Origin of the sequence: Propionigenium maris DSM 9537 (genome assembly GCF_027925155.1) — a bacterium.
Lineage (GTDB): Bacteria > Fusobacteriota > Fusobacteriia > Fusobacteriales > Fusobacteriaceae > Propionigenium > Propionigenium maris.
The window spans coordinates 114,986-159,278 of sequence record NZ_BSDY01000010.1; the positions used below are offsets into that span (position 1 = coordinate 114,986).

37 protein-coding genes, 7 tRNA genes, 1 pseudogene and 1 riboswitch (1 of these 46 only partly in view) are annotated in these 44,293 nt (G+C 42.7%); of the genes and pseudogenes, 30 read left to right on the plus strand and 15 right to left on the minus strand.

Annotated features, from left to right (window positions below; genetic code table 11):
* Together purH and purD are read left to right on the plus strand one after the other, a co-directional pair.
* Positions 1 to 1,338, plus strand: the 3' portion of a protein-coding gene (gene purH / locus QMG11_RS11765; protein WP_281836202.1) for a bifunctional phosphoribosylaminoimidazolecarboxamide formyltransferase/IMP cyclohydrolase. Its footprint begins 159 nt before the window's first position; 1,338 of the gene's 1,497 nt are visible here — the last part of the coding sequence; its start codon lies beyond the left edge, outside the window; its stop codon occupies positions 1,336 to 1,338.
* 408 nt (positions 1,339 to 1,746) lie between these two features.
* Entirely contained in the window at positions 1,747 to 2,997 is a 1,251-nt protein-coding gene (gene purD / locus QMG11_RS11770) for a phosphoribosylamine--glycine ligase (RefSeq protein ID WP_281836203.1), read from the plus strand.
* A gap of 147 nt (positions 2,998 to 3,144) precedes the next feature.
* Here the strand turns inward: purD and sstT are convergent, their stop codons facing one another.
* From sstT to QMG11_RS11785, 3 genes are all read right to left on the minus strand, one after another.
* Entirely contained in the window at positions 3,145 to 4,389 is a 1,245-nt protein-coding gene (gene sstT / locus QMG11_RS11775) for a serine/threonine transporter SstT (RefSeq protein WP_281836204.1), read from the minus strand.
* A 517-nt stretch (positions 4,390 to 4,906) separates the two neighbouring features.
* Positions 4,907 to 4,990 (minus strand) — tRNA-Leu (locus tag QMG11_RS11780).
* Positions 4,991 to 5,190: 200 nt separating this feature from the next.
* Positions 5,191 to 5,266, minus strand: a tRNA-Lys gene (locus QMG11_RS11785).
* Positions 5,267 to 5,541: 275 nt separating this feature from the next.
* Positions 5,542 to 5,667, plus strand: a riboswitch (molybdenum cofactor riboswitch).
* Positions 5,668 to 5,676: 9 nt separating this feature from the next.
* Here QMG11_RS11785 and QMG11_RS11790 point away from each other — a divergent pair.
* The 12 genes from QMG11_RS11790 to QMG11_RS11845 all read left to right on the plus strand — a co-directional run bounded on the left by QMG11_RS11790 (position 5,677) and on the right by QMG11_RS11845 (position 15,334).
* Positions 5,677 to 7,401, plus strand: a complete 1,725-nt coding sequence (locus QMG11_RS11790) for an aldehyde ferredoxin oxidoreductase family protein (RefSeq protein ID WP_281836205.1) — start codon at positions 5,677 to 5,679, stop codon at positions 7,399 to 7,401.
* A gap of 8 nt (positions 7,402 to 7,409) precedes the next feature.
* On the plus strand, positions 7,410 to 7,661 hold the full coding sequence (locus tag QMG11_RS11795; RefSeq protein WP_281836206.1) for a MoaD/ThiS family protein: 252 nt from the start codon (positions 7,410 to 7,412) through the stop codon (positions 7,659 to 7,661).
* 1 nt (position 7,662) lies between these two features.
* On the plus strand, positions 7,663 to 8,340 hold the full coding sequence (locus QMG11_RS11800; RefSeq protein WP_281836207.1) for a HesA/MoeB/ThiF family protein: 678 nt from the start codon (positions 7,663 to 7,665) through the stop codon (positions 8,338 to 8,340).
* 116 nt (positions 8,341 to 8,456) lie between these two features.
* On the plus strand, positions 8,457 to 9,647 hold the full coding sequence (locus QMG11_RS11805; RefSeq protein WP_281836208.1) for a molybdopterin molybdotransferase MoeA: 1,191 nt from the start codon (positions 8,457 to 8,459) through the stop codon (positions 9,645 to 9,647).
* A 9-nt stretch (positions 9,648 to 9,656) separates the two neighbouring features.
* Positions 9,657 to 11,540 carry a molybdopterin biosynthesis protein gene (locus tag QMG11_RS11810; RefSeq protein WP_281836209.1) on the plus strand — a complete coding sequence of 628 codons (1,884 nt, stop codon included), beginning with the start codon at positions 9,657 to 9,659 and terminating at the stop codon, positions 11,538 to 11,540.
* Between the two features lie 112 nt (positions 11,541 to 11,652).
* A tRNA-Glu gene (locus tag QMG11_RS11815) sits at positions 11,653 to 11,727 on the plus strand.
* Positions 11,728 to 11,872: 145 nt separating this feature from the next.
* Positions 11,873 to 11,948 (plus strand) — tRNA-Val (locus QMG11_RS11820).
* A gap of 23 nt (positions 11,949 to 11,971) precedes the next feature.
* Positions 11,972 to 12,048, plus strand: a tRNA-Asp gene (locus QMG11_RS11825).
* A 162-nt stretch (positions 12,049 to 12,210) separates the two neighbouring features.
* Positions 12,211 to 12,286 (plus strand) — tRNA-Thr (locus tag QMG11_RS11830).
* Between the two features lie 204 nt (positions 12,287 to 12,490).
* Positions 12,491 to 12,574 (plus strand) — tRNA-Leu (locus tag QMG11_RS11835).
* 654 nt (positions 12,575 to 13,228) lie between these two features.
* Positions 13,229 to 13,513: a putative quinol monooxygenase gene (locus QMG11_RS11840; RefSeq protein WP_281836210.1), complete on the plus strand. Its 285-nt coding sequence runs from the start codon at positions 13,229 to 13,231 to the stop codon at positions 13,511 to 13,513.
* 192 nt (positions 13,514 to 13,705) lie between these two features.
* On the plus strand, positions 13,706 to 15,334 hold the full coding sequence (locus QMG11_RS11845) for a tetratricopeptide repeat protein (RefSeq protein ID WP_281836211.1): 1,629 nt from the start codon (positions 13,706 to 13,708) through the stop codon (positions 15,332 to 15,334).
* Between the two features lie 35 nt (positions 15,335 to 15,369).
* Here QMG11_RS11845 and QMG11_RS11850 read toward each other — a convergent pair whose 3' ends face one another.
* Together QMG11_RS11850 and QMG11_RS11855 are read right to left on the minus strand one after the other, a co-directional pair.
* Positions 15,370 to 16,116: a Mut7-C RNAse domain-containing protein gene (locus QMG11_RS11850; protein WP_281836212.1), complete on the minus strand. Its 747-nt coding sequence runs from the start codon at positions 16,114 to 16,116 to the stop codon at positions 15,370 to 15,372.
* 38 nt (positions 16,117 to 16,154) lie between these two features.
* Complete coding sequence (locus tag QMG11_RS11855) at positions 16,155 to 16,916, minus strand: DeoR/GlpR family DNA-binding transcription regulator (protein ID WP_281836213.1); 762 nt, start codon at positions 16,914 to 16,916, stop codon at positions 16,155 to 16,157.
* A gap of 149 nt (positions 16,917 to 17,065) precedes the next feature.
* Between QMG11_RS11855 and QMG11_RS11860 the strand changes: the two genes are divergently transcribed.
* Entirely contained in the window at positions 17,066 to 17,227 is a 162-nt protein-coding gene (locus QMG11_RS11860) for a hypothetical protein (protein WP_281836214.1), read from the plus strand.
* A 95-nt stretch (positions 17,228 to 17,322) separates the two neighbouring features.
* On the opposite strand, the gene QMG11_RS11865 is transcribed toward QMG11_RS11860, so the two are convergent.
* A complete protein-coding gene (locus QMG11_RS11865) occupies positions 17,323 to 18,309 on the minus strand; it encodes a Gfo/Idh/MocA family protein (RefSeq protein WP_281836215.1) in 987 nt (328 codons plus the stop codon).
* Between the two features lie 149 nt (positions 18,310 to 18,458).
* Here QMG11_RS11865 and QMG11_RS11870 point away from each other — a divergent pair, with 149 nt between their 5' ends.
* Complete coding sequence (locus QMG11_RS11870) at positions 18,459 to 18,974, plus strand: hypothetical protein (RefSeq protein WP_281836216.1); 516 nt, start codon at positions 18,459 to 18,461, stop codon at positions 18,972 to 18,974.
* A 33-nt stretch (positions 18,975 to 19,007) separates the two neighbouring features.
* On the opposite strand, the gene QMG11_RS11875 is transcribed toward QMG11_RS11870, so the two are convergent.
* Both QMG11_RS11875 and QMG11_RS11880 read right to left on the minus strand, forming a co-directional pair.
* A complete protein-coding gene (locus QMG11_RS11875) occupies positions 19,008 to 20,336 on the minus strand; it encodes an MATE family efflux transporter (protein ID WP_281836217.1) in 1,329 nt (442 codons plus the stop codon).
* Between the two features lie 116 nt (positions 20,337 to 20,452).
* Entirely contained in the window at positions 20,453 to 21,868 is a 1,416-nt protein-coding gene (locus QMG11_RS11880) for an aspartate ammonia-lyase (RefSeq protein ID WP_281836218.1), read from the minus strand.
* Between the two features lie 638 nt (positions 21,869 to 22,506).
* Between QMG11_RS11880 and QMG11_RS11885 the strand changes: the two genes are divergently transcribed.
* From QMG11_RS11885 to gshAB, 3 genes are all read left to right on the plus strand, one after another.
* Positions 22,507 to 23,853 carry a rhodanese-like domain-containing protein gene (locus tag QMG11_RS11885; RefSeq protein WP_281836219.1) on the plus strand — a complete coding sequence of 449 codons (1,347 nt, stop codon included), beginning with the start codon at positions 22,507 to 22,509 and terminating at the stop codon, positions 23,851 to 23,853.
* A 181-nt stretch (positions 23,854 to 24,034) separates the two neighbouring features.
* Positions 24,035 to 24,499, plus strand: coding sequence for a type II secretion system protein (locus tag QMG11_RS11890; protein WP_281836220.1), 465 nt, complete (start codon positions 24,035 to 24,037; stop codon positions 24,497 to 24,499).
* 176 nt (positions 24,500 to 24,675) lie between these two features.
* A complete protein-coding gene (gene gshAB / locus QMG11_RS11895; protein WP_281836221.1) occupies positions 24,676 to 27,003 on the plus strand; it encodes a bifunctional glutamate--cysteine ligase GshA/glutathione synthetase GshB in 2,328 nt (775 codons plus the stop codon).
* Positions 27,004 to 27,067: 64 nt separating this feature from the next.
* Here gshAB and QMG11_RS11900 read toward each other — a convergent pair whose 3' ends face one another.
* The 7 genes from QMG11_RS11900 to QMG11_RS11930 all read right to left on the minus strand — a co-directional run bounded on the left by QMG11_RS11900 (position 27,068) and on the right by QMG11_RS11930 (position 32,384).
* Positions 27,068 to 27,415, minus strand: coding sequence for a RidA family protein (locus QMG11_RS11900; protein WP_281836222.1), 348 nt, complete (start codon positions 27,413 to 27,415; stop codon positions 27,068 to 27,070).
* Positions 27,416 to 27,465: 50 nt separating this feature from the next.
* On the minus strand, positions 27,466 to 28,887 hold the full coding sequence (locus QMG11_RS11905) for a sodium:solute symporter family protein (RefSeq protein ID WP_281836223.1): 1,422 nt from the start codon (positions 28,885 to 28,887) through the stop codon (positions 27,466 to 27,468).
* A gap of 150 nt (positions 28,888 to 29,037) precedes the next feature.
* On the minus strand, positions 29,038 to 30,201 hold the full coding sequence (locus QMG11_RS11910; RefSeq protein ID WP_281836224.1) for an NAD(P)/FAD-dependent oxidoreductase: 1,164 nt from the start codon (positions 30,199 to 30,201) through the stop codon (positions 29,038 to 29,040).
* Between the two features lies 1 nt (position 30,202).
* Positions 30,203 to 30,475, minus strand: coding sequence for a (2Fe-2S)-binding protein (locus QMG11_RS11915; RefSeq protein WP_281836225.1), 273 nt, complete (start codon positions 30,473 to 30,475; stop codon positions 30,203 to 30,205).
* Complete coding sequence (locus QMG11_RS11920) at positions 30,468 to 30,980, minus strand: 4Fe-4S binding protein (protein ID WP_281836226.1); 513 nt, start codon at positions 30,978 to 30,980, stop codon at positions 30,468 to 30,470. Before QMG11_RS11920 ends, QMG11_RS11915 begins: the two co-directional genes overlap by 8 nt.
* Positions 30,973 to 32,073 (minus strand): NAD(P)/FAD-dependent oxidoreductase, encoded by a 1,101-nt coding sequence (locus QMG11_RS11925; protein WP_281836227.1) that lies wholly within the window; start codon positions 32,071 to 32,073, stop codon positions 30,973 to 30,975. Before QMG11_RS11925 ends, QMG11_RS11920 begins: the two co-directional genes overlap by 8 nt.
* A complete protein-coding gene (locus QMG11_RS11930) occupies positions 32,073 to 32,384 on the minus strand; it encodes a (2Fe-2S)-binding protein (protein WP_281836228.1) in 312 nt (103 codons plus the stop codon). The genes QMG11_RS11925 and QMG11_RS11930 overlap by 1 nt, the downstream gene beginning before the upstream one ends.
* A 308-nt stretch (positions 32,385 to 32,692) precedes the next feature.
* Between QMG11_RS11930 and QMG11_RS11935 the strand changes: the two genes are divergently transcribed.
* The 11 genes and pseudogenes from QMG11_RS11935 to QMG11_RS11985 all read left to right on the plus strand — a co-directional run.
* Positions 32,693 to 33,415, plus strand: a complete 723-nt coding sequence (locus QMG11_RS11935) for an FCD domain-containing protein (protein WP_281836229.1) — start codon at positions 32,693 to 32,695, stop codon at positions 33,413 to 33,415.
* Between the two features lie 197 nt (positions 33,416 to 33,612).
* Positions 33,613 to 34,515 (plus strand): sensor domain-containing diguanylate cyclase, encoded by a 903-nt coding sequence (locus QMG11_RS11940; protein WP_281836230.1) that lies wholly within the window; start codon positions 33,613 to 33,615, stop codon positions 34,513 to 34,515.
* A 277-nt stretch (positions 34,516 to 34,792) separates the two neighbouring features.
* Entirely contained in the window at positions 34,793 to 36,139 is a 1,347-nt protein-coding gene (locus tag QMG11_RS11945; protein ID WP_281836231.1) for an MATE family efflux transporter, read from the plus strand.
* Positions 36,140 to 36,677: 538 nt separating this feature from the next.
* The gene (locus QMG11_RS11950; protein WP_281836240.1) at positions 36,678 to 37,058 is read left to right on the plus strand and encodes a GrdX family protein; all 381 of its coding nucleotides are present in this window, start codon (positions 36,678 to 36,680) and stop codon (positions 37,056 to 37,058) included.
* A gap of 34 nt (positions 37,059 to 37,092) precedes the next feature.
* Positions 37,093 to 38,130 (plus strand): FAD-dependent oxidoreductase, encoded by a 1,038-nt coding sequence (locus tag QMG11_RS11955; RefSeq protein ID WP_281836232.1) that lies wholly within the window; start codon positions 37,093 to 37,095, stop codon positions 38,128 to 38,130.
* 27 nt (positions 38,131 to 38,157) lie between these two features.
* The gene (trxA, locus tag QMG11_RS11960; RefSeq protein ID WP_281836233.1) at positions 38,158 to 38,475 is read left to right on the plus strand and encodes a thioredoxin TrxA; all 318 of its coding nucleotides are present in this window, start codon (positions 38,158 to 38,160) and stop codon (positions 38,473 to 38,475) included.
* A gap of 34 nt (positions 38,476 to 38,509) precedes the next feature.
* Positions 38,510 to 39,796, plus strand: a complete 1,287-nt coding sequence (locus QMG11_RS11965; RefSeq protein ID WP_281836234.1) for a glycine/sarcosine/betaine reductase component B subunit — start codon at positions 38,510 to 38,512, stop codon at positions 39,794 to 39,796.
* Positions 39,797 to 39,998: 202 nt separating this feature from the next.
* Positions 39,999 to 40,475, plus strand: coding sequence for a glycine/sarcosine/betaine reductase complex selenoprotein A (gene grdA, locus QMG11_RS11970; protein WP_281836235.1), 477 nt, complete (start codon positions 39,999 to 40,001; stop codon positions 40,473 to 40,475).
* A gap of 356 nt (positions 40,476 to 40,831) precedes the next feature.
* Entirely contained in the window at positions 40,832 to 42,121 is a 1,290-nt protein-coding gene (grdB, locus tag QMG11_RS11975; protein WP_281836236.1) for a glycine reductase complex selenoprotein B, read from the plus strand.
* Between the two features lie 242 nt (positions 42,122 to 42,363).
* Complete coding sequence (grdC, locus tag QMG11_RS11980; RefSeq protein WP_281836237.1) at positions 42,364 to 43,899, plus strand: glycine/sarcosine/betaine reductase complex component C subunit beta; 1,536 nt, start codon at positions 42,364 to 42,366, stop codon at positions 43,897 to 43,899.
* Positions 43,900 to 43,910: 11 nt separating this feature from the next.
* Positions 43,911 to 44,293 (plus strand): annotated as a pseudogene (locus tag QMG11_RS11985) (glycine/sarcosine/betaine reductase complex component C subunit alpha); the annotation flags it as partial.

The window sequence follows — 44,293 nt, forward strand, 5'->3', positions numbered from 1 at the left end:
GCACCAGAGATGCTGGACGGAAGGGTAAAGACACTTCACCCTGTAATCCACGGTGGTATCCTTGCCATAAGAGACAATAAGGAACATATGGAAACACTGGAAGCAAGAAAGATAGGAACTATCGATATGGTAATAGTTAATCTATATCCGTTCTTCGATGAGGTACAAAACGATATTACCTTTGAGCAGAAGGTAGAGTTTATCGATATCGGCGGACCTACAATGCTCAGATCAGCAGCGAAGTCATTTAAGGATGTAGCTGTAATCACTGAGACAGCTGATTATAGTGTGGTAATGGATGAGCTTAAGGGATCAAATGAGATCTCCTTTGCTACAAGAAAGAGGTTAGCAGGAAAGGTATTCAACCTTACAGCAGCCTATGATGCAGCAATCTCTAACTTCCTTTTAGAGGGAGAGATGCCTAAGTACCTGAATGTTTCCTATGAAAAGATGATGGATCTCAGATACGGGGAGAACCCTCATCAGAAGTCTGCATACTATGTTTCTACAACTGAAAAGGGAGCTATGAAGGACTTTAAGCAGCTGAATGGTAAGGAGCTTTCATTTAACAATATAAGGGATATGGATGTGGCATGGAAGGTGGCAAATGAGTTTACCGAGACAGCATGCTGCGGACTAAAGCACTCTACTCCATGTGGTGTGGCAGTGGGTGAGACGGTACTGGAAGCCTATAATAAAGCCCACAGCTGTGATCCAGTTTCAATCTTTGGGGGGATCGTAGCATTTAACAGAGCAGTGGACGCTGCAACAGCTACTGAGCTTCTTAAAACATTCCTAGAGATAGTAATCGCACCATCATTTACAGATGAGGCTCTTGAGATACTGAAAGGGAAGAAGAACCTAAGGGTAATAGAGGCCAAGCAGGCTCCAGTGGATAAGTTGGAGTATGTAAAGGTAGACGGTGGTATCCTGGTACAGGATGCAGATCATGCCTTCTCTACAGATATGAGTGTAGTCACTGAGAAGGAGCCATCCAAGGAAGAGATGGATAATATGGTATTTGGAATGAAGGTAGTAAAACACGTAAAATCCAATGCAATCGTAGTGGTGAAGGACGGAATGGCCAAGGGAGTAGGTACTGGGGAGACAAACAGAATCTGGGCTACCAAGCAGGCGATTGAAAGAGCAGAGGACGGAGCAGTACTTGCTTCAGACGCCTTCTTCCCATTCAGAGATGTTGTGGATGAGTGTGCTAAGGCCAAGATAAGTGCTATAATTCAGCCTGGAGGATCTATGAGGGATCAGGAATCTGTAGATGCCTGCAATGAGCACGGTATCTCTATGGTGATGACTGGGATGAGGCACTTCAAACACTAATTCATTCATTCTTTGCTCACCCAAAGAACGAAACAAGAAAGGGAGCCTCTGTGAGAAAAAAGCTATTTAATAATTGAAAAACTTTGAAAAAATCGAAACTCGCTTTGCTCAAACAGTCGACATTTTCAAAAGTTTTTACTGCATATTAAATGCACGCTTTTTTCTCAATGAGGTTATTATAAAAAACCTTTATGAGGTTTGAATTCTAGCTTTTAAATATTGGCCATTTGAAAATATCGTAAATGGAATATGAAGAAAAAATTTAAAAAATATCGTCTGTTTAAAGAAGAAGTGTTTTTCTTCTTCAAGTTACGATATTTTTATATTTTATCGATTATGGAATAGGGATTTTCAACAGGCCTTGAATTTTTGTTACTTTTGTTTCAAGACAAAAGTAAGGGAGGAAAAATGAAGATATTGGTAGTAGGTAGCGGCGGAAGAGAGCATGCAATTGCCTGGAAGATGAGTCAGAATAATACCATAGAGAAGATATACTGTGCTCCTGGAAATGCAGGGACGGAGCAGCTGGATGTTGCAGAGAATATAGATATAAAGAGCATGGATGAGATTGTGAATTTTGCCAGAGAGAATCAGGTAGATCTTACCATTGTGGGAAGCGAAGAGATGCTGGTAGAGGGGATAGTTGACAGGTTTAAGGAGCACGGGCTTGCTATATTCGGTCCAGATAAAAGAGCTGCTATGCTTGAGGGTTCCAAGGCCTACGCCAAGGAGTTCATGAAGAAGTATGGAGTAAAGACAGCTGCCTATGAAACCTTTGAAGATCCCAAGGAAGCCAAGAACTACCTTGAAGCATGTGAGTATCCTGTAGTTGTAAAGGCCAGCGGCCTTGCAGCGGGAAAGGGAGTAATAATCTGTGCAGATAAGTCGGAAGCTGTGGCAGCTGTAGAGGAGATAATGGAGGAGAATAAGTTCGGAAGCGCAGGAGCTACCGTTGTAATAGAGGAGTTCCTAGAGGGAGTGGAGGCTTCAATCCTCTCGGTGACCGACTCCAGGCAAATAGTGCCATTTATCTCAGCTAAGGATCACAAGAAAATAGGGGAGGGAGAAACTGGTTTAAATACCGGAGGAATGGGAGTGATCTCACCTAACCCGTATGTAACTGAGGATGTAAATGAAGCCTTTATAAGGGATATACTGAACCCTACACTAGAGGGAATAAAAGCAGAGGGGCTGGATTTCTGCGGAGTGATCTTCTTCGGGCTTATGATAAATGAGAGAGGGGTCTACCTTCTGGAGTACAATATGAGGATGGGAGACCCTGAAACCCAGGTAGTACTGCCTCTACTGGAAACAGATCTCTACGAGATATTCAGAGATACCCTTGAGGGGAATTTAGACGGAGAAAAGATTTCGTGGAAGAGTGGAAGTGCCTGCTGTGTAGTTGCTGCCAGCGGAGGGTACCCTGAGAGCTACAACAAGGGATATACTATTGCCGGGACTGAGGATATAGAGGACACAGTGTTTATGGCAGGAGTGAAGAAGGAGGGAGAGAGCCTTCTTACAAATGGTGGAAGGGTATTGAATGTGGTAGCCCTGGGTAGGGACTTAGATGAAGCAAGAGGTAAAGCCTATGACTCCATAGGAAATATAAGCTTCGATAAGATCTATTACAGAAAAGACATCGGAAAGATAGGTTAATAATTCAATAGAATAAAAAAGAGAAGGTATATTGCCTTCTCTTTTTTTATTCTATTTGTATCGCCCTATAGCTTTGATTTTAAAAACAGGTCTCTGCTTCTTGTGAAACTTCTATATCCTTTCATTTTAAAAGTTTCTTGCAAGTATTTATAAGTTAACTTCCTTCTTAATAGTGATTTCTTTACCCTCTCTTTTCCATTCTGCAAATTCAGCTACAGCTGTAAATAGTGCATCTGTTGATGAGTTAAGACCAGTCTCCACTGAATCCTGGATTACTCCGATAACGAATCCTACCCCAACTACCTGCATTGCCACTTCATTTGGAATACCAAATAAGCTACAAGCTAAAGGAATAAGAAGGAGTGATCCACCGGCCACACCAGATGCTCCACAGGCACTTACTGCCGATAGGATACTTAAGATAAGAGCCGTTCCAATATCTACACGGATTCCCAGTGTGTGTACTGCTGCAAGTGTTAATACTGATATTGTGATTGCAGCTCCTGCCATGTTTATAGTAGCTCCTAGAGGAATAGATACTGAATACATGTCTTTATCTAACCCTAACTCCTCACACAACTCCATATTTACCGGGATGTTTGCAGCTGAACTTCTAGTGAAGAAAGCTGTTATTCCACTTCGTTTTAAGCATCTGAATACCAATGGATAAGGATTTTGTCTTATCATAACAAATGTGATTGCTGGGTTTACTACCAGTGCCATAAATGCCATAGCTCCCAGTAATAATCCTAATAACTTACCATATTGTAACAATGAAGCTAATCCACCAGTTGCAATTGAGCTAAACACTAATCCCATGATACCAAATGGTGCAAAGTGAATAACCCATCTTACTATCTGAGATAATGCATCTGAAAAGTTTGTAATCATTGTCTTAGTAGAAGCTGGTGCATGCTTTAATGCCAACCCTAATAACAATGCCCAGACTAATATTCCGATATAATTTGCATTAGCAAGAGCGTTGATTGGATTGTCTACAACATTCATTAATAATTTTTTTAATACTTCACTAACTCCACTTGGAGGAGCAACATTTTCCACTCCTTCTCCTAAAGCGATAGTTACCGGAAATAAGAAACTTCCCATAACTGCAACTACACCGGCTAAGAATGTTCCCACAAGATAAAGACTTATAACAGATTTCATATTTGTTTTTTGACCAGGTTTATGCTGAGATACTGCTGACATTACTAGGAAAAGTACTAAGATAGGTGCTACTGCTTTTAGTGCTCCTACGAATAATGATCCCAGCAACTCAACTGGTTTTGCTACGTCTGGTAGCGCTACAGCTAAGATAATACCCACTATTAAACCAACAACAATCCTTTTGACTAAGCTCATTTGATTCCATCTACTTAACAAGTCTCTCATAAAGTGCCTCCCTTAAATAAATATACATTTTAAATTTTCTTTTAAAAGTAAGCTGCCTTTAATTTAATTTATATCCATATATCTACTATTTTCCTTCTAGATTTCCAGTATAATTTTAGTTGAAGCAGCTGACACTGGCATTAGTATAGACTTTATAGTTAGGAAAGAGCTCGTTAGAGGAAGGTGTTTGATGCCTTGATCTTCTGGTTAATTTTGTATGCCATGAGCATAGTGAGGAAAGATCTTGGGGTAAAAGACAGAAGTAATGTTAGGTTATAAAAAAAGACCAACAAAGTCGGTCTTGAATATTTGCCTTATTTTTTTAATTTTACTTATAAAAAGCTGGGAAGAAGTTTGTTCAAGTAAGATACTTTGTAACCTTACATCCTATATAAATTATAAAATAAAAAAAGACCGATTAAATCGCCCTTGAATGTTTGTTTTGTTATGTTTTATCTTTACTTATAAAAAGTTGAGGATGAACTTGTTTCAGCCGATAAACTTTTTATAAAGTAACTGGTGCGGAGGGGGAGACTTGAACTCCCACGTCAAAGACACTAGATCCTAAGTCTAGCGCGTCTGCCAATTCCGCCACCCCCGCATAGAACTTGACAAATTTTCTGGCGAATGATGTAAAATCATTCTTAAAAATTACGTCAGTTAGAAAAGATTAAAATCTTTTCCGATGGCTAAAGTTTTTCGCTTTATTCCTTTCTGAAACAAATCCTGATTTGTTTCAATACTCATAGATTTTGTAAAATGAATTTACTTCATTTTCAAAGAAATCTATAGAGTTATTAGTGGTGCGTCACACAGGGATCGAACCTGTGACAACTCGATTAAAAGTCGAGTGCTCTACCAACTGAGCTAGTGACGCATCTGCTGTCCCGTCGGACAAGAAGTATAATACCCTATTTCCCCCCATTAAGTCAACACTTTTTTATTTTTTCTTAAATTTTTTTTTATATTCCCCAAAGTTACCATCCCCTATTTATTGGAATCCTTGCATAAAAACTTTTCTCCAAAAGGGTTTTTTAAGAAAGACAGGATCGAGGTAAGGTGGTAGAAAAATTTAGTATTTCCATCCCTTTCTTCTGGTGTTTTTTAGGGTACACCCTTGATATTTAAAAAAGTTATGGTAATTTAGTACCAGAGAAAGAATATCTCCGAGTGAAAATTCCTAAGGATAAAACTTACGGTCTAGGGAATGACACCTATGGGTAGCTGAGGAAACCCAACTGCCTCCCGTGCTTGGAAAGGAGCTTATTTACTAAGGAGGGATGTATTTTGAAGATCTGTCGTATCAATATGAGAAACAAAAGTGTTACCTTTGAAGATGTAAAAGCTGATTATCTGGCACTGGGAGGAAGGGGGCTTACCTCGAGAATTATCTCAGATGAGGTGGACCCAACCTGTCATCCCCTGGGAAGAAACAATAAACTTGTAATTGCTCCGGGACTTCTTTCGGGTACCATGGCTCCAAGCTCGGGAAGACTGAGCGTAGGAACCAAGAGTCCCCTTACGGGAACCATAAAGGAGAGTAACGCAGGAGGAACTGCAGCCCAGAGTCTGGCTAAGCTGGGATACAAGGCAATCATTATAGAGGATAAACCTGCGGAACATGAGCTGAACCTGCTGAAGATAACACCTGAGGGGATCACCATAGAGGATGCCGACTACCTGACTATGAAGGGGAACTATGAGGTAGGAGATATCCTGAGGGAGAAGTTTGGAGCTAAGACCACAGTTATGTCCTTAGGACAGGCTGGAGAGATGAGGCTGACCTCAGCTTCCATAGCTGTTACAGACACCGAGGGTCACCCTACAAGACACTGCGGTAGGGGAGGAACTGGTGCTGTACTGGGCTCCAAGGGGATCAAGGCCATAGTTATAGACCCTGGAAAAATTAATGAGGTGAATTACCACGACAGGAATGCCTTTATAAAAGCTTCCAGATCCTTTGCTAAGATGGTACTGGATCACCCTGTATCCGGTCAGGGACTTCCTACCTATGGAACAGCTGTCCTTGTAAACATCCTAAATGAGGCAGGGGGACTTCCTACGGACAACTTCAGAGACGGGCGTTTTGAGTTTGCTGAGAGTATCAGTGGGGAAACTATGTATGAAACGATTAATAAGAGAAACGGTAACCCTACCCACGCATGTCACCCAGGATGTATCATGAAGTGTTCTCAGATCTACAACGATAAGAACGGTGAGTACCTCACAGGGGGATTTGAATATGAAACTATCTGGGCTTTTGGAGCTCACTGTCATATAAAGGATCTGGATGCCATTGCCATGATGGACAGACTCTGTGATGATATCGGTATAGATACCATAGAGGCAGGGGTGACCATCGGTATTGCTATGGAGGGGAAATATATAGAACTTGGAGACAAGGATGGAGCCATCCAGCTCCTCAAGGAAGTCGGTAAGGGATCTCCAATCGGAAGGATTATAGGTAACGGGGCAGCTTTTACAGGACAGGCCTTTGGAACGGAGAGGGTACCTGTGGTTAAGAAGCAGGCTATCCCTGCCTACGATCCAAGATCGGTAAAGGGAATCGGAGTTACATACGCTACAACTCCTATGGGAGCTGACCACACTGCAGGATACTCTGTAACTGCCAATGTTCTGGGAGTGGGAGGTAGTATAGATCCACTGAAGAAGGAGGGACAGGTGGAGCTTTCCCGTAACCTTCAGGTAGCTACAGCTGCTCTGGACAGTACAGGACTCTGTCTATTTGTAGCATTCCCTATCCTGGACAACGACGGAGCTCTTCCAGAGATTGCCCACATGATAAATGCAAAGTACAATACTGAGATCGGTGTTCCGGAGATTGTATCTCTTGGTCAGGAGATCCTCAAGTTGGAGAAGGAGTTCAACAAAAATGCCGGATTTACAAAGTCCCACGACAGGCTTCCCGAATTTTTCAAGGAGAAGCTGGCACCTCACAATGTGACATTTGATATCACAGGGGAGGAACTGGACACTACACTGGAGTTTTAGGAGGATAGATGGGAGGAAAGATAACTATAGAGGTAAGGCTCTTTGCCACACTGAGAGAGCTCTTCCCCTCTGAATGCAGAGGGGTAAAGGAGGTGGAGCTTCCGGCGGCAGCCTCCATCCACACCCTTCTGGACAGGATAGGGGTAGAGGACAAAACCACCCTTATACTCATGGTAAACGGGAGAAGGGTGAAGGACTTTGACCTGAACCTTGCCGAGGGTGACAGGGTTGCCCTCTTCCCTCCTGTGGGAGGGGGATAGGATGGAGAGATACCTGAGAAACAAGAAGCTTATCTCCCAGGAGGAACAGGAGAGACTAGCTCAGATGAAAGTAGTAATTCTCGGCTGCGGCGGACTGGGAGGCTATATCATAGAGATGCTCTCAAGGATAGGGGTGGGAAGGCTCACCCTTGTGGATTTCGATACCTTTGATGAGAGCAACCTCAACAGGCAGCTCCTCTCCACGGAAGAAAACCTTGGAAGAGCCAAGGCCAGGGAAGCTCAGATGAGGGTGAAGCTCATCAACTCCCTGGTAGAGGTAGAGGTCCTAGAGGAGAGGGTATCCGAGGAAAATATGGATAGGATTATAGAGGGGGCCATGGTGGTAGTGGATGCTTTGGACTCTATCCCCCTGAAGAAGCAAGTGGAGGAGTCATGTACAAGGATGAAAGTTCCTATGGTTCATGGGGCCATTGGAGGCTGGATAGCCCAGGTTGCTGTGGTGAGACCTGGGGAGTTCCTATTGGAAAAGCTCTATGGGGATACAGATGCCGGAGTGGAGGCTGAGATGGGAAATCCCAGCTTCACACCTGCTCTGGCTGCTTCTATCCAGGCTGGAGAGGTAATCAAGCTCCTTCTAAATAAGGGAGATTCACTAAAGGGAGAGGTTCTCTATATTGATTTAGAAAACAATAGCTTTTCCACTTTAAAACTATTATAATGTGTTTAATCCAGGTTAAAAGCTGTCCAGTATGACAGCTTTTAATTTGTATTAAAGGACAGTTTAGTAGAAGGTATTTAACAGATTAAGATTTCATCATAAGGATGTGGTTTAAATTGAATTTTTTTAAGGTAGCATCGGTAAGCGATGCGCAGGAGAGAATAAAAACCCTTTTGAGGGGATGCAGAGGCGTTGAAAAGGTTTCCCTGAGAGATTCCAGAGGCAGGATCCTTGCTGAAGATATACACTCCCAGGAGGACGTGCCTAATTTTAATAAATCAACTGTAGATGGTTATGCTGTAGTGGCCAAGGATACCTATGGTGCTTCCGAGTCCCTTCCCACTATCTTAAGCAATATCGGAAGGGTGGAGATGGGGGAGGAGCCCTCTTTTAACCTCGAGGCAGGACAGTGTGCCTATGTTCCCACAGGGGGAATGCTTCCAGAGGGAAGTACAGGGGTTGTTATGGTGGAATACTCCGAGGAGTTAGAGGATGAGGCCTTTCTTCACTCCTCTGTTTCCAATGGGGAAAATATAATCTATAGGGGAGAGGACATCAGAGAGGGAGATACTATCCTGAATGCGGGAGCAGAGATGACCCCTGAAAACATGGGAGCTCTGGCAGCAGCAGGGGTAATGGAACTTCCAGTTTACAGGAAGATAGTTTTTTCCATCATATCCACCGGGGACGAGATAAGGGATACCTCCAAGGGGATCGAGACCGCCCAGGTAAGGGATATCAACTCCTATACCATTGGGGCTTCCATTGAAAAATTCGGAGGAGTGGTGGATAGTATAGCCATCATCGGAGATGACCTCGACCTCCTCAAGGGGAAGATAGAGGAATCCTTTAAAAGTTCAGATGTAGTAATCCTTTCCGGGGGAAGTTCAGTGGGAACCAAGGATTTCACCCTTAAGGCCATAGAGGAGCTGGGAGGAGAGATAATTATCCACGGAATATCCATGAAACCGGGAAAGCCCACAATAATAGGAAGGATCGGAGAGAAGCTTGTGGTAGGTCTTCCCGGGCATCCAGTGTCTGCTACCATGGTATTCAGAGCTCTCTTTGAGGAGGCTATGACAGGGGGAAGGGAGATACCATATAGGTTACCCCTTGCCAAGGACATCCACTCCACCCCGGGAAGAACAACATATCAGACCGTTACCATTGAAGAGGGAAAAGCAGTTCCAACCTATGGTAAATCTGGAGTAATAAGTCTTCTCAGCAAGGCCTTCGGTTATATTATAATACCCACCCACAAGGAGGGGTACAGATCTGATGAGATAGTAGAGGTATACAAACTATAGGAGGACACCATGAGAAACAAGTATATAGATAATATTGACTGCGATACAGCTATAGAAAACTTTAAAAGAGAGGTGGAGTTTTCAGAGAGGACTGAAACGATCTCCATAACCCAGGCTCTGCACAGGATTACGGGAAAACTCATTACAGCCAGGGTATCCTCACCCAACTACAACGCCTCAGCTATGGATGGGATAGCAGTAAGGTCGGCGGACACAATGGAGGCAAGGGAGAGCAACCCCTTTATCCTAGAAGAAGGGAAAGAGTTTATCTATGTCAATACCGGAGCTCCCATCTTAGGGGAGTGGGATTCAGTGATAATGATAGAGGATGTAACAGAGCTTGAGCAGGGCAGAGTAGAGATAATAAAGGCCTCTAAACCCTGGCAGCACATCAGACCCATAGGGGAGGATATTATAAAGGGGGACCCAATCATCCCTGCAGGTCATAAAATCAGACCTCAGGATATAGGAGCTCTCATCTCCGGGGGGGTTCTAGAGGTAGAGGTAGTGGCAAAGCCGAAAGTAGCCATCATACCTACTGGTAGTGAGATAGTAGAGGAAACCTCCCACCTTCAGGTAGGGAAGATCATCGACTCCAACTCACATATGTTTATGGGGATGGTAGAGGAGTTCGGGGGAGAGGGGATAAGATACTCTCCCGTCAAAGATGACTTTGATACTTTGTGTGAAACTGTAAGCAGAGCAGCTGAGGAAAGCGATATAGTCGTAATCAATGCCGGATCCTCTGCGGGAACCAAGGATTTCACAGTAAGGGTAATTGAAAAGCTGGGAAGGGTAATAAGCCACGGGGTGGCACTAAAACCAGGAAAACCAACTATAATGGGAGTTATTGATGGAAAGCCAGTTATAGGCATCCCAGGATATCCTGTGTCCTCCTTCATCACCTTTGATACCTTTGTTAAGCCTATAATCTCCCACTACCTCAAGAGAAGGGATGGGAGGAGGAGCGTTGTGGAGGCTGTCCTTTCCAGAACTATTCCTTCATCCCTTAAGCACAAGGAGATAGTGAGGGTAAGTCTGGGATATATAGACGGGGAACTACTGGCCACTCCTCTTACCAGGGGAGCAGGGGTAACTATGAGCTTGGTGAAGGCTCACGCCTTCCTTGCCATACCGAGAGAGTATGAGGGGTACTCTGCAGGGAGCAGGGTAGAGGTGGAGCTTCTTACAAGCCTGGAGGAGATAGAGGAGCAGCTCATCTCCATAGGAAGCCACGACATCGTTATGGATTTAATCTCCAGCAACCTTCACCTATCCTCTACCCATGTGGGGAGTATGGGAGGGATCTCAGCCCTCAAGAGAAAGCAGACTCACCTTGCTCCCATCCATATCTTAGATGAGGCTACTGGTCTCTATAATGTGGGGGTTTTGAAGAAGTATTTCGATGACTCTGTATGCCTCATAAAGGGCATAGAGAGGGAGCAGGGGATAATGGTTCCCAAGGGCAACCCCAAGGGAGTAGAGAGTATCAGAGATATCGCAGAGAAGAGCCTTATCTTTATCAACAGGCAGAGAGGGGCAGGGACCAGAATCCTTCTGGATTATCTCTTAAAAACCCAGGAGATCTTCTCTGAGGAAATTGTAGGATACGACAGAGAAGCTACCACCCACATGGCCTGTGGTATAGCTGTGAAGAGTGGAGATGCAGATGCAGCTCTGGGAATAAGAGCCGCTGCCGATATAAACGGGCTAGACTTCATCTCTCTTTCCTATGAGGAGTATGACTTCCTTGTTAGAGAAGAGGATCTGAAGGATGTGAGGATAGAGGAGTTCATCTCCTTCTTGAAATCGGATTCCTTTAAGGGGAAGGTAGAGGCACTTCCTGGTTATCGTGTAAAAAACAGTGGAAAAATCATAAAAAATACAGTTTAATTCATAAAAAAGTCAGGTTCTCCTGACTTTTTTCATTTTTTTATAAAAAAACCTTTGACTTTATCCTCTTTCTATAGTATTATTATTCTTGTCTTCGAGAGAAGCAGTTAATGCCCCGTTCGTCCAGTGGTTAGGATACCAGATTTTCACTCTGTAGACAGGAGTTCAATTCTCCTACGGGGTACCACAAAACCTTAACAACTAATTCAGTTGAAGCAAGTTCAACTTCTTAGTTCATTAGATTTTAAAAGCTACATCGTCAAGCTGAAGAAATTCAAATGACGAGCTCATCAAGGAGGAATTTATTTCATCCGCAGATGAGATGTCAATTTGGTCGCATAGCTCAGTTGGGAGAGCACCTGCCTTACAAGCAGGGGGTCACTGGTTCAAGTCCAGTTGTGACCACCATTTAAAACCTTATAGAATATTGTGGGGGTGTAGCTCAGTTGGTTAGAGTGCCTGCCTGTCACGCAGGATGTCGCGAGTTCGAATCTCGTCACTCCCGCCATGATAACTCTATAGATTTATCTTCAGATGAATCAAGTTCATCTTCTAAAATCTATGAGTTTTGAAAGAAATCAGGATTTCTTTCAGGAAAGTCATTTTTTATTTAAAATGACGAAATTTACAAGAGGGATTTTACATCACTCGCCAGTAAATTTGTTAATTTGCCGCCTTAGCTCATCTGGTAGAGCAGCTGACTTGTAATCAGCAGGTGATTGGTTCGACTCCGATAGGCGGCACCATTTAAATAACTCTATAGATTTCTTTGAAAATGAAGTAAATTCATTTTACAAAATCTATGAGTATTGAAACAAATCAAGATTTGTTTCAGAAAGGAATAAGTGCATTATGCATTTAGCCACTGGAAGAGATTAAAATCTTTTCTAACTGACGAAATTTTCAAGAATGATTTCACATCATTCGCTAGAAAATTTGTCAAGTTCTTTGCGGGGGTGGCGGAATTGGCAGACGCGCTAGACTTAGGATCTAGTGTCTTTGACGTGGGAGTTCAAGTCTCCCCCTCCGCACCATTAAATTTAATAAAAAAATTCACCTGAAGTAAATTCAGGATTTTTTTTATTAATTTATAACTTATAAGGGATAAGGTTATAAATAAGAGTTAGAATAAAGTAAGTTCATCCTCAACTTTTTATAAATTAAGAAACATATGACAAAACATTTAAGAGCGATATCATCGGTCTTTTTTTATTTTCTAATTTATAAGGGATGATTTTGTAGAATAGGTTTTTAAACTTAGAAGATTTCTTTTTCAGTTTTTTTTATGTAAAATTAAGCTTATAAAGCTGAAGATTTTAAAGAAGGCTCTTTTCTTATTTATAGAGGATTATAAATATTTAGCCTTAATATTTAAAGGTTGAGAAGATAGAATGTAGTGTTGGAGCCACCGAGTGGCTCCTTTTAGTTTGGCTTATAAAGTAGTAAAAATACTTGATTTAACCTTCGGAGGGTGTTAGTCTAAATTATAGAGTTTTTCCATCCTTTATAATTTATAAGGGATAGAAGATTGAAATTAATACAATTAAATAAGGTTCTGGAATCTCTTAGACAAGGGGGGAGCCATAAAGTTAGAGAGATATAAGTTATGGTTACCATCCCTTATAACTTATAAATGATTATGTGTTTTAATTTATTAACAGTAAATAAAGAGTGATGGGAGGAAGGTCATGGTAGTAGTTGTAGCAAAGAATATCATAAAACCGGGGAAGGTAGAGGAGTTTTTAAGGTTAACTCAAGAGCTTATAAGAGAAACCAGAAAGGAGAAGGGGTGTATAGAGTACAGCCTTATGAGGGATTCAGAGAGAAGCGATATCCTGACGTTTATAGAAAAGTGGCATACAGAGGGGCACTTAAAGGACCATTTTGAAGCACCTCACTTTAAAAGGATAGTCCCAATGCTGGGAGATCTTACCCAGGGGGAGACCGAGATAAATATATATGAGGAACTGTAGATAGAGGGGGCAGAGAGTGATCTGTCCTTTTTTTATTATCAATTTTGAAGGATTAATGGTTTCCCTCTAATAATAAGTAGTTGGAGGGGATTAAGATGAAGTTTTCCCCTTGGGGACTAAAAAATGGAGTATATTATTTATGCAGGCTTATTAAAAAAACTTTTAGATAAAATCGATATAAAGGAGGTGCATATGAAAAAACGAAACATTCTTATCTTAATACTGAGTATAATAATTTTATTTGTAACTATCGGAAGGAGGGAGAAGCCTCTTCCAGGGGAGAGGGAGTATGGAGAGCAGCTGGGAAGTGTACAGCTCTTTCTGGAGTATGAAACTCCAGCAGAGGAAAGCATCGAAAGGGGACTGGCTCTACTTCACCACATGACCTATAACGGGGCCAGAGCGGAGTTTAGAAAGGCTGTAGAGGAGGATCCTGAGTCAGCCATGGGATACTGGGGAGAGGCCATGACCTATATCCATCCCTTATGGGCAGATCCTCCAAGTGAGGAAGATTTTAATCTGGGGATGAGTCTTCTAGAGAAGGGAAGAGAGTATGCCAAGGGAAGGGAGATAGATTATATAGAGGCAGCTGAGTCCTACTACATGGCAGGTAGAAACAAGAGTGAGAAGGCAAACCTAAGGGCCTTTGCCCAGGGGTGGAAGGGGGTATATGAAAAATATCCCGATGACACAGAAGCAGCAGCCTTCTACGCCCTTGCTCACCTTTCCACAGCAGATCCCGACGACAAGACCTATATGATACAGAGGGAGGCAGGTAGAGTAGGTGAGGAGGTTCTCAAGGTAGTACCAGACCATCCGGGAGCCCACCACTACATCATCCATGCCTATGACTATCCGGAACTTGCCCCTATGGCTCTAGAGGTATCCAGAAGCTATGGAAGGATAGCTCCTGCTGTTCCCCATTCTCTGCACATGCCTACCCATATATTTACAAGGCTGGGACTCTGGAAGGAATCCATAGAGATGAATAGCAGGTCTGGAGAGGCAGCTCTTGCTCATCCATTCAATGGACAGGTATCTCTGCACTACCCCCATGCTGTGGATTATCTGGTATATGCTTATATTCAGAGGGGAGAGGATGAGAAGGCCAGAGAGAGTTTAAAGGAGCTCATGACAAGGGAAGAGGAGTTTCAGACACATATAGCATCCCACTATACCTATAATGCAGCACCGGCCAGACTTCTTCTTGAAAGACAGAGCTGGGATGAAGCTATGAACCTTGAGCCATGGTTACCGGTAAACTATGAGATGGGAAGATACCCTGCCATGGAAGCTATCACATACTTTGCCAGAGCTCTGGGAGCAGCCAGAGTGGGGGATGCATTTAAGGCAGAGGAAGCTCTCAGCGAATTAAAGGTTCTTGAGGAGAAAACAAGGGAAACTTCAGCCTACTGGGCAAAGCAGATAGAGGTACAGTACCTCTCAGCTAAAGCCTGGCTTATCTACAATACAGATATGGAAGAGGGAATCAGGGTGATGAGGGAAGCGGCGGAACTGGAAGCCACCACTGAGAAGCACCCTGTAACTCCAGGTGAGGTACTGCCAGCAAGGGAACTTTTGGGAGATATGCTCATGGAAGCGGAAAGGTATGGAGAAGCTCTGTTAGAGTATGAGGGAGCTCTTATGAGAAGCAGAAACAGGTTCAACAGTCTCTACGGAGCAGGACGGGCAGCGGAATTAATGGGAGATATCCCTAAAGCTTTGGAGTACTATGAGGTCTTAGCTGCTCAGACAGAGGAAGCAGATACTGAGATAGATAAGGTTATATACGCCAGAGAATTCATCGGCAAAACTGAATAGATAAAAAGGACCTGGGATTTTCTCCCAGGTCCTTTTTATCTGGCTTTTAATTCAATTAAAAAATTATCTATAAAAACCTTCATCCTCTCCCAGTGTCCCCCCTTCCAATAGAGGCTGTTACAGGAGCTGCACCTGAAAAATTCATCGTAAAACTTTTCAGTGAGGGGATCCAGCTCATGTGCTACTTCCCTCTTCTCTACTTCCTTTAGGGAACCGTTACACCTGAGACACCTTGAAAAGGTCTGAACAGATGGAAGGAGGTCAAAGTTTATAAAGATCTCCATAAGCTGCTCCCGGCTTCTGTTGGACTTCACCAGGTATCCATACTCTACACTTTTCCTCTTGAGGATTCCCCTATCTCTGGTAAGGATAGTTCTCCCCTCCCTGAGAGCAGTTTCCACTATCTCCTCATCGGAGTAGTAGTTCTCATAGAGGGTATCAATTCCCAGAGCTCTCATATACTTGGCCAGGGTCCCCAGATGCACATCCAGGATAAACCTTCTTGGCATAGGAGGGAGAGTAATTTCCTCTATAGGATTATTGATATCTATAAAGGCGGGGTACACCTGGATATCCTCTCCACCCCTTAGCTGTGCAGAGATTGGGTTGGTACATCCACCTACAAGGACCCTTCCCACCTCTGTGTGTGGGATCCCCATGGCCTCTATGAGGTCCTTTATACTTCTGGCATCCTTCAGCTCTCCCCGAAGGGTCCTACCTCTTTTTTCCCTGGGAAGGAGCTTATTTAGATAACCATGAAAAGTGATTGTCACATCCTTCATTAAAATCCTTCCTCCTTATTACCTAACAGATGTTAAAGCTAGATGATCTCAATCTCGTGTTCCTCCAGCTTGGCTGTAATCTGTGGTTCCATTTCCATGTCTGTAACCAGTCCGTCGATATCCTCTAAAGTAGCAAAGTTATAGATACCGTAGTGACTAAATTTCTCCCCCTCGCAGACAAAGTAAACCTTTGAGGCCATCTTTATCATGGCTTTTTTCAGCTGTACCTCATCGGAGTCAAAGATACTTAGGTTTCCCCTCTGAATATCTATTCCGGCTCCCCCTAAAAATAGTTTCTGGGAGTTTATCCCCAGAACGGAGTCCAGAGCGATCCCTCCTAAAAAGGTTCCCAGGAGACTGTGGTAGGTCCCACCGATGCCGATGAGGGTAATGCCGGGAACGTTCTCCAGGGTCTTCATTATATCCAGCATATTGGTGGCTATGGTAACCTCCTTAGGGAATTGGGCTAACTTCTGGGCCAGCATAAGGTTTGTACTGGATGAGTCCAGGAAGATGATCTCTCCCCTTTCAATGAGCTTGTAGAGCTTTTCCACTATCCTATTCTTTCCCTCTACATTGGAGATCATTCTGGTAGTGAGGGATATATCCTCGGGAATCTCCTTCCTTAGGATGGCTCCTCCATGGGTCCTCTCCAGCTTGCCCTCCTCCTCGAGAAGTTTCAGATCCTTTCGAATTATTACTTCGCTTACATTGAAGAGATCACTCAGTTCCCTTACTCTGACCTTCTTTTTATTCATTAACATGCTTAATATCTCTAATCTTCTTTCCTTTGCAAACACTGACCTTCCTCCGAAATACTTAAATAGATTTATCTAATTATATCATCCAATTGAAAGAAATAAAAAAAATATTGACAATCGAAACCAAATGAAATAAAATAACTTCAAGAACAATAAAACGAAACTGAAATCATAAGGAGGGAAACAAAATGAAAGTAAATTTGATATCTCCAAAGGGAGAAAGGATAGCCATAAGAGTAACGGGATTATTCTTCTTTAACAGGGGAAGGGTAAAGTCTATGATAGAGAATGGATATACTCTGGCAGGGGAGGAGGATGCCAAGCTTGTATCCGACCTTAAGATATTCTAAGGGGGAGATCTGCCCAACAAAAAACCTACAGCTATAAGCTGCAGGTTTTTTGTTGTTAAGAGGTTTCTTCTTTCATATTAAAGGTAACGAAGAATTTAGTAGAGGGTTACCTCTACCTCCTCATAGGTAAAGCCTAGCCTTCTCTTTATCTCATCTATAGTCCGGTGGAGGTTAAGAGATTTTTCATAGGTCATAACCGGGCTTTCAGTTACCCCAGAGAGTACAGCAGAGGTAAAGGCTTCTATCTCATACCCCAGCCAGAGATCCTCTGATGAGGTGTATTCCCATATCTTGCCATCCTTGGTTTTTACAGTGAACCCCTTGGCTACAGTCCATGAGGGCTGGAACTCTATTATCCCCTGGGTTCCTATTATCTTGGCCAGCTCTCCCGAGATGGAATCCATAGTGGCATAGAAGGAGGAGGTAGCCCCTCCCCTGTGTCTGCTGAGGCAGCTTACACTCCCCTCTACTCCCCACCTGTTATCCCTGGAAACAGCAAATACCTCCTCTGGAACCCCCAGGAGGTCTGTATTTAGGAAGATGTTATATATTCCGATATCATAGAGGGCTCCCCCGGCCTGCTTGGGGTTGTGTTTATGTATCTTGCTGCTTACACTTCCATAGGAAGATTCCACATGAACTATCTCTCCGATACTGCCTTTTTCAATCTCCCTTTTTATCTCCTGGTAGACTGGGTTGAATCCCACAGTCATAGCCTCTGTAAAGAGGAGTTTTTTCTCCCTGGCTTTAGCCACCACCCTCTCCATGTCCTCAGCCTTAAGTACAGCGGGCTTCTCACATAATACGTGTTTCCCAGCCTCAAGAGCCTTCATGGTGTAGGGAAAGTGTGTGGGATGAAAGCTCGCTACATAGATGGCATCTATCCCTTCGTCTGCAAGGAGTTCATCCACAGAAGAGTATGCTCTGTCTATATTGTATCTTTCAGCAAAATCCACAGTTTTTTCATAGTTTCTGGCACTTACTCCTGCCAGGTTTATCTTATTGTTTTCCAGAGCTTCCTCTACGAACTGTCCGGCAATTCTCCCGGTTCCAATTATTCCAAAGTTTAATGTCTTCTTCATATAGCCTCCCGATGTAATTATATTCTAACCTTAATATAACCTATTTTTCTCCAAAGATACATCTAAAATTCCTTATTTCAGGGAAGTTTTCGGAGGAATTTAAAAAAATATTCAGTATTACTATCTATAAGGGCGAAGGAGGTTTTTATATGTCTAAGAGATCTGTTTGTTTAATTTTAATCCTTACTATGTATCTTGGAGGGGCTGGAAGGGTATACAGTGAGACCCAGTTGAGCAACGAGGGAACTATTGCTGTGAATACAGATACCTCTGAATTGAGCAGAAGAAGGGATGAGAAGAAGAAGTATGTGGGAGAGGTAAAAAATAAGGACAGTAAGAAGAGGTATGTAGGGGATGTGGAAAATGATGAGGTAGAAAACAGGAAGAGAAGGGGAACTGAAAAGAGGTATGTTGGCCAGAATGGAGAGGAGGAGTTTTTTCAAACTCAGAAGGCTGGAACATATAAGTATGACTTTGAGAAGGAGCACGATCCCGAGGAAATACTTCCCGATGCAAGGGTAGAGTTTGGAGAGAGTGTGAAGGTGGAGGTTTCCCAGGATGCAGAGGCTATGAAGGAGGCCAAACCCCAGATTCCAGAGTTAGAGAGGGGAAAGAGAGCTGAGATCCCCCAGGTAGAGGTATACTCCGATGAGGAGAGCAATTAATAAAAAAGGATGACCCAGTCTGGTCATCCTTTTTTAATTGTGGTTTGCACTTTTAGATTTAAATCTTCTGTAGAAGATAAGGGCAGTGATAAGGGTAATAGTCTCTGCAAAGAGAGGAGTTCCCCATACGCCATTAATTCCTAAGATGTTTGGCAGGAGGGTAAGTCCTGCAATTATGAGCCCCAATCCCCTCAGGAAGGTCAGGAGGGAAGATACACTTGGATTTTCCACAGCCTGGAAGAGGATGGCGTAGATAATGTTAAGCCCCATAAACAGTGTGGCACTGAAGAAGATAGGCATTCCCACAGCGGCCATACCTATTAGCTCCATATCCTCCCTGTTAAAGAGCCGGATAATGGGATACTTAAACACATTTAGCAGTACAATGGTGGCTACTGCCACAAGGGCAGAGGTTAGAAAACCAAGTTTCATAGTTTCCTTTACTCTATCATGGTTACCAGCCCCGTAGTTTATACTGAGAAGAGGCTGACAGGCTTGGGATATTCCCACAAAGATCAGGTACACCAGGAAGTTGATATTCAGTATGATGCTGTAGGCAGATACAGCCAGATCTCCCCTTATCCTGAAGAGAACCAGGTTAAAGGCAAAGATGGCAATTCCCATGGAGGTATCATTGAGGAAGCTTGGAAATCCTATCCTGAAGATCCTTGTGGCGGTTTCCAGCTGAAACTTCCTCCTCTGAATTCTAAGGGTATTCCTAGGGGAGTAGAAGTGGAGGATCAGGATCAGGAAGTAAGCCACCTGAGCCAGACCAGTGGCAAGGGCGGCTCCAGCCATCCCCCATCCAAAGATAAATATAAAAACATAATCCAGTATGATATTTATAATTCCACACACTACCATCCCTATCATTGTCAGATTGGGATTACCGTCATTTCTGATAAAGGCATTGAGGGTATGGGGAACCAGATAAAAAAGAGTAAACTTTGAAATTATCCCCAGATAGCTCTTTACCATAGGAAAGAGGGTCTTGGTGGCTCCCAGTATCCCAGTAAGACCGTTAATAAAGATTCCTTGAAGGAGGGTAAAGATTATTCCTATTCCCGTGGCCAGGATTACGGCGTGGGAGAAGATCTTATTCTTTCCCCTGATATTTCCCCTTCCGCTGTCGATGGCAGCGGCAGTAGCTCCCCCCATTCCCAGGAGTAAACCTGTGGAGGAGTAGAGGGTAAAGACGGGGATGGCAGTATTTAGGGCAGCAAGTCCCATACTTCCAACTCCCCTTCCAATAAATACAGTATCTATAAATATGAGAACCCCAACAGACAGTGTACCAGTAACAGATGGGATGAGGTATTTTAAAAATAAACTAGTAATGCTTTCTGTTTTCAATCTTTCCATTGCAGATTCTCCTTTCAATTTTTCAGCTATTCTAACACAATATATACCCAAAGTAAATAAGCAGATCCCTAGGGATCTGCCTATGAAAATCTTTTAAATTCAGTTGCTAGCAGGGCCTATCTTCTAAGAAGAACCTTTCCCGGGATACCAGGTCTTGTCATCTCAAATGGATTCAGGATAGTTTCCACCTCTGCCTGTGTTAGAAGTCCCTTCTCCACAGTAAGTTTTGCCACTGGAACACCAGTCTTCAGCGCTTCCTTAGCTATATCCGATGAGTTCTTGTATCCAATGTGCGGTGCAAGAGCTGTGATTATTCCGATACTTCCATCTACCATATCTTTACATACCTCTCTGTTGGCTGTGATACCTTCTATACAGTTAGTGGTAAGAGTCTTAACTCCATTTGTAAGTACCTCTATAGACTGGAATAGGTTGAAGAATAGTACCGGCTCAAATACATTTAGCTCAAGCTGTCCCGCTTCTGCAGCCTTTGTGATAGTCTGGTCGTTACCAAATACCTGGAAGGATACCTGGTTCATAACCTCTGGAATTACAGGATTTACCTTTCCTGGCATGATAGATGATCCAGGCTGTCTCTGAGGCAGGTTGATCTCGTTGATTCCCGCCTTTGGTCCCGATGACATTAGTCTCAGGTCATTGGACATCTTAGACAGGTTTACAGCTGCTATCTTAAGAGCTGATGACAGCCATACAAAGGAATCAAGGTTTCTTGTACCGTCTACAAGATCCTCTACCTGATGGATGTCGTAACCACTTACCTCTGCTAGGGTTCCAACGATGCTGTTTACATACTCAACATCTGCATTAAGACCAGTTCCCACAGCTGTAGCCCCCATATTTACAAACTTAAAGTCCTCCAGTACATACTTAATTCTTTTTATATCTCTAGCAATAGGAAGAGCGTAAGCCTTGAACTCCTGTCCCAGTCTGATAGGGATAGCGTCCTGCAGGTGAGTTCTTCCCATCTTTATTACATCGTCAAACTCCTTAGATTTCTCCAGAAGAGCATCGTGGAGCTCCTCCAGTGCCTCAAGAAGTTTACCACTCTTCATCAGTACAGTAAGCTTTCCAGATGTAGGGATTACATCGTTTGTAGACTGACCATAGTTAACGTGGTCGTTTGGGTGGACCTTATCGTAGGCACCCTTCTCTCCCCCAAGGATCTCACCGGCTCTGTTGGCGATAACCTCATTTATATTCATGTTCATAGATGTTCCTGCTCCCCCCTGGATAGAATCAGTTATGAACTCGTCGAAAAATTTACCCTCTAATATCTCATCACAGGCCTCTACCATGACATCTGCTATCTCCTTGGAGATCATTCCAGCCTTAAGGTTAGCCAGAGCTGCCGCCTTCTTAACAGTGGCCATTGCTCTAATGAAGTCCTCAGATATTCTGTGCCCTGTAATAGGGAAGTTCATCTTACCTCTAAGTGTCTGTGCTCCGTAGTATGCTTCCTTTGGTACTTCCACTGCCCCCAGTGAATCAGATTCAATCCTGAAATTATTCATTTAAACCCCTCCTATTAGTGTAACCTTTTCTTTGAAGCTATCATAACAAAAGGTAATTTAAATTACAACAATAAGATAAAAATATAACATTACATATAATATATACTAAATTTACGAACTATATCATAGGTATATTGAAAAAAATCAAGTTTTCAGGGGAGATTTTTTCTCTTGTTTAAATTCTATACTTTACAAGGCTTAAAAAGGGAACTTTATATAATTTTTGTTACGGGCTATTAACTTTAAAAAAAAAATATGCTAATATAATTTTAAGAAAGTGTATTTTAAATAAACAAAAAGTCTATAAAAGGAGGAATATCCTTGTTAAGATTCTGAGTTTGATGTGAAAAAATTACTTCTGGGAGAAGTAAATACCCCAGGGAGTTGTGAAGTATGAGAAGATCCAGTTGATAGATGAGTGTTTTTATCCCTTCTCAGTGAATATCCCTTCGCTTCCACTTTCTGTTCCAATCAGTTTATTTTTAAGACTTCATTTTTAAAGATTTTATTCAGGGTACCAATGGTATTTTATAATTAATATGAGGATAACTATGGTAAAATAAGACCATGGAGTTTTTTAAGTGTAGATTAATAAGCTGAGGAAACTAAAATTTATTTAACACAATTAGGAGGAAGAGATGAAAAAGATATTTACACTGGTATTTGCAGTAGCCCTGCTGCTGGGATGCACAAGTAAGAAGGAAGAGACTGTAGACGAGAAGACTGGAATTAATTTAATAGAGGTATCCCAGTTAGCTGAGGATATGAAGAAGGATAACACTGTAGTAGTGGATGCAAGAAGCTACGATGAGTACAATGGATGGGATATAGATGGCAGCGGAGTAGAGGGACACATCCCAGGAGCCCTAAGTGTTCCAAGATCAGCGGTGAATGAAAAGAACCTTGATGCTATCCTTAAAAGAAAGGAAGTAAGTAGCGAGGACAGTATCGTTCTCTATGGAGGAGAGGCTTCAGAGCTTGCTCAGCTTATGGAGGAGAAGGGATACAGCGTAAGCCTTCTTGACGGTGGAGCTAAAGCCTGGGCTGAAGCAGGAAATACTCTGGATTTTCTACAAAATAAGAGTATGATAGTTCCTGTTAGCTGGGTAAAGGATCTTATGGAGGGAAAGGAAGTAAGCGACTACGACGGAAGACCAGTGAAGATAATAAATGCCGGATGGGATGAGACTGGAGAGGCTCATAAGAAGGGGCATATTCCAGGTTCATACTGGGCTCACCTTGGGTGGGTAGAGGAGGGACCTCTATGGAACAGGGTAAGCGATGAGAAGATAAAGGCTGAGATGGAGAGAATGGGAATTACCAAGGATACTCTTCTTCTACTTTACGGAAAGGACCAGACTCCTGCAGCAAGATTTGGAATAATAGCCAGATATATGGGAGTGGAGGATGTAAGACTTATAAATGGTGGACTCAAGGCATGGGAGGCAGCTGGTTACCCAATGGAGACTGAGTATGTAGAGCCTGAAGCTGTGGAGTACTTTGGTGCAGATAAGCCTATGAACCCTAATCTGATCATAGACCTTCCAGAGGCTGTAGAATACCTTAAGGACGGAGAGAGCGACCTTGTAAGTATCAGAAGCTGGAAGGAATATAAGGGAGAGACAAGCGGTTACGACTATATTAAGGCAAGAGGAAGGATCAAAGGATCCAAGTGGGGAATGGGTGGATCTGACCCGTGGCACCTAGAGGATTACAGAGCTATGGATGAAGCTCACATGAGACCATACACTGAGCTTGCTCAGATGTGGCAGGGGCTGAAGATAGATACTAAGCACAACCTTGCATTCTATTGTGGTACTGGATGGAGAGCAAGTGAGGTTTGGTTCTATGCTCAGGCTATGGGAGTAGACACTACCTCTATCTACGACGGTGGATGGAAGGAGTGGTCTACCACTGAGGAGACAAAGGATGCTTACCTCAGAGGGGAGCCAGAGAAGCTGAATGAGGAGAGCTTCTTAGACTAAAGAACTAAAGAAGATAAATAAGAGAGAATGAGTAGAGGCGCCTATAGGGCGCCTTTTTTATATATTTATAAATCTGACCTTGCATATACTTAACGTAAATAGTCTGCAATAGTTTCTTTATGAGAAATATTAAAGATAGAATAAGAGATTAAATTGAGTGAAAGTATAGGGGGAGGATGAGATGAAGAAGGGATTTACTCTAATAGAGCTAATGGTAACTATAGCAGTAATAGGAGTTTTGGCAGCTATAGCCATTCCAAGATTTTCTAATATTACCAAGGATGCTGAGATAGCTCAGATACAGGCCAACAGAAGAAATATAGAGACAGCACTGCACATGTATCTTGTAAAGGAAGATAAAAAAGTTGAAGACTTATTTCCATATGGAACTGCATCTAATGGGGAAACTGTGGTTATGAAAGCTGGGGATCTTGAAAAGTTTATTAAAGATTACCTGGGAGGTAAAGTTCCTTTTATTCCAGTGATTAAAGTTAATGGTATTGGGACTATAAAAGATAAAGATAAGATAGAAGAAATAATTGAGAAAGCTAACTTAAGAGGTTTTGGATGGATATTTATGAGGAGTGGAGAGGTATACCCTCTAGTTAAAGAGGAAAAGTATGGAATAAGGTTCGATGAATTTTAGTGTAAAGAAGTGTAAAGTGTGAAAAAAAGTATGATAAAGGTGGAGTAAGTTTTAAATTGTTGGAGTCTTGGGGCTCCTTTTTTAAATAAAATTAATTTCAATGGAATAAAAAATATTGTATAATACAATTAAATTTGAAGGTGATAAATTATTAACATAGATCTAGGAGGAATGTGATGCTAGGAAATTTAAGGGACCTTTTGGATAGAGAGGGTCGATTTAAGAGGGATATACTAAAGGGAAATTTTGGACTGGAAAAGGAAAATGTTAGGGTAGACAGGGAGGGGCACCTGGCTCTTACTCCCCACCCAAAGGAACTGGGGGATAAGAGTACCCATCCATATATAACTACAGATTTTTCCGAGAGTCAGATAGAGATGATAACTCCTCCCTTTAAAAATTTAGATGAGACCTACTACTTCATGGAAAATATCCACGATATAGTGTCTGGAAGCATAGGGGAGGAGCTTCTGTGGCCCCAGAGTATTCCACCAGCTCTTCCAGAGGAGGAGCACATTCCCATAGCCAGATATGACGGGAGTAAGAAGGGAATAGAGGCTGAGGAGTACCGTGAGATGCTGGCTGAAAAGTACGGGAAGAAGAAGCAGCTAATCTCTGGTATCCACTACAACTTCTCCTTTGAGGATGAGTTCCTAAGAAGGGTTCAGGTACAGTTGGGGGATACCCGTGAATTTAAGGATTTCAAGGACGATATCTACCTGAAGATGGCCAGAAACCTCCTGAGATATAACTGGCTTCTGATATATATATTTGGTGCCAGCATTGGTAGCCATGAGAGCTACTCCCAGAAGTGTAACAGCTATATGAAGGCTGCCGGGGAGGGGACCTACTACTTCCCCCATGCAACATCCTTCAGAAACGGGCCATGTGGATACAAGAACCTAAAGGAGTATATGGTGTCCTACAACACAATCAGGGAGTATACTGCAGACCTGAGGAAGCTTATCGAGGTGGGAGAGATCTCTGGAGCTAAGGAGTACTACAGCTCTGTAAGGGTTAAGACCCTAGGTGAAGGGGATATCCTGGATAACCTGGATAAAAATGGAGTATCCTACCTGGAGCTGAGGTTTGTGGATCTCAATCCATTTAAGAAGATCGGAATAGAGAGGGAGACCCTCTACTTCCTTCACCTCTTCCTCATCTACTGTCTTGTAGCGGATGACAGAAGATATACAGAGGAGGCTAAGAGGGAGGATGAGTACAACACCACCCTTGTATCCTCTGCAGGACGTATGAAGAATACCCTTCTAATGAGAGACGGGGAGAAGGTAGATATAAAGCAGTGGAAGAGGGAGATCTTCAGCGAGGTAAGGGAGCTCCTGGAAACACTATCTCCAAAGGAGAAGATCTATGAGGAGGCTCTTAACAGGGTAGAGGTAAGGGCCATGGAAGATCCCCTCTCTAAAAAGCTTGTGGACAGGCTGGAGGATGAGGGATATATCAACTTCCATTTAGATAGAGCCAAGAAGTATTTAGAGGAGACAAGAGCCAAGGAGTATAACCTGAAATCCTATGAGGACCTTGAGCTCTCCACGCAGATCCTAATAAAGGAAGCCCTTAAAAGGGGAGTAAGGGTTGATATCCTGGACAGGAAGGAAAGCTTTATAGCTTTACACCAGGGAGATAGGACCGAGTATGTAAAGCAGGCCACTAAAACATCTCTGGATTCCTACAGTACAGTTCTTGTTATGGAAAACAAACTGGTGACCAAGAGGGTGCTGGATGAAAATAAGGTGAGAACCCCTCAGGGGAGGAGCTACACGGATATAGAGGAAGCTATGGATGACTTTGAGCTTTACAGCGGTGGAGGAATAGTAATCAAGCCCAACAACACCAACTTTGGTATTGGGATAACCATCTTCAAGAACGGAATAGATGAGGAGAGCTACAAAAAGGCTGTGGAGATCGCCTTCGGTCATGATTCAACCATCCTTATAGAGGAGTTTATCTCCGGTAAGGAGTACAGGTTCTTTGTAATAGGGGATGAGGTAGTGGGGATCCTTCACAGGGTACCTGCCAATGTCTGTGGTGATGGAAGGAGCAGTATCTCCGATCTTGTTTATGAAAAAAATAAGGATCCTCTGAGAGGCAAGGGGTATAAGACTCCTTTGGAGAAGATAAACCTCGGAGTAGCTGAGGAGATGTTCCTAAAGGGGCAGGACCTAGGCTTCGATTACATTCCTAGAGAGGGAGAGGTTATCTATCTTAGAGAAAACTCCAATATCAGTACAGGTGGTGACAGTATAGATTTTACAGATGAAATCCATCCAGAGTATAAGAGGATAGCTGTGGAAGCGGCAAAGGCTGTGAATGCTACTATCTGCGGAGTAGATATGATGCTGGACCAGATGGAGGAATTTGATGAGAGGGGATATGGAATAATTGAGCTGAACTTTAATCCAGCTATTCATATCCACTGCTACCCATATAGAGGGAAGAATAGGGGACTGGGGAAAAAGGTCCTGGATGAATTAGGATTTTAATGAAAATGAGCACCCTTAATGGGTGCTCATTTAAGTCTATCAGCAAATTATAAAAAAGGGCTAGTTAAAGAGCTGCTATAACAGAAACCTCAAATAGAAGGGTTTCTCTGGCCATCTTGGCCTCTACACAGGCTCTAGCAGGGGCGTGTCCCTCTGCAGTCCACTCCTCCCATACCTCATTCATATCTTTAAAGAGGTCCATATCTTTTATATATACAGTAGCCGATAATATTCTGCTCTTATGGCTTCCCACTTCAGCTAGAAGTTCATCCACCTTTTCCAGGGTGGTTTTTGTCTGCTCCTTAATTCCTACTGTTTCATCCTTTGGGACCTGACCGCATAGGTATACAGTGTTATTGTGAATTACTGCTCTGCTCATTCTCTTTCCACTATCATGTCTTTTAATTCCCACTTAATTCACTCCCTTATATTATTTATGTTACGATAAAAAATTACTGTAGATTACTGGAAATCGATCTTTTCCTCAGCCGCTTCAGATTCTCTCTTAGTAAACTTGCTTACAAGGATGAGAGAGATAAAAGAACTCACCAGACCGAAGAGTACATATGGTACACTTGTTTTTAGAGTCATCCCCACGATACATCCAAGGAATCCGCAGATCATACTGGCAATAGCTCCCTGAATAGTTAAAAAATCAGAATCCTTATAGAAATATCCTAAGAATATAGGTGCCAACAATACAGAAGCTGAGAAGGCATAGGTAAGAACCAAAAGTTTTAACGCCTGAGGGAATAAAACAGCTATAGCAACAGCAGCAGCAGTTACTCCCACAGCAAAAACTCTTGAAGTATGAAGACGCTTTTTTGAGTCCATAGAATCTGTACTGATTACTTTACCTAAGATGTCTGTAGTGAAGTTAACAACAACAGCGTGAATAGCACTATCGATAGTTGAAATAATAGTAGCTACAAGGAATCCTGAGTAGATAGCTAAAAACCATATTGGTAGCCTGTCAAGAAACCAAGCTGATGCCATTTCTGGCTGTAAATTAGGAGCCATACTTCTTATGGAGAATCCAAGATAGATTGCCCAGAATTCAGCAAATAAAATTAATAAACCACTGTAGATGAGGCTTTTTTTCGCATATTTTATATCTTTAATTGCTCCTATTCTTTGGTAGTATAGTTGATTAGTAAGTCCTCCTGGAAGGATTGCAAACATCCAGAGAAGGATTGTAGGCCACCCCACTGAAGTCATGCTTCCGGGAAAAGCCTTTATATCTGGAGGGATATTTGCAAATATATTGGAGACTCCTCCCCCCATATTAAATGCAAATACAAGGGAACCAATAGAAACTACGATCATAAGACAACTGAAGATAAAATCTGTCCATGCTACAGAGGCTAAACCTGCAGGAAGAACAAAAAGTAAGCTTATAATTGCAAAGATAATAATTAATATGACAGGTGATACTCCTAATAAGCTTGAAAATAACTTTGAAACAGCAACTAATTGTGTACAGATCCAGCCAAAGGGAACAATTATAGTAGCTAAAACAGCTGCCAAAGTAAGTCCTTTACTCTTTCCGTAAAATCTCTCTAAAATATCTGGGATAGTTGTAAATTCTTGACTTCTAAACCACTTAGCAAAAAAGCTGAGTATAAACATGACTCCCGATAAAAATAGACCGTAAGTAAGTGTTGCCCATCCACTACTATATCCCAGACCTACATGGGCTACCAGCATTCCTCCACCCATAACAGTGGCAAACTGAGAACCAACAGTAACATAGAGGGGAAGGGATCGTCCTCCTACATCCCAATCCTCACTGGTATTACACCTTTTTCCTATATATAGGGAAATTGCCCCACTTCCCAAAAGGACAATGGCTGTAGCTAAAACAATATAAAAAACTCGATTCACAAAAACACCTCCAATTAATTGTATTACGATTTAATGACCGCAGATGAATCAACGGTTTTTAGCAGGTAATTTTTCAAGAAGCTCATAGTTGTTTTGACTCTAAAATCTAAAAATGAATTATAAGGTGAAAAGTCAGGTTATGATTTTAATCTATTTGTTGAAACGATTTGGATTAAATCCTGACACATCCACAAAGGTTTCCCCGTGAAGGATGAGGTCTGATACCACCCTTCCAGTAACTGGAGCCAGAGCTATCCCGTCTCCCTCGTGACCAGCTGCCATGAAGAATCCCTCGATTCCTTCCGTCCATCCAATGAGGGGAAGGCCGTCTGGGGTGAAGGGCCTCATCCCTCCCATGGTTCTTATGATGCTCATATCCTTGAGCTTAGGGAAGTAACGGGCAGCATTTTTTACTACTTCGCTGATTCCCTCATAGGTAACACCCTTGTCATACCCCACAAACTCCCTTGTAGCTCCAAACATAATGTTTCCTTTAGGGGACTGGCTGAGAGCCAGACCTATTCCAAGCCTGGATACAACCTCTGGAGCATCCTTCAGAAGGTCTGGGTTGTGTTTTGCCATGATATACTTGGCAGAGAGAACTGGCATGTGTACAAAGTAATCTACCTCATCTGTAATACAGATCTGACCTCTTCTAGGTTTTATAGGGGCATCAAATCCAATCTTCTGGGCAAGGAGTGGAGCCCATACCCCTGCAGCATTTATAACTACTGGAGCGTGGTAGGTTCCGCTGTCTGTCTCCACTCCAGTTATCTTGCCATCCTCTAGAAGGATATCTTTAACCTCGGTACCGAGAACTATCTCAGCCCCCTCTCTCTTGGCAGCCTTGGCAAAGGCTACGTTAAGGGCAATGGGATCCACCTCTGCATCCATGGGACTATAGGTAGCTCCTATAATATCCTGAGCGATTCCCTCCTGGAGCTTGTTGATCTCCTCAAGGGAGATGATGGATACGTCCAGTCCTGTCTTTCTCTGTCTTTCAACAAACTCCTCCATGAGTTTCATCTCATCTTCATTTTCTATGAGGATAAGCCCCCCTAGCTGTCTGAAGTGGATTGGTTCTCCCAGCTCCTCCTCCAGGGTCTTATACATCTTTAAGCTTTCGAGGGCCAGGGCCAGGTGAACACCAGGCTTCTTAGACTGCATAAGTACCAGCTGGTCACTGGAACCAGAAGCTCCTCTGGCATGGTCATCCTTTTCTATGAGGGTAACCTTCTTACCATTTTTTGAGAGGTTATAGGCGATGGATGTACCGATAACTCCCCCTCCGATAACAATAATATCTGAATTCATACTACTCCTCCCCTAAAAATTCTTTTATTTTAGCTACTCTCACTGGAGGTCTAGAGGAACCAGGAAGGATATCCTCTGGAGCCTTCTTCTCAGCCAGCATCCTGGCAATTAATTTTCCACAGCTTCTTCCCTGACATAGTCCCATTCCAGCATGGGTTCTTACCTTTACTCCTGCAACGGTAGTTGCACCCTCCTCTATGGCCTTCTCCACATCTGCTACAGTGACCTCCTGGCATCTGCAGATAAATGTTTCGTGTTTGTCTCTGTTATCCATTTATACCCCCCCTGTAGATAGTTCTTACCTCCATAAGCTGTTCCTTGGGAATCTCCAGTGTTACAAGAGTTGTCCCATCATTCTTGGCAAGGTTTTTAATATCGTGAACTTTACCCATCCCTACATGCTCTCCAAACCTGTTTCCAGTGGGAGCCTCCTCTCCCTTTGCCGGCAGGGGAAGGTACTCATATGGAAACTCCACCAGGGATGTTGTGTCGCTGTAGTTCTTGTGTAGCTTGAAGATAGCAAGTCCAGGACACTTGGGAATGCAGATACCGCAACCTACACACTTATCCTCCATTAGCTTAGGGAGCTCTGTAATGGAGCTTCCGATCTCGATGGCTCCAAAGGGACATGATCCCTCACATGGGTTACACGGTATCTTCTGAACACACTCTATAGCTACTACCGGTCCCTTCTCTAATCTCTCCTCTGTGGGAATTCCAGGACAGGCTCTAAGCTCCTCATCTGAAGCTACTCCTGTATATTTAACGCCTCTATTCATTGTGACTCCTCCTAGATCTATTGATTTGTTCTGCCTTGGATAATCTTCTCTTCTCACCAAACTCTCCGTCTCTCAGGGTATTCAGTCTCTTCCACACCTCACCTTTAAGCTTAGCCGCTTCCTCTGAAGTGTATAGCCCCAGAGCTTCAGAAGCAGAGATACCTGCAAGCCTACCCTCCTCCATGGCGGAGCTTGCCTCCTCTACACCAGAGATATCCCCGGCAACATAGATACCATTCAGGCTGGCTTCCATATCTTCGTTGTGCTTTGGTACATGTCCTCCAAAGGATGGGATGTGGGTAAAGTCGCATCCAAGGGTCCAAGCCAACTCAGACATTGGTGTAAGACCTACAGCCAGACAGATGGTATCTACCTCCAGTACCTTCTCCTTTCCTGGAATAGGCTGGTAGCTGCTGTCTACCTCACATATCTCAACTTTTTCTACCTCTCCCTCTCCCATAGCTCTTGTAACTGTGTGAGATGTGTAGACAGGGACACCTCCCCTTCTTATCTTAGAGGCGTGTACTCCATAACCGCTGACATTTGGACCAGCTTCTACAAGGCCAACAACCTCTGCCCCAGCCTGCATGAGCTGATAGGATACGATGAGTCCAACATTTCCAGAACCGACCATGAGAACTCTCTTTCCAGGGAGAACCCTGTTAACGTTGATCATAGTCTGAGCAGCTCCCGCTCCCATTACTCCAGGAAGGTCTGAACCAGGGAATGCCAGAGAGTTTTCAGTGGCACCTGTAGCCAGGATAATCTTCTCTCCCCTTATCTTGTTCTGGACACCGTCCTTGGCATAGACAACTGTATTGTCCTCAAATACCCCGTATACTGGAGCATCCAGGATAACGTTCACACCCAGTTCCTCGGTCTCCTCTAGGAGCTTCTTTCCGATATCATATCCCCTTACCCCGGCAAGGTGCTCCTTGGATCCGAAGAACTTATGGATCTGCTTAAAGAGCTGACCACCAGGTTTCTTATTTTCATCTATAACTGTAACCCTGCCTCCAGCTCTAGCCACTTCTATACCAGCAGCCAGACCTGCAGGACCTCCTCCTACGATAACTACCTGAGATTCAACCATTATTTTTCCTCCTTGCCGTATCCAACCTGAGTTTCCACTGTCATTCCCTCTTTTACTTCAGTGACACAGGTTCTTACATTTGCCTGGCCATCCACTACCATTACACAGTCTGTACACCTTCCGATTCCACAGAAGATTCCCCTGTCTCTCTTGTACTTAGGTGTCTTTCTCATCTTTCTGATCCCGTGGCTCATAAGAGCTGCAGCAATGGTCTCCCCCTCTAGGGCACTGAGGGGAGTACCGTTGTAGTAGATAGTCACATACTTCCCCTCTGCTTCTCTTCCCAGTACGGGATGATCTTCAATTCTCATACTATACCTCCTATTTAAATTTCTATTAAGTCTAATTTAAGTTGAAACAGGTTTGCGTTAAGTTGAATTTAAGACAAGTATAGGTTCCTGAATTTGACTGAGGCAAGGTTTCAAAAAAATTAAAGTTTTTTAATCAAATTTTATGAAAAAACACCATCCTTTTTCTTCCTTTATTTAAAAGAGTTCTGGAGGAGGGTGTATATAAGCTGTCGATTTTGTTCTCCAGATTTAATACACTCCTCACAGATGAGGAGGGAAAATTTGGGATTATTTTAAAGTGAAAGTATAATAAAAAAGGGGAATGGAAAATGTTTATGGGGGAGAGAATCATGGGATGTAATGAGAATATATTGAAGATATTGAGGGGGAGCAGCAGACCGGTAGGGGCATCCTACATAAAGAGGGAGCTGAAGAAGTTTGGTGAGGAGGTAAGTGAGGCCACTATTGGAAGGATCCTTTTTTCTCTGGACAGTGAGGGATACAGCAGAAAGGAGGGATACAGGGGAAGGGTGATAACCTCCCTGGGGGGAGAATATCTGGATATCAAGGAGAGGGAGGAGCAGATAAGAAGGAGAAGTGAGATATTCCTAAGTGCTCTGGATATAAATGAGATAGATGAACTTCTTGAAGCCCTGGAAGCAAGGAAGGTAGTGGAGAGCCAGATTGCAAAGTATGCAGCAAGGAGGTGCAACCTTCAGGCAAAAAAGGATCTTCAGGTGATTATAGAGAGTCATGAGAGGAGGCTCAGGGGACTGACTACCTATCAGTATAATGTTCCCTTTCATAAGTATATAGCCTCCCTATGCAAAAACAGGATACTGGAACATATGCTCGAACTTGTAATAGATGATACCAGGTTTACTCCTATATTAAAGAGAGTAGAAAAGGGGCTTGGAGTTAAAACTCTGGAGGAGCATAAGGTTATAGCTCAAGCAGTGATAGAGAGGGATGAGACAGCTGCAGAGAAAGCCATGGCCAGGCATATTGAGAGCCTCATCGATCAGGTGAAGAAATATAGGTACACTCTATAAGAAGGAGGGATCATGTCCCTTCATTTTTTTAAAATTAAAGGCAATTCAATGAATACTTTTAAACAGCTGCAAAAAGGTGGTATAATGTAATTATATTTTATAGGGAGTTTCCATGGAAATTTACCTGGGGGAAGGAATGGAAGTCAGCTGAGAGAAGAGTGGATGAAAATAACGGATTTATATATAGGAGCGGATGTATGGAGATAATAAATGGAAATATGAAGGAGATCTTGGATAACCTCTATGACGGGGTGTACATTGTGGACAGGGACAGACGTATACGCTACTGGAACAAAGCTGCAGAGGAGCTTACAGACTATACCTCCAGGGAGCTGCTGGGGAGCTGCTGCAACGACAATATACTCAACCATGTGGATGAGACAGGGAACAAACTATGTACAGATGATTGCCCCCTTATCGAAGCAATTAACGGGGTGGATATAGATGAAACGAGGGTCTACTTCCACCATAGGAATGGCCACAGGGTTCCTACCCTTGTAAAGGCCATACCCTACAGAGACAGCAGAGGAGAGGTTGTGGGAGCCATAGAGATCTTCAGTGAAAACTCTGAACGTAAAAACATCCTCAAGAAGATAAAGGAGCTTGAGAAGCTGGCTATGTTGGATGAGCTTACTCAGGTGCCCAACAGAAGGTATATGGAAAATATCCTTGAGATGAAGTTAAATGAATACCGGATCAGTGGTGTGGAGTTTGGGGTGATCTTCATGGATATAGACTACTTTAAAAGGTTCAACGATGACTATGGTCATGGGGCAGGGGATCTAGTGTTAAAGACCATCTCCAGTACCTTCTCTAACAATCTCAGGGGAGATGATATCGTTGGAAGATGGGGAGGAGAGGAGTTTATAGGAGTCTTCTCCAGAATCGATGAAAGCGGCCTTAACAGGGTGGCTGAAAAGCTGAGAGTCCTTGCAGAAAATACCTCTGTAAAGATTGTTGAGGAGGAGCTGAGGGTTACAATATCCAGCGGAGCTACCCTGGTAGGGCCTGAGGATAGTGTAGATACCCTCATGGAGAGGGTGGATGAACTCCTCTATAGGAGTAAGAGGAATGGAAGGAATAGGGTTACTCTAGGATAATCCCTCTAAACTGAATAGCAAATACTTTAGACACTCTATGGAGTGTCTTTTTTATATAGTTCAGGAGATGATATTGAAAAAATCATAGCTGGAAAAGGTGGATAAAGTTAAGTATAACTCGGTTTGGGGGAGGGGAGTCAGATAGAGTGAGTAGAGGTTGGTTGAAACAACGGTTAATAAAGTGGAAGATTTTCTAGAGGAGAGAAGAACCTTTCTATTGCTTCCTAGGGGGAGGTGGACTATAGTTGGGGGAGTTTCTTTGTCTGGAGGTATTGAATTGAGTATAAGATTTTATAGAAGTATGCTGGGAATTGCCATTCCTGTGGCTCTGCAGAATATAGTGTCCTCTTCTGTAAACCTGCTGGATACCTTTATGATAGGTCAGCTGGGAGAGGTGGAGATAGCGGGGGTGGGAATTGCCAACCGGATCTTTTTTGTTATGGCTCTCATATTATTCGGGATAAACAGCGGATCGGGGATATTCTACTCACAGTTTTGGGGAAGAAGGGATGGGGCAAATCTGAAGAAGATACTTGGCCTTACTCTGGGGATGGGAGTGGTGGTGAGTGGTGTCTTCTTCCTCCTGGCTTTTATCTTTCCGGAGTTCCTAATAGGCCTTTATTCCAGAGATCTAAAGGTAGTAGAGGCGGGAGCTGGTTACCTCAGAATAGTTTCCCTGGGATATGTCGTCACATCGGTATCCTTTGCCCTCTCCATGGCTCTCAGGAGTATAGGGGTCACTACACCGAGCCTTGTGAACAGTGTTATATCCCTTCTGGTAAACTGCGGCCTCAACTACCTCTTGATCTTTGGAAAGTTAGGTTTTCCAGAAATGGGGGTACAGGGTGCAGCAATTGGAACCCTTGTGGCAAGGTTTGTGGAGGTCATCTTCTTTATAGGGGTGATCTATATAAGGAGGTATCCCCTTCTGGGGAGGTTTGAGGAGTACTGGAGATACAGCAGAAGATTTATTAGGAAGTATCTGGATACTGCCACTCCGGTTATGGTAAATGAACTCTTCTGGGGAGTGGGGATGACCATCCATACTGTGGTTTTTGCCAGGATGGGGGTAGAAACCATGGCAGCTCTTAATATGAGCAAGAGCCTGGAGGGGATTATCTATGTGGCATTTATAGGTCTATCAAGTGCCTCAGTAGTTCTTGTAGGGAGCAGTATAGGAAGAGGAGATACAGAGGAGGCACTGGAAGCGGGAAAGAGGATATTTAAAGCTACCCTCATACTTGGAGGATTGAACTGTCTAATAGTTCTTTCGGTGATAGAGGTATTTTTAAGCTACTACAATGTCAGCCTGGAAGTTAAGGAGATATCCAGAGCTATGCTCAGGTACTACAGTGTGTTGTGTGCCCTGAGGGGAAGTGCCACAGTTTGCCTTACTGGAATTATGAGATCTGGAGGGGACACCAAGTTTGGCATGTGGGCCGATCTTTTGACCCTTTGGGGCCTCAGTGTTCCCCTGACTGTCTATGGAGGGCTCTATCTGGGCCTTTCTCCAAGGGTAGTCTACCTTCTTTCCAAGACAGATGTAGTGGCAAAGTTTATTATAGGAAGTAGAAGGCTCTACTCTGGCAGGTGGATAAAAAACCTTGTGGAGGATCTTGAGTAGGGGTGATATAAAATTAAGAATAAGATACAGTGGAAGGATCTCTCTGAGGAGAGATCCTTCTATCAGATAATTTTATAAGCTAATCAAAATATCTAGTTGATAAAGTTAATTGTGAAATAAAATTACTAGAAAAAAAGACAGAAGTTAACGCAGTGGAAGGAAGAAAAATAAAAAAATAAAATAAATTTTTTTTGAAGAAATATTTAAAAAAAATTAAAAAACACCTGAAGTAATACAATATAAAGGACCAAAAAAAATCACTGGACCTCTGGACCCCAATGAATTCAATGGAGATTACACCAATAGAATGTGAAAAAATTACATTGAACTTTTAGGGTATTTTTTGTTCTGAAATAATTCACTTTGTTTTTTTAAAAATATTTCAATATTTATGTTGACATTGTTTCAATAGTGAGGTAAAAATAATGGTGTAAGGAGCAAGTGCAGAAAAGTTCCTTACGAAAAATTTTTTACGGTTATTGAAACCGCTCCCAAAAGGATATGGGATTTTAAGTAAGAGGTGGAAGTTTTGAAGGTAATGATAATAACGAACAATTCAAATGTAGCAAAAGATTTTGCAGAAAACAATCAGATGGAGTATCTTGAAGAAAAGACCTACCTGGATGTTCTATACCTAGCAAGAGATTTAATTCACAAAAATCATACTTTATTGACTCACCCACTTTCTGGAAGTATCAAGCCAAATGAGACACCATTTAAAAGTCTGGCACTGTCTCTAGAAGCAAAGGAATTTGATATGCAGTCACTGGAAATAATAGAAAACGCAATTGCAACAACTGAGAAGCTATTAAATGACTGTAAGGTAAGGGAGTGGCCCGAGAGAATAATCAATGACTTTAAACTTATCGATTACAACTTAATAAGTAGCGGAATCGAAAGTATTAATCAGTTCAATTAAATCTTAAAAATAAAAAAAATCAAGGGGGGGACTGATGAGCAAGATTTACGACGTAATAATCATCGGTGGTGGTCCAGCAGGACTTTCAGCAGCACTGTACGCTTCAAGATCAAAGCTGTCTACACTAATCTTAGAGAAGACTAAGATGGGAGGACAGATCGTTACTACTGAAGAGGTAGCTAACTACCCAGGATCATTATTTGATGAGGGAGAGATGGAAACATCTGGACCTAAGCTTATCGGAAGAATGGTTCAGCAGGCTGAGCACTTTGGAGCTGAAAGAATCATGAAGGGTGTAGCAAATGTTGACTTTGCTGGAGAAGTAAAGAAGGTATACACAGAGGACGGAACAGAGTTCCAAGGTAAAACTGTAATTATTGCAACCGGTGCCTACTCTAGAAAGCTAGGAGTACCTGGTGAGAAGGAACTAACTGGTAAGGGAGTATCATACTGTGCAACTTGTGACGCAGACTTCTTTACAGACCTTGAGGTATTCTGTGTAGGTGCAGGATATGCAGCAGCTGAGGAAGCAATGTACCTTACTAAGTTCGCTAGAAAGGTAACTGTTGTAGCAAGAGAGCCTGAGTTCACTTGTGCAGCATCAATCGCAGAGCACGTTATGAACCATCCTCAAGTAGATGTGAAGTTTAACACTGAGATCACTGATATGAGAGGAGATGGAATTCTTGAGGGATGTACATTCAAGAACAACATCACTGGAGAAACTTGGGACTACGAAGCTGATGAGGAAGATGGAACATTCGGAATCTTCGTATTCATAGGATATATTCCAGCTACAGATGTATTCAAGGGACACATAGCTATGGATCAGTGGGGATACATTCCTACAGACGAGTTCATGGCAACAAACGTACCAGGAGTATACGCAGCAGGAGACCTTAGACCTAAGGAGTTAAGACAGGTAATCACAGCAGCGGCAGACGGTGCAGTAGCAGCAACAGCAGCTGAGAAGTACTTAGGGCAATTTGAGGAAACTACGCCCTATGTAGCCACAAACCTAGGTCAGGTAGTGGCAGATGAAGACGCTAAGTCAAAAACTTTGGATGCATAATCCGAATTAAAATATAGGAGGCATATCATGATTCAATTAGAAAAAGATACTTTTGAAGCAGAAGTGCTAAACAAGGAAGGACTAGTACTAGTGGACTTCTGGAGTGACGGGTGTGAGCCTTGTAAAGCTCTAATGCCACATGTAGTAGAACTATCTGAAGAGTTTGGTGACAAGATGACATTTGCAAAGCTGAACACAGCTAAGGCAAGAAGACTTGCTATAAAGCAAAAGGTACTTGGATTACCAACAGTAATTATCTACAAAAACGGAGAAAAGCTATCTGAGCTCACAAAGGACGATGCAACTAAGGAAAATATCAGAAAGATGATCGAAGAGGCTTTATAATAAAACCTTAACAGAAAAATAGGGGGGGACTAAATTGCGTTTAGAATTAGGTGAAATCAAAATCAATGACGTGCAATTTGGAGAAGTGTCTAAAGTAGAGAACGGAGTTCTTTATGTAAATGCTGACGAGATAAGAACATTAGTTCTTGAGGACGAGCACATTGCAGACGTTAAACTTGAAATTGCAAGACCAGGAGAATCAGTAAGAATTACACCTGTAAAGGATGTAATCGAGCCAAGAGTAAAAGTATCTGGAAGAGGGGGAATCTTCCCAGGTGTAAGAGCAAAAGTTGATACTGTAGGAGACGGAAGAACTCACGTACTAAAGGGAGCTGCTATCGTAACTTGTGGTAAGATCGTAGGTTTCCAAGAGGGAATCATCGACATGCAGGGACCAGGAGCAGACTTCACTCCATTCTCTAAGCTAAACAACCTTTGTATGGTAATCGAGCCTAAAGAAGGACTTAACCAGCCAGAGTATGAGGCAGCAGCTAGAATGGCAGGATTAAAAATAGCAGAGCACGTTGGAAAACTAGGAATGAACGTAGAGCCTGATCACGTTGAGGTTTATGAAACTAAGCCACTTCTTGAGCAAGCAGCTGAGTATCCTGAGCTTCCAAAGGTAGGATATGTATACATGCTTCAAACTCAGGGACTACTTCACGATACATATGTATACGGAGTAGACGCTAAGAAGATCGTTCCAACAGTTCTTTACCCAACTGAGGTAATGGACGGAGCTATCCTAAGTGGAAACTGTGTATCAGCTTGTGACAAGAACACAACTTACCACCACCAGAACAACCCAATCATCAAGTCGCTTTACGCTAAGCACGGTAAGGAAATCAACTTCATGGGTGTAATCATCACAAATGAAAACGTATACCTTGCTGACAAGATGAGATCTTCAGACTGGACTGCAAAGTTCACTAAGTACCTAGGATTAGACGGTGCAATCGTATCTCAGGAAGGATTCGGAAACCCTGATACAGACCTAATCATGAACTGTAAGAAGATCGAAGGAGAAGGTGTTAAGACTGTAATCGTTACTGACGAGTATGCAGGAAGAGACGGAGCTTCTCAATCACTTGCAGACGCGGATAAATCAGCTGACGCTGTAGTAACTGGTGGAAACGCTAACGAAATGATCACTCTTCCTCCAATGGAAAAAGTAATTGGAATGTTAGACTACACTGATAAGATTGCAGGAGGATTCGCTGGATCCCTTAAGGAAGACGGATCTATCGAAGCAGAAATTCAGGTAATCACTGGAGCAACAAACGAGTTAGGATTCAACAAGCTTACAGCTAGAGGATACTAATTAAAGTTATCAGATAATAATTGAAGTATATAGTTTAGTAGTAAAAGAGATAGATAACCACGATCCAGCATAGGAGCCGATATAATAAAAAGTAGAAATACCATAGAAGCGGCCAGGAGATGAAGTGTGATAGTGGGAGATAGGAATATAACATAAAAAATAATACATTAAAAAAATAGAAAAAATTCAAGGAGGCAACCTAATGGGTATCTTAGATAACAAAAAGGTAATCATTATCGGGGATAGAGATGGTATTCCTGGTGAAGCAATAAAAGAGTGTGTAGAAACAGTAAATACTGCTGAGGTAGTATTCGCATCAACTGAGTGTTTTGTCTGAACGGCAGCAGGAGCAATGGATTTAGAGAACCAAAAGAGAGTTAAGGCACTTGCAGAGGAGCACGGACCGGAGAATATTCTAGTATTATTCGGAGCAGCTGAAGCTGAGGCAGCAGGTTTAGCAGCAGAAACAGTAACAGTAGGAGATCCAACTTACGCTGGATGCCTAGCTGGAGTGGAGCTAGGACTAACTGTATTCCACGCAGTTGAGCCTGAGTTCAAATCTGAAGTAAACGCAGATGTTTACGATGAGCAAATCGGAATGATGGAGATGGTTCTTGATGTAGAAGAGATCATTTCTGAGATGAACGAGATCAGAGGAGACAACTGTAAATACCTTTAATTTGAAGCTTACTTCAAATTAAAAACTCTAATCAAAACTTAAATACTTAGGATCTACGGTGTAGATAATGAAGCCTAGGTTGTGTTTTGAGTAAGTACCTTAACAACTAAGGTAGAAAGCAATAAGGCGGCTGACCTACTGCCAATAGGACGGAAGCTGGCAACAAAAATAAAACTCTTAAAAAAAACTCTAAAAATCCAAAGAATCCAATTGAACCTAGGTTAGGTTCAAGCCAATTAATAAAAAAATCCGGGAGCGAGTGAGCTCCCACCTATTGAAAGATATAAAAAAACTAACTAATTATATTAGAAGGGGGGGATACCTCTATATAGTCAACTTAGACTATGAGGTGAGCTATGGCAAAATTAAAAGTTGTTCATTATATAAACCAATTCTTCGCTAATATTGGTGGAGAGGAAATGGCTCATGTTCCAGCTGAAAAGAGAGCAGGGCATGTTGGTCCAGGAATGGGACTACAAAAAGAATTTGGAGAGGAAGCTGAAATAGTAGCTACTATTATCTGTGGAGACTCTTACTTCAACGAAAACGTTGATGAAGCTTTAGAAAATATCCTTGCAATGGTTAAGGAAGAGGGTGCAGACCTATTTGTAGCAGGACCTGCATTTAACGCTGGTAGATACGGAGCAGCTTGTGGAACTGTGTGTGACGCAGTACAAGAGAAGCTTGGAATTCCTGTAGTAACAGCAATGTATGAGGAAAACCCTGGTGTAGATATGTTCAGAAAGAGCGTATATATGCTAGCAACTACAAATTCAGCAGCTGGAATGAGAAAAGCACTTCCTGTATTAGGAAAGTTTGCTCTTAAGTTAGCTAAGAATGAAACAATCGGATCTCCTGCAGTGGAAGGGTACCATGCAAGAGGAGTAAGAAGAAATATATTCGCTGAAGAAAATGGTGCTACAAGAGCAGCTGAGATGCTTGTAGCAAAGCTTAACGGAAGAGAGTTCGTTACTGAGTATCCAATGCCAGTATTCGACAACGTTGAGCCAGGAAAGGCTATCAAAGACCTTTCAAAAGCTAGAATCGCTCTAGTAACTTCTGGAGGAATCGTTCCATCTGGAAACCCTGACAGAATCGAATCTTCATCTGCATCTAAGTATGGACAGTATGAGATCGAGAACATGGGAGAGACTGCTCACGGTGGTTATGACCCAATCTACGCTAACGAGGATCCAAACAGAGTACTTCCTGTAGACGTACTTAAGGACCTTCAAGCTGAAGGGAAGATCGGATCGATCCACCCTTACTACTATACTACAACTGGTAACGGTACATCAGTAGCTAACTCTAAGGCGTTCGCAACTGAATTTGCTCAGAAGTTATTAGCTGACGGCGTTGACGCTGTTATCCTAACTTCTACATGAGGAACTTGTACTCGTTGCGGTGCAACGATGGTAAAAGCAATCGAAGCAACTGGTCTACCTGTAGTACACATTGCTACAGTAGTACCTATCTCACTAACTGTTGGAGCTAACAGAATCGTTCCAGCAATCGCAATCCCTCACCCACTAGGGAACCCTGCATTAGATGCAGCTGAGGAGAAAGCACTAAGAAGAAGCATCGTAGAAAAGTCTCTTGAGGCACTTACTACTGAAGTAACAGATCAGACAGTTTTCGAAAGATAAGAGAAAGTTTATAAGTGTATAAATTTTCAACTTAGTAAAAGAGTGGGGGCTGAGGACGGTGGGGAGTGTCCCACTCCCTCAGCTCTCTTTTACTATGAAGATACTAACCACCAATCTTCACCAATCTTCACTAATGGGTTTAGGTTAGTGGGGAGTGGTGTTAATTAGTGGCAAGGTTTAAAAGATTAGACTACTCATTAACAACTATAAATTTTTAAATGATTTTAAATAGGGGGAAAACAATGAATTATTCAGTTCTTAAAGGAGCTTCATACGCTCTTATTCACACACCTGACATGATACTACACAATGGTACTACTCAAACTACAGAAAAGCATGTAAATCCTGATTCAGAGTATCTAAAGAATATCAGAGACTCATACAGAACTTATGAGCAGGTAGTTAACTATGCTCCAAACCAGACATATATTGGAAACATTCACCCGCTAGAGTTAAAGGAGCTTGGAAAGGGCTGGGTAGATGTAGAAGTTGAAGGAAATAGATATGGTAAACTTGGAGAGATCATGCCTCAGGACGAGTTTATTGTTATGATAAAGGTAGCAGACGCATTTGGACTTGTTGAGTTAGAGAAGGAGTTCGTAGCAGACGTTAAGCCTAGATATGCAGCTCACGAGCTTACTACTGATGAGGAAGTAGCTTCAATCGGAGAGGGAATCGACAGAGACGAGATCGCAAGACTTGTAGCTGAAGAGCACGCAGAGGCTATCTACAACAACGACATCCTAATCGGATGCGTAAAGACAGCTCACGATATCGACGTAAACCTTAACGCACACGTAATGTATGAGAACCTTGTAGTAAAAGCTTCTGGAGTACTTGCATTCAAACACCTAATCAAGAGCCACAACCTAGATGTAAACACTGTTGAGTATGTAATCGAGTGTTCAGAGGAAGCTTGTGGAGACATGAACCAGAGAGGTGGAGGTAACTTCGCTAAGGCTATCGCAGAGGCTGTAGGAGCTACTAACGCAACTGGATCGGATACAAGAGGATTCTGTGCTGCACCAACTCACGCGCTTATTCAAGCTGCATCATTAGTTCAGGCTGGAACTTATGAGAACGTAGTAGTAGTAGCAGGAGGAGCAACAGCTAAGCTTGGAATGAACGGTAAGGACCACGTTAAGAAGGGACTTCCTATCCTAGAGGACGTACTTGGAGCATTTGCTGTACTAGTATCTAAGAACGACGGAGTTAGCCCAGTGCTAAGAACTGACCTTGTTGGAAGACACACAGTTGGAACTGGATCATCTCCTCAGGCAGTAATCACATCACTAATCACTAACCCGCTTGATAAAGCAGGACTTACAGTTAAAGATGTAGAGAGATACTCAGTAGAGATGCAAAACCCAGACATCACTAAGCCAGCTGGAGCTGGAGATGTACCTGAAGCTAACTACAAGATGATCGGAGCTCTTGGTGTTAAGAGAGGAGACCTTGAGAGAAAGGACCTTATGTCATTCATCGATCAGCACGGAATGCCAGGATGGGCACCAACTCAGGGACATATCCCATCAGGAGTACCATACCTTGGATTTGCTCAGAAGGACCTTACAGAGGGAGACGTTAACAGAGCAATGATCGTAGGAAAAGGATCTCTATTCCTAGGAAGAATGACTAACCTGTTTGACGGAGTATCTATCATCATCGAGAGAAACTCTGGAGAAATGAAGTCTAACTCATCTGTATCAAAAGAAGAAATCAACGGTATGATCGGAGAAGCAATGAGAAACTTTGCATCACACCTACTAGGAGAATAAGGAGGGGCAAAATGTCAAAAGAGATAAGAGAAATCATCGGAAATACATTCATGGACCTTGCAGATGCCCTTGAAACTGGTAGATTTGGAAGCAGAGTTAAGGTAGGATTAACTACTCTTGGAAGTGAGCACGGAGTAGATAACCTTGTAAAGGGAGCTGAAAAAGCTGCAAGAACTGCAGATTATGATATCGTATTAATCGGACCAAAGGTTGAAACTACTCTAGAGGTAGTGGAGGCTAATACAGAAGAGGAAGCGCACAAGAAGATGGAGGAGCTGCTAGACAGCAACTACATCGCAGGTTGTGTAACTATGCACTACAGCTTCCCAATCGGAGTATCTACAGTAGGAAGAGTAGTAACTCCAAGCTTTGGAAAGGATATGTTCATAGCTAC

Bases quoted from the DNA above. Each gene is read 5' to 3' on its own strand.
- purD (WP_281836203.1), top strand. From the start codon at position 1,747: ATGAAGATATTGGTAGTAGGTAGCGGCGGAAGAGAGCATGCAATTGCC.
- sstT (WP_281836204.1), bottom strand. From the start codon at position 4,389: ATGAGAGACTTGTTAAGTAGATGGAATCAAATGAGCTTAGTCAAAAGG.
- QMG11_RS11795 (WP_281836206.1), top strand. From the start codon at position 7,410: ATGGGAGGAAAGATAACTATAGAGGTAAGGCTCTTTGCCACACTGAGA.
- QMG11_RS11800 (WP_281836207.1), top strand. From the start codon at position 7,663: ATGGAGAGATACCTGAGAAACAAGAAGCTTATCTCCCAGGAGGAACAG.
- QMG11_RS11810 (WP_281836209.1), top strand. From the start codon at position 9,657: ATGAGAAACAAGTATATAGATAATATTGACTGCGATACAGCTATAGAA.
- QMG11_RS11840 (WP_281836210.1), top strand. From the start codon at position 13,229: ATGGTAGTAGTTGTAGCAAAGAATATCATAAAACCGGGGAAGGTAGAG.
- QMG11_RS11845 (WP_281836211.1), top strand. From the start codon at position 13,706: ATGAAAAAACGAAACATTCTTATCTTAATACTGAGTATAATAATTTTA.
- QMG11_RS11850 (WP_281836212.1), bottom strand. From the start codon at position 16,116: ATGAAGGATGTGACAATCACTTTTCATGGTTATCTAAATAAGCTCCTT.
- QMG11_RS11860 (WP_281836214.1), top strand. From the start codon at position 17,066: ATGAAAGTAAATTTGATATCTCCAAAGGGAGAAAGGATAGCCATAAGA.
- QMG11_RS11865 (WP_281836215.1), bottom strand. From the start codon at position 18,309: ATGAAGAAGACATTAAACTTTGGAATAATTGGAACCGGGAGAATTGCC.
- QMG11_RS11870 (WP_281836216.1), top strand. From the start codon at position 18,459: ATGTCTAAGAGATCTGTTTGTTTAATTTTAATCCTTACTATGTATCTT.
- QMG11_RS11875 (WP_281836217.1), bottom strand. From the start codon at position 20,336: ATGGAAAGATTGAAAACAGAAAGCATTACTAGTTTATTTTTAAAATAC.
- QMG11_RS11880 (WP_281836218.1), bottom strand. From the start codon at position 21,868: ATGAATAATTTCAGGATTGAATCTGATTCACTGGGGGCAGTGGAAGTA.
- QMG11_RS11885 (WP_281836219.1), top strand. From the start codon at position 22,507: ATGAAAAAGATATTTACACTGGTATTTGCAGTAGCCCTGCTGCTGGGA.
- QMG11_RS11890 (WP_281836220.1), top strand. From the start codon at position 24,035: ATGAAGAAGGGATTTACTCTAATAGAGCTAATGGTAACTATAGCAGTA.
- gshAB (WP_281836221.1), top strand. From the start codon at position 24,676: ATGCTAGGAAATTTAAGGGACCTTTTGGATAGAGAGGGTCGATTTAAG.
- QMG11_RS11910 (WP_281836224.1), bottom strand. From the start codon at position 30,201: ATGAATTCAGATATTATTGTTATCGGAGGGGGAGTTATCGGTACATCC.
- QMG11_RS11915 (WP_281836225.1), bottom strand. From the start codon at position 30,475: ATGGATAACAGAGACAAACACGAAACATTTATCTGCAGATGCCAGGAG.
- QMG11_RS11920 (WP_281836226.1), bottom strand. From the start codon at position 30,980: ATGAATAGAGGCGTTAAATATACAGGAGTAGCTTCAGATGAGGAGCTT.
- QMG11_RS11925 (WP_281836227.1), bottom strand. From the start codon at position 32,073: ATGGTTGAATCTCAGGTAGTTATCGTAGGAGGAGGTCCTGCAGGTCTG.
- QMG11_RS11930 (WP_281836228.1), bottom strand. From the start codon at position 32,384: ATGAGAATTGAAGATCATCCCGTACTGGGAAGAGAAGCAGAGGGGAAG.
- QMG11_RS11935 (WP_281836229.1), top strand. From the start codon at position 32,693: ATGTTTATGGGGGAGAGAATCATGGGATGTAATGAGAATATATTGAAG.
- QMG11_RS11940 (WP_281836230.1), top strand. From the start codon at position 33,613: ATGGAGATAATAAATGGAAATATGAAGGAGATCTTGGATAACCTCTAT.
- QMG11_RS11950 (WP_281836240.1), top strand. From the start codon at position 36,678: ATGATAATAACGAACAATTCAAATGTAGCAAAAGATTTTGCAGAAAAC.
- QMG11_RS11955 (WP_281836232.1), top strand. From the start codon at position 37,093: ATGAGCAAGATTTACGACGTAATAATCATCGGTGGTGGTCCAGCAGGA.
- trxA (WP_281836233.1), top strand. From the start codon at position 38,158: ATGATTCAATTAGAAAAAGATACTTTTGAAGCAGAAGTGCTAAACAAG.
- grdC (WP_281836237.1), top strand. From the start codon at position 42,364: ATGAATTATTCAGTTCTTAAAGGAGCTTCATACGCTCTTATTCACACA.